The following is a 41,344-nucleotide window of genomic DNA, read 5'->3' as shown; positions in this document are numbered from 1 at the left end:
TTATAGTCTTAGATTCTGTAACTCAATCATTTACACAAAATAATTTACACTCCCCAAAACCATCAAGAAAAAGTAGCAAACTGGCGTTGAGGAGTGCTCTCAACGCCAAAACTAGCAAGAGTAAGCAGCAAACTGGCGTTGAGGAGTGCTCTCAACGCCAAAACTAGCAAGAGATAAGCAGCAAACTGGCGTTGAGGAGTGCTCTCAACGCCAAAATTACCAAGAAAAAGTAGCAAACTAGCGTTGAGGAGTACTCTCAATGCCAAAACCATCAAGAAAAAGCAGCAAACTGGCGTTGAGGACCGCTCTCAACCCCAAAACCGCAAAGAAAAAGCAGCTAACGGGATCGGCGAAACGGATGGAGCCGCAACCAAAGCGTTCAAAGAAAACTATCAAGAATTACTAGAAAACAAGAAAATATATGATCCTGAAAATCGCCTCCGTCATAACCACAATATAAATAAATAGGATGCGACAGTTCATAGCCTAAGGACCATTCCTTTGGCTATTTTTATTTCTAATTAAGTGGTCATGCTCGTATTTGTGCTAATCTAGTGCCAATTTTCTACATTTTTTTCAGAAAATTCTTTTTAAAGTAAGGTGGTCATTATATACTGATATGGAAGAATTTAATTATATTTCCATTTTAAGGGGGAGTAGTAGTTGGAAACGGTACCATCTACCAAAACAAGTCGACCGCTAGGCGAGGACACAAAGAAATCTGTCCTTATATTTATTTCTGTTATTGGGATTATTTTGCTATCCATTGCGATTAGTTTCATGCAAATGAAATCGCCAAAAGTGGTTTCAAGTGATGGGGAAGCAACGGAGTTTTCAGCAGAAAGAGCCTTAAGGCATTTAGAGGAATTTGCTGTTGCACCACATCCGCTTGGTTCAAAAGAACATGATCGAGTAAGAGATTATCTCGTTCAAGAGCTTAAAGCATTAGGATTGAGCCCTGAAATTCAGAAAGCGACCTCTCTAAGGGAACCTCGAGCATGGGTTGCAGGTGGAACTGTAGAGAATATTGTCGCAAAAATCGATGGGACCAACTCGAGCAAAGCCGTTATGTTGGTTGCCCATTATGATTCTGTACCTGGTGGACCAGGTGTATCGGATGATGGGGCTGGCGTTGCCGCGATTTTAGAAACAGTTAGGGCCTTAAAGGAAAATCAACCGTTAAAAAACGATGTCATCATCTTGCTGACAGATGGTGAAGAAAATGGCTTGCTTGGGGCAAAAGCTTTTGTTGAAGCCCATCCATCGGTGCAGGATGTCGGATTAGTGTTGAACTTTGAAGCACGTGGAAATGAAGGACCCGCTTTTATGTTTGAAACGAGTGATCATAATGGCTGGCTAGTGAAAGAATTTGTGAAAGCGGCACCAACACCTGTTTCACATTCCTTTATCTATAACTTATATAAAATCATGCCTAATGATACCGATCTCACTGTATTTAAAGAAGCTGGTTTAAATGGATTGAACTTTGCCTTTGGTGAGGGTGTTAGCCATTATCATACGACAAGCGATAACTTAGAAGAGCTAAGCAAAGAAAGTTTGCAGCATCATGGCGAATATATGACTTCTTTAACAAAACATTTTGGACAATTAGATTTAACGGAAGCAAGAGAGGGAAATCAACTCTTTTTTAATATATTCGGGTCTAAAATGATTACATATTCTGAAAAACTAGTAGTACCGTTTATGCTGTTGGTGGTGCTGCTTTTTATGATTACAATCGTACACGGGTATAAACGTAAAAAACTAACGATTCGAGGAACGTTCGGAGGTCTACTCATCAATCTTGGTGCATTAATTGGATCTTTCGGAATTGGCTTGGGATTATGGAAAATCCTTACATTAATCTTTAGTGAGAAGCAATGGATGTTAGGGACGATTCATACATTCGGTACGACCTTCTTAATTAGTTTTTCTTTGATTGTTTTTGCATTTATCAATATGTATTATAAATGGACGAGCAAGAAGGTGATGGTGGGTAGCTTAACATTGGGAGCCTTATTCTTATGGCTAATCCTAGTCGTAGCAACTGGCATTCTTCTCCAGGCAGGTAGTTATGTATTTACCTGGCCATTGTTCTTTGCTCTAATTGGGGTCAATATTTGGATGAGAGTAAAAGAGGGATCTTGGGAAAGTCATCTTGTAACCGTTGGCTTTGCGGTACCCGCTTTGTTGATTCTAATTCCGGTTATTTACATGATTCAAATGTTAGTTTCGATGTCAATGGCAAGTGTACTAATGGTTTTTGTCGCACTGATTGGATCATTACTTGTTCCGATTTTTAGTACGTTAACCATCAAAAAGAATTGGGTCATGCCATCAAAATTTTTACTAGCTGGCCTTGTGTTCCTGGTTGTCAATAGTATCAGCATCCTTAATATGCCGACAATTGAACACAAAAAAGCAAGCGATATTAGTTATTTCATGAACGAAGATACAAACAAGGCCTATTGGGTGGCAAGACATCCGCTTGACGATTATACGTCAAATTATATTAGTGAAGATGTTAAAAAGGGCAGCATCTCTGAAATCTTTCCAATTATCAAATGGAATGCACAGTATGCGAAGGCTGACCTTTATGATATGAAGGCTCCCAATGTAACGATTGTGGCGGACGATGTTGAAGATGGAAAGCGGACGATTGAATATCTGATCAAAACAAATCGGCAAGCTGAGGAATTATTGTTGCAATCTTTATCAGCTTTAAAGGTCTCACAATTACTGATTGATAATAAGGAAATAAAATTAAGTCAAGATCAATACTCAAAAGAAGAGCCATTGCTCATCAACTATGTTGTTGGCCAAGTGGGTGAAATGAAGGTAAAGATAACCGTTGATGCTAATGATTCAATGGAATGGATTGTTGCCGACCGTTCTTATTCTATTCCTGAGTTAAAGGGTGAACGGCCATTAGAATATAGTACGTATGGAGATAATGCATTTGTTATGAAGACGATACGGGATTAGATAATCTAGCCAAAGGAATCCTTCCTTTGGCTAGTTTCATTTTTAGAAGTCATCTATAAGTAACCATGGGAAGCTTTCTTTCATGCTTCCAATTAAGAGCAACAATCGGAATCATGAATACGAACACTAATGGAAAGACAATGAAGGAATTTTCTAATACGCTGTCAACCGATCCCAATTCACGAAGTAGTAGGAAAATACCAATCCCCACCACTCGCCCAAGTCCTAATGGAATTTCTCTCAAAACGATATAATCCAATCGTCTTTCCTTATAATTTGGGTCTGCTTCAATAGCCGCATATAACCAAGAGAACATGGTTGTGGAAATCATATTTTTCCCGACTGGGTACAGAATGCTGAAAACAACAAGTGCAAAGAACACTGGTTGGAAGGCTAATAAGGAAGATATTAGCATGATAAGACAAGCACCCGTGGAAAAAATCAATAATCGCCTTGTAGGCTTGGAGTAGCGTGCTAACAAAAGAGATGCCATTAAAGCTACGATGCTAGATAGTGATTGGAAAATCCCTAGATTAAGCTCACTTCCTAAAATATAATAGGTCATCATGGCAATGAGAAAGGTTTCAAACGCGCCACCAAAAATTCCGTCAGCTATCATGACTGGAACCATGCCTTTCCATTTTTTGGTAGGAGTTTTGACGACCTCCCAAAATTGACTTTTTCTCATAATGGGAAGGGTATGAATTTTATAAGAAAGAAGGATGGCAATCACCATTAAGAAGCAGCTTATCGAGAAAACGATATAATAACCTGTTTCACCGACAAACTGTTCGATACAATATCCACCAATTAAGGGTGCAAGCATACCCGCAATCGAAGCGATAAATCCTTGCAAATATAGAAATTTGTCCCTCGTTGCATTTTCAGTCATGTCTAAAATAGCAATATGGGAGCCAACAGCAAATAGGCTGATCGCCAGCCCCATTAGCACACTGATGATTTCAATATAATGGGCTAAATGATCTCGAAACAATAAGGTGCATCCGTAGGTCATCATGTAAAACAAAAATCCAACCCGAATGGTAAAAATAGGATCCTTCACTCTGGCAATCCATGAGCAAATTGGGAAACTGACAATAATGACTATGGCAATGATTAAATTATAAATGGCCAAGAGCTGAAAGCTTTTATCAAGCTTCCACAGAAATATATTTAAAAAAATGGCTGACAGCCCGATGGCAAAGGTAAATATCCCGTTCATCGCTAAATAATAGTTTACTTGTACCTCTGAGCCAACTCTACTCATCTTTCATCCTCGTCCCGTTCCTTTAATTGTCCATTGAAAGACAATCAATAATGTAAATTTGCTGATTTTTTCATATCCTCCATAATAGCATAAACAGATTCTTTTTGTAGCCCAAGATGTTACAAGTATTAACACTTAGACGCCAAAGAGCATAGAGAATAGGCATAGGGCCTAGGAAAGAAATGGTCCTTTCTCAAATAACTAACTAGTATGCTATAATTCAATAATGTATTTATATTTCATTTATAATCTAAAAAGTAGCAGTGAATGGACTAGTAAAAACCATTCGAAAGTCTTGGTGTTGATAAAGTAGGTGGACATATGGTAAACAAGCTGAATGGGACATACCGATGTCCGATAACTTTGACCAATACGGCAAAGGAAAAGATGCGGGAGCTCGGGGTGGATGAGCGAACGTTTTTTTTATTGGAAAAATCGTTTCATGTATATATAGAAAAATACCCACAGTCGGCAGACCGAATTGTTTCGGTTGCTTTGTTTTTTGATAATGAGATGAATGAAAGAATAGCCGATGTTTGTAATAGACAGGTCATGGTTTTTCATTGTGTGGTGAAGCAGGATCGGTTTGTCGCAACAAATGTAACGACTAGAGGGGCGCATTTCCCTGTGCAGTCCAACTGGCGTCGACCTGCCCAGTTGACGTTTGAATATAACGTCCAGCACAGTGAAAGCGTCCCCCTTGAGTTGCTAGACTTGATACACAGCATGCCGGTCATGCAGGAAAGTTCAACGTATGTTAAAAAGCGTATTTCCAGTTGGGAAGGTTACTTGAAAATTCAAGAGCGCACAGCGGATATTCCTGATATGACTTCTCGTTATTCAAGGCTGATTTTCAATGAGAATTTTAGCCGGGTTACGATTACTGGATGCCAGTTAAAGGATAATGAATGGAAGCTGTTACAGGATTTAAGTGTCAAGCTTAAAGGAATGGACCAAGATATTGGTAAAGTACTAAAAGCAAATCGTTCAGCAGCATCTGTCGAAGTGGAATTACACAGTTATATGGAGGAACGGGCCAGAAGGCAGCAGCTTGAAGTACATCCAAGGGAAGTCGTTTTCAGTAACTTTGCAGCCTTAAGTCAGGTGAAGCGATTAAGGCAAGGATTTAAGCAACTGGAAAATGGCTTGGCGGCTAATCCAGAGCTTGAACGACTCTTATTTGAAAATAAGCCGCCTGTCAAATCAGTGGAAACACGGGCAACTTTGCAATTTCACAATCGACTAAACGAGTATCAGCGAGAAGCTGTCATTGGTGCGATGTCGGCTGAAGATTTATATGTCATTCAAGGGCCGCCTGGAACAGGAAAAACAACGGTCATTTCGGAAATTTGCCTGCAAAATGCCAAGGCGGGTCTGCGCACTCTGGTCGCTTCTCAATCCAATTTAGCGGTAGACAATGCGCTTGGTCGTTTATTGGCTAATAAGGATATTCGGATACTTCGGGTTGGACGTACCGAAAGCATTGAAGAAGATGGCAAAAAGTTCATCGAAGAAAATGTTGGTCAATATTGGAAGGACCATACGCTACAGGAAGTGTCGAATGGATTTGAAAATCGTAAACAACGGGAAAAAGAATTGGTGGCAGAATGGCAAACGAATGAACAGGAGTATGAAAGACTCCAGCAGGTTTTAGTGAGAGTAGAGGAAGACATTGCCACGAAAAAAGTGGCAGAACAGCAATACAGTGTAATACAATCTACCCTCACTAAGTTAAAAAAAGATGTGCAAACTGCTGTTGACGAGGAGCAGGCAATAAAGCAGCAAATACAAGATTATGAGCAGACGCTTCGTCTATTAACGGAAACAATTGAAGAGGATCAAGAGTTCTTAGCGAATTTGCAAGACGTGGAAACCATTGAAAAAGAGCTACAGGCGAAGCAGCAAGAATTGGTTCGACTACAAAAAAGTGTAAACTACCAAGAGCTTGAAGAAGAGATTCTTCAAAAGAAACAATCCATTGAACAAATCTCAGCGGAATCGGAAAAATGGAAATTAGCTGTGACTCAAGACGAAGCGCTATTGGGCAGAATCACTTCCGCTAAAAAAATCGACAACTTAAAGTGGATGATTTTAGAAGTCAATTTAAACCGTACGCAAAGAATACAGCAAGGTATTGAAGAAATCGAAGGCATCCGCTACGAAATTAGCCAGCTAGATAAACTAAAGGCTTATAATGACAAATTAAACCGAGCGATTGCCTATGTGGAACATTTATTGGATACACAGAAAATGCCAATGTACCAACTACAGGAGCGAATGAAGAATGTGCAAGCTATCAAAACGAGCTCTTCGGAAATTGATCAATTCTTAGATAGGTTGAGAAGTGAATTAAAGCAAAATACAAAAATGAATCTGCAAAGATTAGTCATTTTTCTTGAAGGTTTATATAGTAGAAGGCATTTTATTTGGCACAAAGGCAGACGGCTCAAGCCGTTTGAGGTATATGTACGGACGGCACATGCTTTGCTTCAAGATTTGAAACAGGAAATGCTAGTGCAGCTTCAAGCTACTCACGAGGATCATCGGCTGATTCTGCAAAAATGGCAAAGAGCAAATGATGTAGCTAACCAAGAACTTTTTGCCTTACAAAACAGACAAAAGGAAATGGGGCCGCCTGCAGAAATCATTCCGAATAGTAAAGAGGTACTTCGAGAATTTGAAGCTAGATTGCATGAATTGGAAAAAATGAAGTTACAACATGGACAAACGATGTCTCGGGTTGAAATGAATGTAAAAAAGAGAGAAGAAGTTACCGGACAGAAGCTAGTTGAGGAACGAAACTGGACACAAAAGGAAGCCAGCCTTGCCGAGTTGAAATATAACCTTGGAGAAAAGGAAGCAGAGTTGCTTCCTTTACATGATATCATTTCAACGACACCTGAACAGGAACATGAAACTGTTCTACGAGATTTAGCGAGTGTTTCTTTTACCCGTGAGAAGTTAAAACAGGAAAAGCAGAAGCTTCCATTATTTCAGGCCATTCAAGGGAAGTGGCTATCCTTGCTTAAGGATACGAATGACCACGACCTCAATGAAATTCGCAAGCTCTATGTAAAGCATGCCAATGTGATCGGGACAACCTGTGTGGCATCCGCTCGCAAGGACTTTATCGAAAGCTACCCGATTTTTGATGTAGTCATTATTGATGAAGTATCCAAAGCGACTCCACCTGAGCTTCTTTTGCCGATGTTAAAAGGGAAAAAGATTATTTTAGTCGGCGACCACCATCAGCTACCACCTCTATTAGGAGACGATACACTGGAGGAAACGCTTCAAGAAATGGCAGAAGAAAGTAACGACTTTGCTGGAAAAACAGAATTAAAACAGCTTTTACATGAGTCGCTGTTTGAAAGATTGTTTAAAAATCTGCCGAATAGCCATAAAACGATGCTTGGAATTCAATATCGGATGCACGAATCGATTATGGGGACGATTAGCCAGTTTTATCAACAGGATAACGGCGGCCTACAATGTGGATTGACGGACTCCAATCTGGAACGGGATCACAAACTAGAGTCAGCACACATACATCGCAGCAATCATTTACTATGGCTAGATATGCCGAATGAGCCTGCGTTTTTTGAAGAAAGAATGAAAAGCGGAAAAAGCCTATATAACCAAGCCGAATTAAAGCGAATTGCAGAGTTGCTGACGGAATTGGATGAAGCAGTTTCAGCGGCTAAGCAAGCTAGAAGAATGAGTGCCGATGAGAAAAAAAGTATCGGCGTGATTAGCTTCTACGGCGAACAAGTAAAAAGAATCGACCGAATGATCCAACAGGAGCTTCACTTACCGCATTTAACCATTCGGACAGGGACAGTCGATCGGTTCCAGGGGATGGAAATGGATGTGATTGTGCTAAGTATGGTGCGGAATCATGACAATAAGCAGGATGACATCGGTTTTGCCAAAGATTACCGTAGGCTAAATGTAGCCTTGTCGCGGGCGAGAGAGTTGCTTGTGTTAATTGGGAGCACGAAGATGTTCACAGAGCGACCAAAACAGAAGCAAACACGACAGATGTACACAAACGTATTGGAAGCAGTGAAAAGACAAGAGGGTCATCGAACGCTTGAAGAGGTGAGTTTGTATGGATAAATTAAAAAAGTTACTGCGTAAAAACTTACTTGAAAATCCGACAATTGAAATCAAGCATTCCTTACAATGGTATCTACCGATATTATCCTATAACGTAACCTTTAAACGAGTAAGGCGAAAGCAAATGGACATTCTCATGAAAATGATCTTGCTTACTTTTGAACTGGCCGAAATCCGTCGAGCAGCCAATTTGTCCGAGTTGTTGCTGGTGGAAGAGCTGTTCATTGACGATTTACTAATCAAAATGCAGAGAATGGGTTTGGTTAGATTAGAAAAGGAGACGTATCAACTTACTTCTTTAGGGCGTGACCAGCTAACAACAGGGATTGTTCTCGAGGATATGGAGGAAGAGTCAACATTCATCTCACATAGCCCCGTTCATGATGAGTTTTGGCAAGCGATGGCCCAACCATTGCCAGAAACCCTAGAAACATTGCCATTGTTTCGCTATGCCAATCATCATTACCTCGCTACTCTAGATAGAGTTTTAGAGGTGGTTTCTGAACGGGAAAATAGGCTTGATGAAGATGGCTATCAAACAGTGGTAGCCGAAATGAATAGCTTTACGCAACAGAAGATTGAACAAATCCCATTCCTAGAATTTCAAATTTATAATAAAGAGCAAGACATCTTCTATGCAAGAGTCTGGAATACATGGCTTGGACGCTGGGATGACAAGCTTGAAAAACAAATTGAAGAGAAAGAACGGTTAGAATGGCGGGAGAAGTGGATGGTAGTGGAAGAAGTTCTTGGGTAAAGTAGAATTCATTTATCTTACATGGGGAAATTGGAAAATAAGTGAAACGATATTGGTCTATTTAAAAGGTTATCCTCTTTTAGGATAACCTTTCATTGTCATTAAAAATTTACAAAAAAGTTAGACTATTATAAAAATTTTAATGGTATATTGTAATTGGGTTTATTTTCCCATTAAAAAGGAGTGGATCTAGGATGTTCGATGTGCTTGAAAGGCAAATAGGTAGTCGTTTGTTACTGCCAGGGGATGATCGTTTTGAGGAGTCACGAAAGGTTTGGAATGCGGCCGTTGATAAAAAACCGGCAGCCATCGTTGTTTGTGAGTCGGAGAATGATGTCGTGGCAGCTGTTCAGTTTGCCAATGACAAACAATTGTCCATCTCTATTCGTGGTGGAGGGCATCATGTCGGGGGCTTTGCTGTTTGCGAAGGTGGTTTAATGATAGACTTGTCTCAGATGAGGAAGGTTACCGTAGATGAAATGAGGCAAGTTGCCTTAGTTGAGGGAGGAGCGACACTCGGCGATATCGACATAGAGACGCAAAAGTATGGCCTCGCCGTACCGACTGGGACCGTTTCAGAAACAGGGGTTGCTGGTCTCGCATTAAGTGGTGGGTTAGGCTATTTAAGAGGAAAATACGGTTTAACCTGTGATAACATTGTTGGAGCGAGAGTCGTTACCGCAGATGGTCGTGCCCTTGATGTAAATAATCAAAGTCATCCTGATTTATTCTGGGCCATTCGTGGTGGAGGCGGAAATTTCGGAATTGTGACGAAGTTTGAGTTTGCACTACATAAAGTTGGTCCGCAAATTTTCGGCCTTGACGTGATGTATGATTTTTCCGATGCCAAACAAATTCTCCTTAACGCTCAAAACTTCCTAGAAAAAGCTCCTGATGAAGCCGTATCCATTAACATAACTGCTGCGGTACTGCCACCTGCACCATTTTTGCCAGAATTCTTACACTTTAAAAAGGTGCTCATGGTAATGGGCGTATACGCTGGAGATGTGAAAGAAGGAGAAGCCATTTTGCAGCCACTTCGGGAATTAGCCACGCCGATTGTCGACCAAACAGGTGTCGTACCTTTTGCCCAGTATCAGAAGAAATTAGATCCAATGGTTCCAAATCACGTTCGTGTTTATGGGACTTCGCTATATTTCGATGAGTTAACCGATGAAATCTTAGACCCACTTATTAATAAAATAAACAACGCACCTGCACCGAGTTCGCTAGTACAAATTTGGGCGCTTGGCGGCCAGATGAACCGTGTTGACAAAACAGCGACCCCATTTGCGATTCGGGATGCCAAGTATGTCTTATTAGTTGATATTATGGCCATGTCAGGGGACGATGAAGTTTGTAAGACATGGGTTGACTCCGTCTATGGAGGGTTACTACCATTTTCGCATAAAAAAGCCTCTTACTTGAATGGGATTGGTGAAAATGAAAATGCTGTCCCGAATGCCTACCAAGAAAATATTGAAAGACTACTAGAAATCAAGAAAAAATACGATCCGGAAAATCGATTCCGACATAACCACAATATTCAATAAAGATAGAGGGGAAGGGTATAGCATCCTTCCCCTTTTCCTTTCCTTAACAAGCGTTTAGTATGGAGGATAATAAGTGTTAGTGTACGGAGATGGATAAGGAACTGGGTATGGATAGGCAGTTGGAGAGGCTGCCGCACCCAATGTTGCACCTAATGCTGCTCCAGTTAAAGCACCTACTCCAAATCCACTAGGAGAATAGCCTCCTCCGTGCCAATACCCACCATGCCCCCAGTGTGGATAACCACCGCCATGATGCTGCCAATAATTGGGTCCTCCTCCATGCCCCCAGGATGGATAGGTGCCTCCATGATGATGCCAACTGGCATGCCCGCTGCCACCCCCCCAGGATGCATGTCCGCCACCTCCATGTGGTCTCATATTCTCGTAATAGGAATTCATTGACATTTTCTCCCCTTCTATTGTGTTAAAATCTCTATACTATATGCCCAAAAGTGAAGCATGTGAAGCATTAGGATAGGTTCTTTTGCTACCTTTATATGAAAATTTCGAAATAGTTAAGAATTCTAAGATACTATTTTGTGTTTAGGGATTTGTTTATTCGATTCTGTTATAGAGGTAGGCTTTTCCTCCTTTTTTGTTCAGTGAAAGTGGATAAGGTTTTCAGAAAATTCGAATGTTTCGACCTCTCTTTTAATAAAGTAAATATAGACGGGCGTATAAGGGCTTTTTGACGTGAAAAATCGATACGATAATGAAGAACCAAGTGCTTCTATAAAAAAGGAGGGGTCTAATGCTGCATATTGTAGCCTGTATCAAACAAGTACCAGACACGAAGATTATTAAGATGAATCCGAAAACAAACACGATGGATCGGAGGACGGCACCTGCGATATTGAACCCATATGATGCCCATGCAGTGGAAGAGGCTGTTCGTCTAAAAAATCGCTATGGTGGAATCGTCTCTGTTGTCACGATGGGACCGCCACCTGCTGTTTCTGCGATTAAAAAATGTATTGAAATTGGCGCAGATGAGGGCTATTTAATTACAGATCGCCGCTTTGCTGGTGCAGATACTTTGGCAACAAGTTACACGGTGACAAAGGCGATTGAAAAAATAGCTAAAGTGAAGCCAGTGGACTTAATCATTTGTGGAAAAATGTCTATCGACGGGGACACCGGCCAAGTTGGACCTGGAATCGCCCGTAGGCTCGATATCCCACCGCTAACCTCTGTGAACAAAGTGGAAGAAATCAATCTAGACGAAGGATATGCTGTTGTCCATCGCAAATTGGAGGACGGATACGAAGTGGTCCGTTCCACATTGCCGTGTTTGTTTGCTGTTGAAAAAACCATCAATGAAGTTCCGTATTCTCCGCTTCCAAACATGATTAAAGCCGCTAGATATCAGCCTCATATTTGGTCAGTAGATGACTTAGAGGATATTGACATCAAGCAACTTGGTTTGAAGGGATCGCCAACGATTGTTTCTAAAGTATGGGCACCGCCAAAACCGACCGGAGGCACAATCCTGGAAGGTAGCCCGAGAACACAAGTCGATCAATTGCTTTCAATTGTACTTGAAAAGAAAGAACTATTTGAAACAAAGGAGGGAAGATAATTGGATTTCAAAGACTACAAGGGTGTTTGGGTATTCATTGAACAGAAGGATGACTCGGTTGTTTCCGTATCACTCGAGCTATTGGGTGCTGGAAGAAAGTTGGCTGACAAGCGGGGAGTGGAATTGGCTGGGATATTAATCGGGGAAAATGTGAAGCATTTAACGAAAACCCTTTTTGAATATGGAGCCGATACTGTCTATGTCTATGATCAACCGATCTTTAAACATTATCGGACTGAAACATACATGAAGGCACTACTAGAATGCACGGATAAGCATAAACCGGAAATTATTCTCTTTGGGGCCACCTCTACGGGGAAAGACCTGGCAAGCGCGGTAGCCACCGATTTGCCAACAGGATTGACGGCGGATACGACCGAACTGGATGTAGAAGAGGAAACGGGCTTACTATTGGCAAGTAGACCTGCTTTTGGCGGTAATATTATGGCAACAATTTTATGTAAAAAATATCGACCGCAAATGGCAACGGTTCGTTCGAAAGTAATGAAAGCGCTGCCTCCTGAGTCAGGAAGAACAGGTAAGATCGTCGAAGAAACGATTTCCCTAAAGGAAGAAGATGTCCGGACAAAGGTTTTAGAAATTGTAAAGGAAACGGTAAAGAAAGTAAGAATTGACGAAGCGGACATTATTGTGGCAGGGGGAAAAGGATTAGGGAGCTATGAAGGATTTCAGTTAATCCATCGATTGGCAGAAACCCTGGGAGGAGCGGTTGGTGCTAGCAGAGATGTGGTGGAAGCAGGTTGGATTGATCATTCTCACCAAGTTGGGCAAACCGGGGTGACGGTCACGCCTAAAATCTATTTTGCGATTGGTATTTCCGGTGCGATCCAGCATATTGTCGGAATGAAAAATTCTGGTTTAATCATTGCTATCAATAAGGACAAAGACGCCCCTATATTCCAAAACTGTCATTATGGTATTGTTGGCGACGCCTTTGAAATCGTCCCTATCTTAATCGAACAATTTAAACATGCCCTGTCCAGGGATAAAATCATGAAATAATAATAGAAAAGAACTTCACTTGGTTAATAATGTTTAACCAAGTTTTTTTAATAAGAGTTATTGATTGAATTTTCTGTAAAATTTATTATATAATTTAAAGGAAATACTTTATTTTTTAAAATTTTGTAGCTTTCGCTTTTTTTGTCATACCACTACGCACTAACTGACTCCTACTGTCCAAACACAATGGCTATCACCTTAGATTTTCCTTCATCCTAATCTATTAAATGAAAAAGGAGTGGAATACCTTGTCTATTCACTTATTTGATTTTCAATTAACGGCAGATCAAGAAGCAAGGGCGAAACGTTTACATGAAGATAGCATCATCATAGATATGCTTTATCAGGGACCAATGTCCCCCCTTAATTTTACCGAAGATGCAACAGAAGAATTGAAAAAGAGATGTGAAAAGCACATCCAAGATCCCAATGAATATGTATTTAGCTTTATACGTGAATCGATCAATATGGCTGCGGAGGGAAAACTACCAGAGTTTAAAGATTGTTGGTTACAATCTGGGATAACGGCTGGGAATCGACAAATTTCAGGCGGTAAGGGTAGTCGGTCAATGGAAGATTCGATAAAAAGTTTAGTACAGGCACAATATCAATTCGACTCGTTTGATTGGCTGGTAAAAGCAACAAAAGGGGAGCATATCCGCCGAGCAAAGAGAGAAGGAAAAGTTGCGGGGATGGTCACAACCCAAGATACAGAGTGGCTTGGCACCGATTTAGCAAACCTGGAAATGATGTATCAATTCGGACTTCGGGTTATCCAATTAACGTATAATATGCATAACCATGTTGGAGCAGGCTGTACCGAACGGAATGATGCCGGAATTTCCAATTTTGGTGTGAAATTTATTCAAAAAATGAATGAGTTAGGAATCATTGTTGATACCGGTCATACTGGAAGACAATCGACTTTAGACGCATGTGAAATTTCGGATGCACCTGTTATTGCATCGCATACAGCCTGTAAATCAGTAAGCGGCCACGCAAGAGGGAAGGATGATTACACCTTAGAGGCAATTGCCAAAACGGGGGGAGTGATCGGAGTCGTTACCGTCCCTCAATTTCTTAATCAGGAAAAAGAAAGACCAGACTTGAACGACTTTTTAGATCATGTGGATCATTTAGTCAAACTTGTCGGAGTAGAGCACGTGGGTATTGGAACAGATTGGCCGATGAATATGCCACTATTTGTTCAGGAATGGATTGCAACCAAAATAGCTCCAACAATAGGTTTTCGGAAAGAAGACAAATTACCAACCACTGATGCGCTAGTAGGATTTGAACAGTACACGGAATCAATCAATATTACTAGAGGCTTATTGAGCAGAGGATATAAAGATGAACATATCAAACTAATCCTAGGCGGAAACTGGATGAGAGTGATAGATAAGATATGGTAGTCTAATTATTGCCGGCGATAGAAACGAGTTTACTTGGTTGAACAATTTAACCAAGTATTTTTTTTTTTGACAAGAATAGAAAGAGGTATTGATACAATGTCCCTTTTTGAAAAAGTCGTTGGTAGATGTAGCAAATTAATAAGAAAACTAGTCAAATTTTAAGATGCCCAAGTGTTAGGGAATAGCTCGAAGTTGACATTGTGGTGGTTATAGAAAAAATAGGATAGACTATAGCTTAGTAAAATGATTCAGACATCATGAAGGGAGCTTAATGGAATGAAAAGGGTTTATTTAGCAAGTCCGTTTTTTAATGAAAAAGAGATTGCGATTGTGGAACAAGTGGAGAAAATTTTAGCAGAAAAAGGTTTAAACGTTTTCTCGCCAATGAGAAAGCCAACAGACCATCAAGCCGAGTTTGGATCTCGCCAATGGTCAATCGAAACCTTTATGGATGATGTTAAGTACATAAATTGGGCTGAAATCGTTGTAGGGATATACTATGGTAACTACTCTGACAGTGGAACGGCCTGGGAAATGGGTTACGCATTTGCGACTAACAAGCCAGTTATTTTAGTTCATTTAGGTGAAAACAGTAACCTAATGGTGCACGAAGGTTCACACGCCAATATCACTCTAGAAGAGCTCAAAGATTATGACTTTGAAAAATTACCTAGCTCATACTATACGGGTGAAATGCGTTAAAGGGAAATACACCCAGCAGTTTTCTACACTATTTTCAGTCTAATTACCTTTCATTACGGTATAGAGGGTTTTTCTCTGTAGGTTTTAAAGAAGTATCATAACGTTTAAGAAGCCAAACTGTACCATATTAGGTTAGTTTGGCTTTTTGTGTTCATGGATTTGGTGTTGTATCGATAAAAAAATCACAATAATCATTAATTATTTATTGTAAAACAATAAATGTTAGTGTTATTATAACATTAACTTAAATATGCTAAGGACTACATTCAGATTAAAATATGTCACATGGAGGGGTTAGGGATTGGGATTTTCATTCATTTTAATATTTGGCCTTTTGGGTGTAATCATTTTTGTCCTTATTCGTAATGGAATGAATTCTGTCATAGGTGAAAATAATAAACTAGTTAGTTTATTGAAAAAAAGTAAGCTGGTTCAACATTATTGGCTTGCTGGGATTTTTATATTTTTAATGAATGCACTTTTATTCTTTTTGACAGGGGGATTACTAGTAGTTATTCAGTATTTATCGATTCCATTTATTCACTTACTAATTATGTTTCTTGCTGTAATTTTAAGTGTTTTTTTCTGGTTGCTGGTGAATCTTTCTTGGCAAGGAGAAGGTAGCGGTCGTTTAAAAATGGGTACCATAGGAAGTAGTTTTTATTTTTTTCTCACTATCTGGTTTATCTATAAATATGTAACTCTTGAACCAAAATATCCAGGCGAGGATACTTTTATGGCCAGTATTGGGCTTCTATTTGGTTTGATTGTTACAACTGTAGCATGTATAGCATGCTTTATATTCACAGGAATTCAAAAAGGAAATAATCGTAACAGGTTTCTTTGAGTAGTCCCGTACACCGGACTTTATTCCTATCATAAAACTGCTATCATTGCATCCTAATTATTCGAATCTTACACTTAATCTGTTGTGGAGTTTCCCTTATATTCTTGTTATTATTTAAATAACACTTGGCTTCATGGGGGCACGGATTATGGTTAGTGTAACATCAGTGAAAATAGATGGTATAAGTATTCACTTTTTTAATAGTGCTATTTATATTTTTGAATCAAATTCGGGATCGACATTACAATTAGATCTAGTTGTAAGTGAAGTGACGGTTAGAAAACATAAAGAATTTGAAAATCTGATTATAGAAATAGAATTGGATAATGGAAGAAATATTCATTCTATTATGCATTTAAAGATTTTGCCTAGCAAATTGCCTCAATTAAACTTATTCTGTGAGCTTGATGATTGGCAGGAATATGCCGATATTAATAGATTGAATGAAAATGATTTTTCGTTTCCGAATATTGAAGAGGGAATCACGCTAGAAGAAATTAGAAATGTGGAAATGCCGGATGAAGAAATTCGGTTAAAATTAAAGCTACCAATCAACCAGGTTGAATGGATAAATAAACAAAAAAAGCAGTCTTTAAATGAAATCTTTAAAGAAATGATTGATGAATGGTGGAAACGTGAAAATTAAGTTTAGGTAGATATGCTTAACTTCTCAGGAATGATAATAAGAATGAGAGGAAGAATCCCCCCAATCCCTATGGCCCACTTGCTACTTTTTTCTGATATAATACGCTTATTGAGTACACATTATAGGTGGGATGAAATTGAGTAAGTATGAAAAATTAGGCTTGTTGTTGGATGTGGAAACAACGGGATTGGGACCTGATTCTGACGAAATGATCGAGTTGGCCATGAAATTATTTTCTTATCGCAGTGATACGGGGGAAATTTTAGATATTAAAGAAGAGGATTCTTTCTTAAGAGAACCCATTTCGCGTTCGGCATTGAAAAACTACGACCAAGCATACAGAATACATGGAATTTCTTTTGATTCGGTTCGGGGTAAAAGCTTTCCGGATGACAAAATTATGAAATATTTTGCCATGGCAGATGCAGCAATTGCTCATAATGCTTCGTTTGATAGAAGTTTCTTATTTCGTATGTATCCTGCAGTAAATGAGTTAAAATGGTACTGTAGTATGAGGAATATCCCTTGGAAATCGTACGGTTTTTCAAACAGCAAGCTTCTGACCTTGCTTCAAGCCCACCAAATTACCAATTTTCAAACTCATAGAGCCATGGATGATATAGCCTATTTAATGGAATTGTTAAAGAAAACAAATCCACAAGGCGACTTCTATATGAAGGATCTAATAAGCAAAAAACCAATGAGAAAATACCAACCGACCATTCAAGGATACATAGGTTAAAAACAGGGCTATTATTGAAATGTTCTATGCTAATTTGAAAATATGACAAAAAAGGAGTCGATTCATTGTGCAAAAGGTTACACCATTTTTAATGTTCCAAGATGGCAAGGCAGAGGAAGCGATGAATTTTTATACGACGCTCATCGAGGATTCAGAGATTAAAAATATTGTTCGTTATGGTCCAAATCAGAGTGGAGATGAAGGAACCGTGATGCTTGCCACTTTCTCCTTGAAAGGACAAGAGTTCAAGTGTATTGACAGTAATATTAAGCATCAGTTTTCTTTTACCCCTTCATTTTCCATTTATGTTACTTGTGATACCGAAGTGGAAATAGACAAGCTTTATGAAAAGCTTTTGGATGGTGGACAAGCGCTTATGCCAATCGGAAATTATGGTTTCAGTAAGAAGTTCGGCTGGGCCAATGATCGATTTGGTGTTTCATGGCAATTAAATCTTCAAGAATAAAATATGACATAGAGCACGGGAAACTTCTCGTGCTTTTTCTTATAATATTAATTCTAAATACAGACATATTTACTCGTTTTGTAGAAGGAGGGATCAAATGATCACTATCAGGAGGATAACGAAAGAAGATTATCCCAATGGCAAAAAAGTAATCTATCAATATAGCTCCGAGCAATATTATGATCTATCTATAATAGAAAATGAGAATGGATGGAGTATGGAGTTAGTGGCGAAGAATTTTAACGAAAAGTTTGAAAAATATTTAGAAACTGACATTTTCAATGAAACGTTGCCACCAATGGAATACTATATAGCAGAATCACAAGATATCGAAGTAGGGTTTTTAAGCCTATACCATGAAAAATGGAATAATGTGTTGCGAATATGGGATATTCATGTAGAAAAATCGATGCAAGCTAAGGGAATAGGGAGTAGGTTAATAGAATTGGCAAAAAAGCGGGGAAGAGAGATAGGTGTTAGAGCAATGGTACTAGAAACTCAGACATCCAATTTCCCAGCGATTAATTTTTATAAGAAACATGGATTCAAACTAACCGGTTTTGATAGGCTGAGTTATTCCAACCATGATATCGAAAAGAGAGAAGTTAGAATAGAAATGGGATATGTTCTAAAATAAGGTAAACAAGGGGAGCGGTCCGATATAGACCGCCCCTTTATTATGATCGAATAGCCCCATGCGGCAAAACGGCATGAACACCCTTTACTCCGTTTACGACTTGAGTGATTCGAAGATCAACAACGACACTTGCTAATGCTAATGCCTCCGCTTTTTCGATATTATGCCGTTGGGCGATTAGTTCCACCATCGTATTTAGAGCATCAGCAGTAGCTTGATTTAGATCTTCGTTGAACCCAAAGGTGATCCAGCCAGTAGGTGTATGGGCCATTGGTAGAGATAATTCCATGTTCTCATGGACAATGAGAGTAATGTCCACTAATTCCATCGGACATTCAATTGCGGTACCCGATACCTCGCCATCACCTTGAGCAGCATGCCCATCTCCTATAGAAAAAAGGGCTTCGTCTACAGAAATGGGTAAGAATAAACTACTGCCCCGAACTAATTCCTTACAATCTATATTTCCGCCAACGGATCGGGGTGGGGGAGTAGAATGAGCACCAGGTTCGCTAGGAGCTACACCCATTAAGCCAATAAATGGCTGTAAACCGATATGAAAAGATTTTGACCCAATCTGACAGGTACCCGTCATGGTTGTCGCATTTAGTTCCCAATCCAATTGCACCCTCGGTACATCTATTAATCCTAATTTTTCGTTTTGCCAATTGTTCATTCCCCCAGCCCAATTACGTCCATACCAACCGGGAACGATATCATTTAACTTTACCTCCAACACCATTCCAGGTTTGGCGTTTCGAATCGCAATTGGACCTACCATCGGATGGCCAGGCTTATCCTCTTTCTCTCTAGATGAATAAATCATTCGATCTTCTTTCTTGGAGTTAGCGTAACCCCACTGAATGTCAGGAGTTTTTAAGCGAATGGAATCGCCGGAGTTCACTGTTAAAATAGGTTGATAATCCTTACTAAATGAACCGTGAAGATTTTCATTCTTTAATTCTATTGTATGTATCATTCATATTCCCCTTTAAAATTCTTATCATTAAATTAATTATACAAGTTAGTAGATTGGAAGGGAATGGGATATGTTTTTTTAAAGAGGGAGTAAAGGCTATTACATTGAATTTTCAGTATTTTCTTGACATTTTCAGATGATGAATAGGAAAATACTAGTATCATTGAATCTAGAGGAGGGAATAGAATGGATCAGGTTGCGAGTGAATTCTTCCTAAGTGGTCCAGAAAAGCAATTGATTATAAATGGAATTAAAAATGGGTTAAATCGTTTTTATCAGGGTAGAGAAGGAAAAACGAATATTTTAACCGAAAAAAACTTTATTTCTCGTCAGCGTGCATCTTATGTATTTGACTCCATCTATCACCTCTCGAATCAACATCCAGAACTAAATGTAGTAGCCGAAATCCGAAGTGCTGGGTTATCCTACGAATTTGTATTACTTTTTTTCGAATCCCGGGATATTATTGTCACCTTTAGTCAGGTTAAACATCTAGAAGACCTCCCTGAATATAGCGAATATCGAAGTGAATTTACAGAGGGCAATCGTCCTTTCAACCCACAATTATCTTTTTTTCGTGACGAACAGAACACCGTTAAACTCTATAAGCATTTAGTCGTAACCTATAACGGCTCCCATGGCCCAGATCCAGTGTTTATATGTCTTGGTGCTACAGCACCTTCACAAAAAGCATGGATATTTCATGAGAAATTGATGGAAGGATTGGCTATGGGTAAAAGTTTGGTACAATTGTAAAAAAACGATTCATTTTGTGGATAACAAATGAAAAAGGAGAATATCATGAATATTTCAGTTTTAGGCTGTGGGCGTTGGGGAACGTTTATGGCTTGGTATGTCAATCAAGTTGGGCATCATGTCATGTTATGGGGGAGGGAAAGTTCAAGAAATTTTGTTGGATTAAAAGAAACTAGAAAGAATGATTACCTCTCTTTACCAGATAATATTGAATTAAGCCATTCATTAGAGCAAGCAATTTCATTTGCTGAATTAATCATCATTTCCATCAGTGCTCAAGAATTAAGGTCATTTGCCAAACAATTAAGCTTATTAGAAGAAACGGAAAACAAAACCTTCATTCTATGTATGAAAGGTCTGGAAGCCTCTAGCGGTAAAAGACTTTCTCAAGTATTTAGTGAGGAGATTGGAAGAAAGGTGAATGTGGCAGTTTGGATTGGACCAGGACATGTTCAAGATTTTGTCAATGATATTCCGAATTGCATGGTAATCGATTCGAAAAATGTTGATTTGACAAAAATGATTGTACAAGAACTTAATAGTGATTTAATCAGGTTCTATTATGGTCAAGACCTTATCGGGAATGAAATAGGAGCTGCAACGAAGAACGTTATGGGGATTGCGGCAGGCATGTTAGATGGTTTGGGCTATACTAGTTTAAAAGGTTCGCTTATGGCAAGAGGTACAAGAGAAATTTCTCGTCTGGTAAGTGCAATGGGTGGAAATGATATAACGGTTTACGGGTTAAGTCATTTAGGTGATTATGAAGCAACATTATTCTCGATACATAGTCATAATAGAAAATTTGGACAAGCCTATGTGGAAGGAGAAAGGTTTGGAAAACTAGCAGAAGGTGTTTCTACAGTAAAGGCTATAAGGGAATTATCTCAACAGTATGACATAGAACTTCCAATCTGTAACGCCTTATATGAGATTCTATTTGAAAATAAATGTGCAAAGGAAACATTAGTAGATTTATTCCTGAGACCAGTAAAGTTTGAGTTTCAATAATCATTTATTAAAAAATACTAGCAGTCCAAATAAATTTGGACTGCTAGTATTGTAGTTATTATATGAATTCATTGTTTTTGTTAGATACTTGCTCTTCTCATGTCTTCAATAAAAGACAGTACCGTTCCTTCATTTGTAGCCCATGAGGTTACTAACCGAATCGCTGAGTGTTCCCCATCTACTTTTGCCCACACATAAAAGGAATATTTCTTTTGTAGCTCCTCAATCAGTGAATTCGGTAGAATCGGAAAAATTTGATTGGACGGTGAATGAGTTAAAAACGGGAAACCTTTACCTTCAAATTCATCACGTAATATTTTTGCCATTCTATTTGCATGTAAGGCTAAATCGAAAAACAGATTGTCTCGGAATAGTTCTAGAAATTGGATTCCTAAAACACGACCTTTGGCGAGAAGAGCTCCTTTTTGCTTCATATGAAAACGAAAATCTTCCTTAAGTGCGCTACTGCAAATGACTAGAGCTTCACCAAGAAGGGCACAGTTCTTCGTTCCGCCAATATAGAATGCATCCACGAGGTCTGGTAGATCTCGTAGCTGCAAATCGTTTTCTTCCGAACAAAGGGCTGAACCTAATCTTGCCCCATCCATAAATAGGAGCAAATTTCTCTCCTTACAGAATTCTTTTAGGGCAACTAGCTCATCTTTTTTATAAATCGAACCGATTTCCGTAGAATTGGAAATGTACACAAGCTTCGGTTTGACCATATGCTCATCGGTATGTTGAAGGATGATTTCTTCAATTTGAGATGGATATAGCTTTCCATCCCGCGTTTCGATCGTCACTACCTTATGACCAGTAGCCTCGATAGCTCCGGTTTCATGGGTGGAAATATGTCCGCTCGTTGCTGAAATGGCCGCTTCGTGTGGTCTTAAAAACGCAGAGAGCGCCGTTAGATTTGTTTGGGTTCCACCCGATAAAAAATGAATATCTAAATCGGGTCGTCCCATTAATTCCTTGATCCGCTCTGCAGCCATTTGGGAAAATCGATCTGCCCCATAGCCATCCTCCTGCTCGTAATTGGATTGGATTAAGGCATTTAATATTCTTGGATGTGCACCTTCACTATAATCATTTTTAAAACTATACATGAATAAAACCTCGCTTTTCAGATTAAGGTGAGAAGGAGAATACTTTCAAAATAACTGGTCTAGTAATCTCCTTACTTTTCATCTTACTATATTTCGTTCTCCGAAGGAAAAATCCTTTTTATATTCTATCATTTATGAACTATCTTATTAACCTCATATATTTTTAATAGGTGAAATCGCTTTTCAGCTTGGCTTTCTCCTTGTGTTTTGACCATAAAAAATAAATCACTGAAACGAATGCAAAAATAATGGTACCAGACGGCCAATTACGAGGCAGAACAAGTGCCAGTATGGTTCCTAAGATGATGAGAATCATGGCACGCCGGTTGTAATGGTAGTCTCCCTTTAGTACGAACAAGTCAATAGTTCGTTTTTTGATAAAGACATATTCTATGATGCTAACGCCAATCACGGGACCGACTAACACACCCAAAAGGGAGATAAATTGTTTAGCTTCGTCGACAACAGCAGGGAAGCATGATAACAAGATGCCAAGAAGACAAAAAAGCATGGTACTTTTTATTCTGCCTAGAGAAGGAAATGAGTTTAATAGACTAAAGCCGCCTGAATAAGCATTATTCATATTGATTAACACCATACTGACCATAGCTGATAAAAAAATAACGGATGTAATGAGCTGAGAATGAGTAAGGTCGTTTGCCGCTACATACGGATTCCAGTTCCCTGTTGCCAACGCAGCATAAATCCCTATGAAAGCAGTGAAAGAATATCCCAAAATATTACCAATCATGATCCCCCAATGAGCATCACGATCGGATTTTGCGTATCTTGCTAAATCAGATGAGCTCCACGCTCCTCCAAGATATTGAACAAAGGCTAATCCCGCATAGAAAATCATCGATGATACTTGGTTGGTCGCTTGCTGGGAATTCCATACCTGGTCAAAATGAAAGGCATCTATAGGAGAAATCATAAATAATAGAAGCATAACCATTCCACCTAAAATGATAATAGGCAAACAATACTTCGTCATTTTTCGGACTGCTTCAAATCCGATAATCGCAAGTACTGACATAAAGATAGATAAGAAGAGAGTAATCGGAAGAAGTGGAATCGCCATACCTCCTAACTTTTTGAGGATCACCTGAATAATTAACGCTCCGCCAATCGTCTGCACAGCGAACCAATAGATGAGTGATATGGCTCTTAATGGGGAGGAAATATATTTTGCCCCCTTAATTCCGAGAAATGAACGGAACGCATATTGTGCAGGTATACCATACTTTGATCCTGGCTGTGACATTACGGAAACAATGTAAAAAGATAACGAAGCTCCCAAAACTGTACACAAAAGAGCCCAACCAAAAGACAGTCCTCCAGCTGTAACAGCTAATGCAGGAACAAGAAAGTTGCCAGCATTTGGTGAGAAAGAAAATTGAATAATCGCATACTCATACCAACGTGTGCTTTTCTTTTCTTCAGGTATCGGTTCTAGACCAAATTTTTCTAGCGTTGTTCTATCCATGTATGCTCCTCCTATGGGATTACCATTCTTTTAAACTCTAAGACCGAAATAATCTAAGTCTTATATTATAATATTTCAAAAACTAGTTCTATCGATTCATTTTGAAAAACAGGCACTTTTCTCTATGTATGAATGATTTATAATTATTATATGATTAAAAAGATTATAATAACTTCTGAAAATGATATTAGAATGGCAATTAAAGCGATTCGGATTCTCGCTAGCTCACTTCAATTTTCAAAGGTTGATACACAAAAGGTAATTGTGGCCGTTTCGGAACTTTCCCGTAATATTATTGATCATTCCGGTACTCATGGACTTGTCCATTTAGAAACAATAAAATCTAAAGGGATTAAAGTCATTGTTCAAGACTATGGTAAGGGAATCATACAGTTGGATGAAATCCTTAATGGTCAAGCTGGTTTTTCGAAAAAAGGCCTAGGTAAGGGGCTTTTAGGAGCTAAAAGATTAATGGATGATTTTCATATAGAAACTTCTAAAGAAGGGACGAAGATAGTTGCTGTTAAATGGAAAAATGAATTATTCAAGTAAAAATTATTCGAATGACATAACTCTTGATCGTTTAGCAGCAGTGGGTCAAATTGCGGCAGGAATAGCGCATGAAGTAAGAAACCCTTTAACGACTGTTAAAGGGTTTTTACATTTATTAAAGGAAGAGCGTCCTCATTCCTACCTAGATATTGCTGTTGATGAGTTAGAAAATGCCCTGTTAACCATGCAAAACCTGTTAAATGTTTCTAAGCCTGATCTAGACGAGGAAAGTTTTTCGAATATAAACCTAACAACTGAAATAGAAGCAATCTTGTATTTATTTCAAAATCAAGTCTATCATGTTTCAATAGAAAAATATTTTGAAGATACTCATGTTACGGTTTATGGTAAGCGGAATCAAATAAAAAAAGCCTTGTTTAACTTAATAAAAAATGCCTTTGAAGCCATGCCCGAGGCGGGGATCATAACGATTAAGCACTATTTTAAAAATGAAAAGTTGTTACTATCCATACAGGATACGGGAGTAGGCATACCGAAGGATAAACTCGGAATACTGGGTACTCCCTTCTTCACATCAAAAGAGTCTGGGACAGGAATGGGCCTTACCCAGGTCTATTCCACTATTTACGAACATAATGGAAAAGTTAGTGTCACAAGTGAGGTGGGGGTAGGCACCTGCTTCATGATTGAATTTCCTGTCCAAGAGAATAGATATTTGGGAGTGTTAGAATTGAACTTGCAATATGTTGAAAATCAAACATTTAGTGATTTTTACGAAGAGAATAAAAAGAGTTTTATGGAACTGCTTAAAGAGCAGGGGAAAGGTTTATTCGATCATATTTTAGGTATCAAAGAAATTGACTCGGAGTATGTGATCAATTCAGCCGATCAAATTGTCACTTTATTAAATGCAGCGGATGAGTTTGGTTTAGTCCTTCACGCTAAAGAACATGGGAAAAATTGGGCGAAATCAGACTTGGAATTATTCCTTAAGCTAGAATGGTTCCAATCTCTTCGCAAAACCTATTGGGATTTCCAATATAATTATAGTATCCATCAAGAGATAAGCATAAAAGAAGTCTTTGAAATCGAAAGATTAATAAACTATAACTTAGATACCTATATTAAACATTTTTCCGCTAGTTTTTCGGAATACAAAAGCTTTCTCATAGAGGCACAAAATGAGTTAATTGACGATTTAAATGTTCCGATTATTCCCATGTCCGATACAATGGCCATCTTACCTATCATCGGAACGGTTGATACAAGACGGGCGAAAGTTATACAATTAAGTGTCTTAGAGCAAATTCATCAGCAAAATATCAAATACATAATTATTGACCTTTCAGGTGTTACATTTTTAGATACAGGTGTATTAAACCATCTATTCAAGATCATTAATGGGATTCGAATTCAAGGTTGTGAAGCCGTTTTAACAGGTGTCCGACCTGAAATCACCAATACCATTGTGGAATTGGGGATTGAACTAAATGGAAAAGTGGCGACAAAGGGGACATTAAAACAAGCCATCCAAGACTATAACGAATGGCAATTCCAAATGAAGTAAACCATCCGATATGCCTAACTTCCAATCGTCCAAATTTAATCAGCTGACAGGAGATTATGTATTGCAGGAGCACTCTCCTGCATGCTTTATTGGTCAAGGTTTAAAAACCTGAGCATTCGGTGAAAGGGGCATTTGGATAATGAGCGATCATCGTCGCGGAGAAAATATTGTTTCCATTCAAAATTATCATCCATGCCATAGCTGTTTAAATCGGGGTGAATGGGGGCTGAATCATAAGCTTCTAGCCGTTTTCTTACTTGTTTTTTGATTCGAGCAGCCAACTTTGGCTGCTTGTTAAAATCCTGAAGGACCCAACGAGGGGTAATGGCAAGCATCATCACGTCAAAATGCCTGCTTTGGCGATTTTTATGAGCAGGAGTTGCACAATACATAAAGTATTTTTCCCCATTATAACAAAACTCCCATAATGGATCATGTGGATTCGTTGGAATCTCTTCAGGCCATTCATAGGGATCAATGGCACTTACCCCACTCAAATGATACCAGAATAGATTTTCATAATCTTCCACTCTATAAGTAGATATCATTTCCTCTGGAGTTTCGTAGAATACGATTAAAGAAGTAAAGGGACCGCTATCCCTTGAAGTCTTGCTAAAGGCTTTTATTGCTTCTGCCAATTCCATTATAGTTGAAGGATCTCTAGGATCTCCGATAAAGCTATATCGGAGCTGATTTTTGGTGAAACCAATCGTTGCTGGGATGCATGGAAAGGGATTATTTTTATTACTCATTTTCATCGAAAAGTTTTCTAGGGCACTTTTTTTCCAATCTTCTAGTTGCGGCCTAGCAGCAGGGTCATCTTGGTAAAGCATCTTCATTCTACCCACCTCCAAAGTATATGGCAGTATATTCAACCCTATAAGGGAAGGTGGATGTTCGATTTATAATTGGGCAAGACCTTAGGAAGTGCACATTAGAAATGATATTAAATTTATTTAAAATAAATACTTGCAAATTACAAATAATGTTGTATGATAAAACCAAGAGGTGAAAATAATGGAAAACACTCGTGAGCTTTTTCAAATTTTGACTCGCCGATTTGGTTTCTTAAATAAAAATTGTTGTACGGTTGGCAATGTCGAGATATCTGTTGTCCATAGTCATATCCTATATGAAATTGATAAAAGTCATCATCCAGCTATGCAACAGCTTGCGCAAAATCTTGGAATCGACATAACTACTTTCAGCAGACAAATTCAAAGCTTAATAAAACAAGGTTTTGTGAAAAAGTCACAGGATCCTAATGATCGACGAATTTCGATTTTATCTTTGACAACAGAGGGCAAGTTTGTCGCAACAGCCATCGACACACAAATGGAACAGTATCTAGAGGAAGTATTTTCTCATCTCAATGATTTTGAAAAAGAAACAGTGCTTCGGTCCATTCAACTATTGGCTAATGCAATGGAAAAAACAAAATATTGCTGTCAACCACTTTTATGAGTAACGATTGTTGCTCATAAAAAAATCACCAATACTTGCAAAGTGCAATTAATTAAAATCAAATTTAAAGGAGACGAAAAAGATGTTTGATGTTAACTGGTTAGAAATAGGAAAAAGCTTTCTGATTATTGCTCTAGAATTAACGGTCTTATTTGTAGGAATCTCATTTTTAATCAACCTGATTCAAGGATTCATTCCCTATGAAAAAATGGAAAGATGGATGGAAAAGAGCCACCCATTAGTCAGCGCATCAATTGCCTTGGGATTCGCATTCATTACACCCTTTTGTTCATGCTCAACCATCCCTGTCGTCGTGAACTTGCTAAATAAAAAAGTGCGGTTTGGTATCGTAATGATTTTCTTATTTTCTTCACCCGTACTGGATCCCACCATCATTACATTAATGACAGCAATATTAGGTATCAAGGTGGCAGTAATATACACAGTGGTTACTTCCGTTTTATCGGTAATGATAGGATTCTCATTAGAAAAGCTCGGCTTCGCAAATCAAGTACGACAAGTGATTGTGACAGGTTATGATCAAGATTCCAAACGATTCAATATAAAATCAGCGATTTCTGAAACGATTCAGTTAATGAAAACCGTTTACCCGTATCTACTTATTGGCGCTGGTATCGGATCAATCATCCACGGAGCTGTTCCTACTGATTGGATATCAACTTATATGGGAGGAGATAAGTGGTGGTTAGTACCAATTGCAGCGATTATAGGTATCCCGTTATACATCAGACTCTCAACGATGATTCCAATATCTCAAATCATGGTAGCAAAAGGCATGGCTCTTGGACCTGTTATGGCATTAATGATTAGTTCTGCAGGCGCTAGTCTACCGGAACTAACACTCTTAAATAGCATTTTCAAAAAGAAATTAGTCGGTGCTTTTGTAGTATCAGTCTTCATGATGTCAACCGTCTCCGGATTTCTCTTTTATATGGTTTAAACGAAAATATTTTATTACTTAGGAGGAAATGAAAAATGAGTATTTTAAAAAGTTTATTTGGTAAAAAGGATAGTAATAGCTCTTGTTGCAACATTCAATTTGTCGAAGTGAAGAAAGAAGAAAATAAGGATGATGAGAATAAGGAATCGCAAGCAAATCAATCATCTTGTTGCAAATCATAAAGATTTGAGACGGTTTTATCGATAAGTTAAGTCCAGGATGAAGGGTCCACCAATTAAATTTAGTGTGAAAAAGGAGAGGTTTATTATGTTAGATGTCATTATTATTGGTTCAGGCCCATTTGGGATCTCATTAGCTGCGCATACTGTTGCCAGTAATCTAAGTTACAAATTATTCGGGTACCCAATGGATTTTTGGAAAAATCAAATGCCTCAAGATATGTTTATCCGAACTCCGCATGAGTTTGTTAGTTTTTCAGATTCAAAGGATGAGTTAACGATCCAACAATTCGCCGGAGAAACTGGTATAGAATTGGTCACACCACTGCCAAGGCCGATATTTGTGGAGTATGCAAATTGGTTTGCTCAGAAGGCTGGAATTGAATTTACTCCTGAATTAATTACCAAGGTAGTGTACAAGGAAGGCAATTACGAAGTGACTTCCGAAAGTGGAGAGGTTTTTACAGCGAAAAACATTATCGTGGCTACAGGTGTAGAACATTATAAATTTTTACCAAACTTCTTAAAAGACCTTCCATCAAATTTAGTGTCGCATACATCTGGTTACACAAGCTTTTCCGAATTTAAAGGGAAAAAAGTAGTTGTTCTTGGTAGCGGTCAAAGTGCTTGGGAAGCAGCAGGATTACTACATCGAGATGGTGCTGATGTAGAATTAGTTTATCGTAAGTCCGGACCTAATTATGCCGGAAGTAGAGAAAATGAAATTGCGCTCCGGGATGTTGGGGATATTTTCTACACTCTTCCTCTGGAAGAGAAGAAGCAAGGATGGGGGCAGTCGCCAGGAAGTGTGGCACATTTCTTAAAGCCGTATGTGGAAGGAATTGTACCACAAAATAGTGGTGTGGCTATTGAGAAAATTGAACAAATAAATAATGATGAGCTGAAACTTGTTTTATCTAATGGGACTGAAAAGGTTGTAAATCACATCATTGCCGCAACTGGTTTCCATATTAATATCGATAAAGTACCATTTTTCGATGCTTCATTATTAGCCGAAATTGAACGGGAAGAAGATTACACTTCCTTTCCAAGACTGAACGAGTCATTTGAATCAAGTGTCCCTGGTTTATATTTTGCAGGCCCTCTTTCTTCTCATAGTCATGGACCTACTTTTAGATTTATTTTAGGATTAAGAAAAACATCATTTTCTATCATTCCTTCCATTGTTAAAAAGGCTGAAGGTGTGAGTGTATAGAGACTTGTTTCGAAGGGGTAATAAAATGGAAGACATAATCATTCGTCAAGCATTTGAAAAAGACATCGAATCCATACGCCTTATTTATAACCAAGGAATTGAGGATCGAATTGCTACGTTAGAAACAGAAATAAAAGATGTTCAATTTATGAAAGATTGGTTTGTAAATCATAGTGGCCGGTATCAAGTTATCGTTGCGGAAGCAGAAGGGCAGATTTTGGGGTGGGCATCCTTAAATCCCTATAATAATCGATGTGCCTATTTAGGAGTCGCTGATTTATCCATTTATATATCAAGGGAGAGCAGGGGTCGAGGTGTTGGAGGTAAGCTACTAAAAGCAATTGAGACAGTTGCTAAAGAAAATGACTTCCATAAAATCGTGTTATTTACATTCCCTTTTAATCAGTTAGGTCAAAGTTTATATAGAAAACAAGGATACCGTGAAGTGGGAGTATTTAAAAATCAAGGAAGGTTAGACGGGCAATATGTAGATGTTATGGCTATGGAAAAATTATTTTAACAGTGTTTAAAGAGGAGTGCAAATATACTTCAGCTACAGAAACAAAAGCAAGCAGTTGTTGTGGTGGACCTATCCCAATTAAGATTGAAATTAAAAGCAATTCTTGATGTGGGTGATGAGCCCAAGACCAGTCTGACAACTCTCAGGCTGTTCTTTTATTAAATTAGAAGGAGATGGGGCTCATTGGTACAAAGTACTAAACAACCCATTGTTGCAATTGCTTTAATTACCGCTATTTGTTTGGCCGGCGACTCAATGCTTTATATAGTCTTACCTACTCATTGGAATGAAGTTGGTTTAACATCTCTTGTTCAAGTCGGCATTTTGCTTTCTGTTAACCGATTTGTAAGGCTTCCCTTAAACCCTTTAATTGGGTATATATACAAGAGAGTAAACCTACGAACTGGAATTCTACTTGCTGTAATATTAAGTGGGTTTACTACGATAAGCTATGGATTCGTTGAAGATTTTACTATTTGGGTTATTCTTCGTTCGATATGGGGACTCTCCTGGTCACTTTTTAAACTTGGTGCATATTTATTGATCTTACAATTATCAACTGACACTAACCGTGGAAACTTCATGGGGACATATAATGGGTTATATCGGCTGGGGAGTTTGTTTGGAATGCTGTTTGGCGGATTGTTTGCTGATTTATTTGGCATAAAATTTATTAGCATGTCTCTAGGAATCTTTGCATTTTTGAGCATTCCTATCATTCTTAAAAATATTCCAAAAACGATACAATCCGATGAACAAATCGGAAAAAAACCATCTTTAATAGACAACATTGGATCCTTTCTAAATAGAAGGCTCATTATGATTTTAGGTACGGCATTTCTATTGATTATGATACTTGATGGCATGCTAACTGCGACTTTAAGCCATATCATCGAGGTTAAATTTACAAACGAAATAGATATTATAGGGGTAGTTGTTGGAGCGGCTACACTTGCAGGAGTTATGCAGGCGTTAAGATGGGGAATCGCACCTTTTATCATTCCGAGGGTTGGAAACATGCTTGATAAGGCTAGGCAGAAGAATGTTATGCTCGCCTTTTTCCTTACATGTGCCGTTATTTTACTTGCATTGATCCCATTAGACATACCGTTAATGCTTTGGTTGCCAATTTTACTTGTCCATGTTTTAATCGCTTCAATTTTAACGATGGTTATGGATTCATTTGTCGGTGATTATGCATCTAAGGTGACCAACAAAATAGTAATCATGACACTGTTTACGATCATTGTTGATATAGGAGCTGCACTTGGACCTATTATCGGATTTACCTTAGAACAATTTATGGGGCTGAAGAATTTATTCTGGTTAGGTGCAGCCATATGTTTATCCTTATCGATTGCCTGGATTATTCCATATAAAGAAAGAACAAAACAAACCAAATTTAATCATATGCAATCAAAAAAGACCTACTATTAGGTCTTTTTTGATTGCATAAAGCTGTTTCTAATGGGAATAAACTTTACATTTCACTTATTGAAATTAACTTATAAGTAATTTATTATATAAGCGAATGGTTATATTCTGATGTGAAACGGTGGATATTTTTATAATTGTTTATTCCTTATTATTTCGGGCAATAACAAAAGCTAATATTTAAATATATTTGAAATTTACATTAGTATATTATTATTTTCTTATATAAAAAACTCCAGGGAGGTGGATAACTTGTCAGATTCAATGGTTGAATTGGAGAGTGTATCTAATATATTAAAATTGTTAGGCGACAAAACCCGTCTAACCATGATTAAAATTCTTGATTCTCATGATGCTTGTGTATGTGAATTTGTTGAGATATTTAAGATTAGTCAGCCTGCGGTTAGCCAACATCTTCGAAAATTAAAAGATGCTGGATTAGTGAGGGAAACAAGAAGAGGGCAATGGATTATATATTCTTTGAACAAGGATGGCCCTTATTATCTATTGGTTCAAGATTTACTTCATCATCTTCCAAATCAAGATTTTCGATTAGAAGAATTAGCAAAACAGGGATTGCGGATCTCGTGTGATTAATTGGAGGTTAGTTCATTGATATCGGTTATATTAGCATCATTGATATTCTTAGTAACACTGATCTTGGTAATTTGGCAACCAAAAGGACTCTCGATTGGTTGGTCGGCTTGTGGTGGAGCCATTCTGGCGTTAATTGTAGGAGTCGTTGACCTTAAAGATGTTATCGATGTGACTTCCATTGTGTGGAATGCTACATTAGCTTTTATCGCTATTATTATTATTTCTCTCATTTTAGATGAAATTGGATTCTTTGAGTGGTCTGCTCTTCATATGGCAAGAGCAGCAAAAGGTAACGGTGTATTAATGTTCATCTATGTCTCCATATTAGGAGCATTGGTGGCAGCCTTTTTTGCCAACGACGGGGCAGCTCTTATTTTGACCCCGATTGTGCTAGCGATGGTTAGAAACCTTAAGTTTGAAGAAAAAATGGTTTTTCCATTTATTATGGCAAGTGGTTTTATTGCAGATACAACATCACTTCCTTTAGTTGTAAGCAACTTAGTCAATATTGTTTCTGCTGACTTTTTTGGAATCAGTTTTCCAGAGTTCGCATCGCGAATGATTGTTCCAAACATATTTTCATTAGTAGCAAGTATCCTGGTTTTATACCTTTATTTCCATAAAAGTATTCCGAAGCAATACGATTTGAACCAATTAAAAAAGCCTGTTGAAGCCATTAAAGATTTAAGAATGTTTCGTTTATCATGGATTGTTTTAGCGGTTTTATTAATCGGTTACTTTGCAAGTGAATTTACCGGTGTCCCAGTTTCTATTATTGCTGGGATTGTAGCGATCTTCTTTTTGTTTATGGGAAGAAGAAGCCCCGCCGTTCATACCAAAACAGTTATTAAGGGGGCGCCTTGGGCCATTGTCTTTTTCTCGATTGGCATGTATGTCGTCGTTTATGGTCTTAGAAATGTTGGATTAACAACCGTATTAGCAGACTTAATTCAGGTGACTGCTGATCAAGGTTTATTTGCAGCCACAATCGGGATGGGTTTTATTGCAGCGATTCTTTCTTCCATTATGAACAACATGCCTACTGTCATGATTGACGCTCTTGCTATAGCGGAAACGAATACAACTGGAGTATTTCGTGAAGCCTTAATCTATGCAAATGTTATAGGTTCGGATTTGGGTCCAAAAATTACGCCAATTGGTTCTCTAGCCACTTTATTATGGCTTCATGTTTTATCACTAAAAGGAGTTAAAATCTCTTGGGGGACTTACTTTAAAACCGGTATTGTCCTAACCATTCCAACCTTGTTTATTACTTTAGTTGGTCTCTATATATGGTTGATATTCATTCACTAAAATCTTTACACGAAAAGGAGCAATGCAGGATGGCCAAAAAAACGATTTATTTTTTATGTACAGGTAACTCATGTCGTAGCCAAATGGCTGAAGGGTGGGCTAAAAAACATTTAGGAGACGAGTGGGAAGTGAAAAGTGCAGGTCTTGAAGCACATGGATTAAATCCAAATGCGGTTAAGGCAATGAAGGAAGTAGGGATCGACATTTCCAATCAAACGTCAGATGTGATTGATCAGGAAATATTAAACCATGCAGATTTAGTTGTTACGCTCTGTGGTCATGCAGCAGATCATTGTCCTGTTACGCCTCCTCAAGTAAAGAAAGTTCATTGGGGATTTGATGATCCCGCTAAAGCAGAAGGTACTGATGAAGAGAAATGGTCATTCTTCCAACATGTACGAGATGAAATTGGAGAAAGATTGGAACGCTTTGCAAAGACAGGATTATAAAAAGAACGTAATAGTCACTATGGAACAGGAGGAAAGTTGATTTCTATTACGAAACAAGCATAAAAAGCCAGAAAGGTTAACCTTCTGGAATTCCAGGTGGAATATATTTCGGAGGAATTCGTAGCCAACCTCTTTCTTTCATTAAATTCTTTAGAGGAGCAGCATATCTCATTAGATTGACTTGGAATTCAAAGAATAACAACCCAACATCAGTACGTATTGATTTACTCATAGCCTGAGCGCAAAAAGTGATGGAGGCAGCTACCTTGACAGCAATTAAATTAGCGATTTCTTCATCTGTTAATTTCACCCCTTCTGGGACTGAATTTGGATTTGATAGCGGTTTTGGGGAACTTATGGCAGGTAGAGGAACACCCTCCTTAAGCAAAAAACTCTCGACTTTTTGGGTATCTTCATTACTTGAGTTAAAAGCTGCATGTATAGCATGTTTTAATTCCGTATCAGTCGTTGTATTAAGTCCTACTTGGTATAGAACATGTGCTTCATTGAACGCGATATAAGCAGTCCAAAGGTCCATAACTTCACCAACATGTAAAGATGGTTTTGGTTCACCATCTACGAAGTTTTTAATGATAGAAGAAATGGCTTCAAAAGGATTTGTCATAACTATCCTCCTATATATTAGTAATAGCTGCTAATCGATATCATTTCCATTAATAGTAAATTCATTCATACTACTTAAATCAGGCTTAATAGACAAGGATGCCTAACTTGTGTATTAAGCCTTTTGTATTTTTGAAAAATATAATGCCAACTACAGCTAAAAACTGTTTTGATTAGTCCTTGCTGGTATCTAAAAAATCGTCATTCGTATGCGTAGAAGTATCCTCACTCGTATCTAAATAAGGCTTGCCACCAGCAAAAGCTTCTGTTGAAAGATTTTTACTATTATCTAAATAGGGAATATGTTCATAAAGATTATCAGACTTTTTTGACCGTTCAAACCCTTTTTCTCGCATAAAATTCACCTCCGTTATGATAGGGTGTGTGGTTATGGAGAAAAATATCAGGTCATCAGGAAAAATAAAAGCTCCATGGGAAAAATTGTACAAGAGTATGATCACACTTGGATAAACTTCAAAAGTCATTAATAATTTTGGTTAATATTGTAAAGTCGTGGTTGTTGTACCGCACGAGTTTAGTTGCAGAAGGAGAATTGCTCTCTAATAGAGAAATAGTAGTGTAAATGGATAAAAAGCAGGAGATAAAATGGAAAAAAATATGACGATTAAAGAATTGCAAAATTACATAATGGACAAGGACTATAAACCTGAACTAAAAAACGCCTACTTTCAAAAATTAATTGAAGAAGTAGGAGAATTGGCAGCAGTTTTGCGTAAGGATATTAGAATGGAACAACAAGGGACAATTAAAGGGACAATTGAAGAAGAATTATATGATGTTCTGTACTATGTTGTTGGATTAGCAAATATTTATGATATTGATCTAGAAAAGTGCTTTCATCTTAAAGAGGAACTCAATAAAGAAAAATACAAATAAGTTATTATGCTAGCGGATCAATTTATTATAATAATCATTTCTAGAACCTTACTTTATTTATTGGCAAGTTAAATTGAATTCATAGAGGGGAATTAATTGAAAAATGAAATAAAATGTACAACCCTGTTTTATCATCCTCATCATTCTGACTTATATCAGATAATTATTGTACAATAGGATTAGGTTGACAGCATACCCTTGTGGGTATAATATAAAAGCGTGTCAATCTTATTCCTTTTAAAGGGAGGTTAATTTATGGATTATAATGATCAAATGAAAAATAGAATTAAACGGATTGAAGGACAATTAAGAGGTATTTTAAGAATGATGGAAGAAAACAAGGACTGCAAAGAGGTCATTACACAGTTATCGGCATCTAGAACTGCCATTGATCGGACGATTGGAGTTATCGTTAGCACAAATTTGGTAGAATGCGTTCAACATGCAGATAATCAGGGAGAAAAAAGGATGGAAGATATCGTCAAGGAAGCTGTTGATCTTTTGGTAAAAAGCAGATAGAAGAGGTTTCGCCTCTTTTATTTTTGAAATCTTTTATACCCTAATGGGTAAATGATCCTATAAATACTCATCTTCCGTTAGCTTTTTTAACTTTTTTAAAAGAAGGGGGGAGCTGGGAATAGAGGTTATCCAAATTGGTTCTTTTACCATTATGATGAAATGGATTGTTCTTGGTTTTGCCATTGCAATTGGATTTATTTTTCTGAAGCTATGGCTGATACGTTCACAAGAGAAAGAGATTGGAAAACAATTATTTGATTTTGCTTTAAACGGTGCTTTTTGGGGCTTTTTGTTATGGAAAGGCAGTCTGCTGCTACTAGAGCCTAAATTAATCATAAAAAGTCCATTGTCGTTATTATATTTTACCGGTGGAACGAAGGGACTAATAATAGGAACACTCGGTGCATTCATTTATTTTATGTTTAAAGCAAAAAAATTAAAAATAGCCAACCATATCATTTTTCATTCAACACTTGTTTTTGCCTTTGGAATGATGAGTGGGTATTTTTTATTGAATCTTTTCTTAAATGAGGACAAGCCGAACGTAAATTCTGCCAGCACAAAAATTGCTGAAATCGGGTTACAGGAAGGAAATAGAGCTCCTGATTTTCAATTAAAGACATTAGACGGTGAGGACGTTAAACTATCAGATTTGCGAGGAAAAACGGTCATTTTGAACTTTTGGGCAACCTGGTGTCCGCCTTGTAAAGCTGAGATCCCACATATGCAGGATTTTTATGTCTCAAGCGACAAAACCAAAGTAGAGATACTTGCCATCAATTTGACGACATCAGAGAAAAACCCCGGACATGTAAAGGAATTTGTGAATAAGAAAAATATCACTTTTCCTGTTTTACTCGACCAAGACGGGGATATAGGAGACCAATATCAGGCGATAACCATCCCAACAAGTTATCTGATTGACTCCCAAGGAATAGTTCGCATGAAAATAGTCGGTCCTATGAATAAAGAGATGATGAACGATTTAATAGAAAATGTTGAATGAAATGAATCTGTCGTATCTTGAAAAAAATGGATTTAAGGTAAAAATGTGGATGGCGACTGGAAAATCTATTCTTCTGTATATGGCAACAATTTTTAGATGTATAAATATTGTTTATTTGTGTACTTCTAAGAATAGATTTCTTTCATGCTTCTAATCCTTTCAAATGCACTTTAAATTGCATCGAAAAAGCCTAATTAAAAATTAGGCTTTTTTCATGTAAATTTCAATTATGTTGCATTATTCGAATTTTCCTGATATGTAGTTAGGTACTTTTCCAAACAAAGTACTATATATTTAATAAGTAATGTAAGATAGGGGAAATTGAATTGAAACATTTCTTCGGTTGCTTACGTCTTATTTTAGAATGCTTTAAGTGTTAGCTTAAGATGAGGATAGGCACCTAAGTAATGTGACCTTGCTCTAGCTATGTTCAATTATGTCTTATTCGTTTTTAGAGTTTAGTAGGAATGAAAGGATCTTTTTATGAAAAAACAATTTCTAATCGCAGCTATTGCCATTTTATTCATGATATCCATAACAGCTGTCATAAAAGAAAATGAGCAATTTGATACTTTAAAGGAATTACAAGTAGAAAATAAGCATTTACTAGGGAAAGTATCAAAACTAGAGAGTGAATTAAGAGTTGCTAGGAATAATTTAGGAACCTTAGAAAATCGCAATAGACAATTAGAAGAGGAGGTAGATACTCTAACATCCTCCGTTTCCTATCAAGATTTTCTTCTTGCTAAAAATACAGTTGAATCATATAAGGTGGCCAAAACATTCGATGATGCTACTCAATACCTTGGACTTGTAGAAGGGCTTGGTATTTCTTCATTAGATCCGGAATTAAATTGCCCTTGTTTCATTTCTAATTATGGAAAAAAGTTGGAATGGAAGCCTCATGTTGTTACTGAACTCAAGGAGTTTAAAATTGAAAAGGGAAAAATTCTCCTTACCTATAAGACGAAGAGCCAGCAAGACTATCAATTTATGATGACTAAGGCGTTAGGTTGGAAGAGTGAGGATCAAGTTGAGGATTGGAGAATTGAATCAATTTTTGCTCAATAAACTCGAATTGGTACATTAAACTAAACATAAGTAGGAGAAATATAGATGATACAGAGTGACGAACTGCTAATACGATATATGACTAGCTATGACTATAATGTAATGGTTACTTGGCTAAATAACCAGAAGTTGTTGGAATTTTATGAAGAACCACCATCAAATTTAGATATGGTAAAACAAAAATACGGTCCAAGAGTTGAAGGGAGAGATTATGTCAAATCTTGTATTGTCGAATATCAAAATCAACCAATAGGTTATATCCAATATTATGAAATTCAAGATGAGGATTTACATACATACGGATTTGCTAAGAACCAAAATATATTTGGAATTGACCAATTCATCGGAGAAACCGAGCTATGGGGCAAAGGAATAGGCACCAAAATGATCAAATTAATGTTAAATCATCTTACTAATATTGGTGCTTCCAAAGTCGTCTTAGAAGTGAAAAAAAACAATACTAGAGCCATTTCAAGTTATATTAAATGTGGTTTTAGGCAAAGCAAAGAATTAAACCATAACTTGATCTTAATGGTATGGAGCGAAGAGAACTAAATAAAAACGCAAAAGAGGTTTGAATTCAGAGGGGGACAAAAAATTGAGTAAAAAGAAAAAAACCTTGTTCGGAATATCTATAGGGTTGAACCTGATACTTATCGTCATTGTAGCTTGGGGAATTTTAAAAATAAACTTTGTTAAGGAACAGGTACTCATGACGGAAGCACAAAATAATTTAGTCGAATTGGAAGGTTTAATTGCAAATCAGATGAAGAATAACTGGTCTGAACCCAATTTGGTTACAACAGAATTGGGAGATGTATTAAAGGGAATCTGGTTAGGTAAGACTACGGCAGAGCAATTAGGGACACTTTCTAATCGAGACAAGAAAATTCTTGAAAGTTTGTATTTTAAACTAAATCAATATCCACATGATGATGTAAATAACTTTGTTATTTTAACAGAAGAGGATAAAAGGAATTTTGAAGATTTACGAAACACACTTCGTGAAGTAGGGCTAGGATTTAATATGACCATTATGGCAAGTATGGATTCCTTTATGAAACAAGCAGAGGAATTAAAAGATAAAATTAAATCGCCATTAAATTAACATAAGCTACAACATATTTTAAACGCCTGGAATATTTCCAAGCGTTTTTTTGTGTACAACTATTGATTTTCTTCTTCATTCGTTTTGCTAAGCAATTATATGGTGCTTTAACAGTGCAACGAAAAAGCTTAATTTCTCAATTTAAATTAGAATTCGCTTTTTTATATAGGAATTTTCTCCATGTGAAAAATTTTATCATATATAGTTCTAAATATTCAAAATAATCCGTGTTAGGGGATGTTGAAACGAAACATTTCTTCCGTTTCATTCGTATTACTGTAGAAAATACTTAAGGTGGTGACTCCTGATGAGGGGAATCTTATTACTCTTTGCTTTTCTAATGGTTTTATTAACTGGATGTAATTCGGGTAATGTGTCCCAACCAGTTGATAATGTTAATAATATGCCCATTGAAATGCCAAGCGACTTTGATTTTATCGTCCAGTTTGGGGTTGGAATGAAGAATGAAATCAATTCAATGACAGATATAGTGACTAAAGACTTAATAGCAGATGGGACTGTCACTACTAAAATAACCTTCACACCAACGGAAATGAATCTGATCTATAAAAGAATGAGAGAAATGAATATTTTAGCAGCTAAGAAACTTGCTCCTGAAGTGGATTGTATGCAAGAGCCACATGAAGATGATAGCTGGGAGATTATTATCGATGGTCAAACAATTCATTATTCAATCTCTGGAGAATATTGTGAACAAACGAAAGATGCAAAACAACTAATTGACTTGCGAAATTTCATTTTTGAAATGGTAAAAAATAAAGATGAATATGAGGTTCTCCCTGAGGCTAGAGGTGGATATGAATAAATTGGTTTATGTTCCAAAAAATATCTGTCCCTTGCTTTAGCCAGGTTCTGTGATGTTGACAGTTTTAAAGTTTAATAGGAAGGTTCGGAGGGGATTTTGATGAAAAAACAATTGTTAATCGCTGCATTCGTCATTTTATCTATGATATCGATTACAGCAATCATGAAAGAAAATGAACAATTTGATACATTGAAAGAATTGAAAGAAGAAAATGAGCATTTACTAAAGAAAGTCTCCAAATTAGAGAGTGATTTACGTGATCATACTTCTACTATCGGATCGTTGGAAAATAGAAATAGAAAATTAGAAGAGGAAGTAGACACTCTAAAATCCAATGTTTCCTATCAAGACTTTCTTAAGGCTAAAAATACGGTTGAATCCTATAAGTTGGCGAAAACATTTAATGATGCTATGCAATACTTTGCACGAGTAAATGGAACTGGTATTACTACATTAGATCTTGAAGGGAATTGCCCTTGTTACTTTGGCGATTACAACTGGAAACCGCATGTTGTTACTGAGCTCAAGGAGTTGAGAGTTCAAAAGGGAAAAATTCTACTTACCTATAGCACCAAGAATCAGCAAGACTATCAATTTATCATGACCGAGGCGATGGGATGGAACAATGTGGAGAGGGTCAAAGAGGAATGGAGAATTGAAGCCATCAAACCTCAATAGTTGGGAATCAAACATAATGGTTTAATTTCTAAATATACCCTAAAGAATTACCTGATCAGTCTCGGAATGTCCGCTTGAAAGGGTTGAATTTATTTGTGCTTGGTTAAGGCAAATAGTACATACGATTCTGGAAGATCCCTTCCTATTCCCTTTGAAGAGCTGGATATTGCGGGATATCCTTAGGTACTATAGTGGAAGAGGATAATACATTTTTCCCATTTGAAAGACTTTTCAGATTCGATTGCGAGCAAGGAGTTTAGGATATATTTTGAGAAAGTCATTCCCAAACTTGCGAGAAAGCAGTAAGTTTAGGAAACACTTT

The 41,344-nt window shown here is 37.6% G+C and carries 43 protein-coding genes; 35 read left to right on the top strand and 8 right to left on the bottom strand.

Features of this window, described 5'->3' with window-relative positions; translation table 11 throughout:
• The first annotated feature begins 243 nt into the window (after nt 1-243).
• A complete protein-coding gene (locus ACX9YW_RS21115) occupies nt 244-468 on the top strand; it encodes a BBE domain-containing protein (protein WP_460350280.1) in 225 nt (74 codons plus the stop codon).
• 195 nt (nt 469-663) lie between these two features.
• Entirely contained in the window at nt 664-2,985 is a 2,322-nt protein-coding gene (locus ACX9YW_RS21110; RefSeq protein WP_460350278.1) for a M20/M25/M40 family metallo-hydrolase, read from the top strand.
• A gap of 49 nt (nt 2,986-3,034) precedes the next feature.
• On the opposite strand, the gene ACX9YW_RS21105 is transcribed toward ACX9YW_RS21110, so the two are convergent.
• The gene (locus tag ACX9YW_RS21105; protein WP_460350275.1) at nt 3,035-4,252 is read right to left on the bottom strand and encodes an MFS transporter; all 1,218 of its coding nucleotides are present in this window, start codon (nt 4,250-4,252) and stop codon (nt 3,035-3,037) included.
• A 321-nt stretch (nt 4,253-4,573) separates the two neighbouring features.
• Between ACX9YW_RS21105 and ACX9YW_RS21100 the strand changes: the two genes are divergently transcribed.
• From ACX9YW_RS21100 to ACX9YW_RS21090, 3 genes are all read left to right on the top strand, one after another.
• Nucleotides 4,574-8,371 (top strand): DEAD/DEAH box helicase, encoded by a 3,798-nt coding sequence (locus tag ACX9YW_RS21100; protein ID WP_460350272.1) that lies wholly within the window; start codon nt 4,574-4,576, stop codon nt 8,369-8,371.
• Nucleotides 8,364-9,128 (top strand): hypothetical protein, encoded by a 765-nt coding sequence (locus ACX9YW_RS21095; protein ID WP_460350270.1) that lies wholly within the window; start codon nt 8,364-8,366, stop codon nt 9,126-9,128. Before ACX9YW_RS21100 ends, ACX9YW_RS21095 begins: the two co-directional genes overlap by 8 nt.
• Nucleotides 9,129-9,322: 194 nt before the next feature.
• Nucleotides 9,323-10,681: an FAD-binding oxidoreductase gene (locus tag ACX9YW_RS21090; protein WP_460350268.1), complete on the top strand. Its 1,359-nt coding sequence runs from the start codon at nt 9,323-9,325 to the stop codon at nt 10,679-10,681.
• Nucleotides 10,682-10,735: 54 nt separating this feature from the next.
• On the opposite strand, the gene ACX9YW_RS21085 is transcribed toward ACX9YW_RS21090, so the two are convergent.
• On the bottom strand, nt 10,736-11,080 hold the full coding sequence (locus ACX9YW_RS21085; RefSeq protein ID WP_460350267.1) for a hypothetical protein: 345 nt from the start codon (nt 11,078-11,080) through the stop codon (nt 10,736-10,738).
• A 352-nt stretch (nt 11,081-11,432) separates the two neighbouring features.
• Here ACX9YW_RS21085 and ACX9YW_RS21080 point away from each other — a divergent pair, with 352 nt between their 5' ends.
• The 9 genes from ACX9YW_RS21080 (at nt 11,433) to ACX9YW_RS21040 (ending at nt 18,738) form a co-directional block, all read left to right on the top strand.
• Nucleotides 11,433-12,260, top strand: coding sequence for an electron transfer flavoprotein subunit beta/FixA family protein (locus tag ACX9YW_RS21080; RefSeq protein ID WP_460350265.1), 828 nt, complete (start codon nt 11,433-11,435; stop codon nt 12,258-12,260).
• Complete coding sequence (locus ACX9YW_RS21075) at nt 12,261-13,283, top strand: electron transfer flavoprotein subunit alpha/FixB family protein (RefSeq protein WP_460350263.1); 1,023 nt, start codon at nt 12,261-12,263, stop codon at nt 13,281-13,283.
• Between the two features lie 248 nt (nt 13,284-13,531).
• Entirely contained in the window at nt 13,532-14,698 is a 1,167-nt protein-coding gene (locus ACX9YW_RS21070; RefSeq protein WP_460350261.1) for a dipeptidase, read from the top strand.
• A 276-nt stretch (nt 14,699-14,974) separates the two neighbouring features.
• On the top strand, nt 14,975-15,400 hold the full coding sequence (locus ACX9YW_RS21065; protein WP_460350259.1) for a nucleoside 2-deoxyribosyltransferase: 426 nt from the start codon (nt 14,975-14,977) through the stop codon (nt 15,398-15,400).
• A 301-nt stretch (nt 15,401-15,701) separates the two neighbouring features.
• The gene (locus ACX9YW_RS21060) at nt 15,702-16,247 is read left to right on the top strand and encodes a hypothetical protein (RefSeq protein ID WP_460350257.1); all 546 of its coding nucleotides are present in this window, start codon (nt 15,702-15,704) and stop codon (nt 16,245-16,247) included.
• Nucleotides 16,248-16,395: 148 nt separating this feature from the next.
• Nucleotides 16,396-16,893, top strand: a complete 498-nt coding sequence (locus ACX9YW_RS21055) for a hypothetical protein (protein WP_460350255.1) — start codon at nt 16,396-16,398, stop codon at nt 16,891-16,893.
• A 136-nt stretch (nt 16,894-17,029) separates the two neighbouring features.
• A complete protein-coding gene (locus ACX9YW_RS21050; protein WP_460350253.1) occupies nt 17,030-17,635 on the top strand; it encodes an exonuclease domain-containing protein in 606 nt (201 codons plus the stop codon).
• A 67-nt stretch (nt 17,636-17,702) separates the two neighbouring features.
• Complete coding sequence (locus ACX9YW_RS21045) at nt 17,703-18,101, top strand: VOC family protein (protein WP_460350251.1); 399 nt, start codon at nt 17,703-17,705, stop codon at nt 18,099-18,101.
• Between the two features lie 97 nt (nt 18,102-18,198).
• Nucleotides 18,199-18,738 (top strand): GNAT family N-acetyltransferase, encoded by a 540-nt coding sequence (locus ACX9YW_RS21040; RefSeq protein ID WP_460350249.1) that lies wholly within the window; start codon nt 18,199-18,201, stop codon nt 18,736-18,738.
• A gap of 40 nt (nt 18,739-18,778) precedes the next feature.
• On the opposite strand, the gene ACX9YW_RS21035 is transcribed toward ACX9YW_RS21040, so the two are convergent.
• On the bottom strand, nt 18,779-19,717 hold the full coding sequence (locus ACX9YW_RS21035) for an acetamidase/formamidase family protein (protein WP_460350247.1): 939 nt from the start codon (nt 19,715-19,717) through the stop codon (nt 18,779-18,781).
• Between the two features lie 186 nt (nt 19,718-19,903).
• Here ACX9YW_RS21035 and ACX9YW_RS21030 point away from each other — a divergent pair, with 186 nt between their 5' ends.
• Together ACX9YW_RS21030 and ACX9YW_RS21025 are read left to right on the top strand one after the other, a co-directional pair.
• Nucleotides 19,904-20,473 carry a hypothetical protein gene (locus tag ACX9YW_RS21030; protein WP_460350245.1) on the top strand — a complete coding sequence of 190 codons (570 nt, stop codon included), beginning with the start codon at nt 19,904-19,906 and terminating at the stop codon, nt 20,471-20,473.
• Between the two features lie 45 nt (nt 20,474-20,518).
• A complete protein-coding gene (locus tag ACX9YW_RS21025) occupies nt 20,519-21,484 on the top strand; it encodes an NAD(P)H-dependent glycerol-3-phosphate dehydrogenase (RefSeq protein ID WP_460350243.1) in 966 nt (321 codons plus the stop codon).
• 80 nt (nt 21,485-21,564) lie between these two features.
• On the opposite strand, the gene ACX9YW_RS21020 is transcribed toward ACX9YW_RS21025, so the two are convergent.
• Nucleotides 21,565-22,593, bottom strand: coding sequence for a threonine aldolase family protein (locus tag ACX9YW_RS21020; protein WP_460350241.1), 1,029 nt, complete (start codon nt 22,591-22,593; stop codon nt 21,565-21,567).
• Nucleotides 22,594-22,756: 163 nt separating this feature from the next.
• Nucleotides 22,757-24,079 (bottom strand): purine-cytosine permease family protein, encoded by a 1,323-nt coding sequence (locus ACX9YW_RS21015; protein ID WP_460350239.1) that lies wholly within the window; start codon nt 24,077-24,079, stop codon nt 22,757-22,759.
• Nucleotides 24,080-24,229: 150 nt separating this feature from the next.
• Here ACX9YW_RS21015 and ACX9YW_RS21010 point away from each other — a divergent pair, with 150 nt between their 5' ends.
• Both ACX9YW_RS21010 and ACX9YW_RS21005 read left to right on the top strand, forming a co-directional pair.
• Nucleotides 24,230-24,631: an ATP-binding protein gene (locus ACX9YW_RS21010; protein WP_460350237.1), complete on the top strand. Its 402-nt coding sequence runs from the start codon at nt 24,230-24,232 to the stop codon at nt 24,629-24,631.
• Entirely contained in the window at nt 24,597-26,159 is a 1,563-nt protein-coding gene (locus ACX9YW_RS21005; protein WP_460350235.1) for an ATP-binding protein, read from the top strand. The genes ACX9YW_RS21010 and ACX9YW_RS21005 overlap by 35 nt, the downstream gene beginning before the upstream one ends.
• Nucleotides 26,160-26,245: 86 nt before the next feature.
• On the opposite strand, the gene ACX9YW_RS21000 is transcribed toward ACX9YW_RS21005, so the two are convergent.
• Entirely contained in the window at nt 26,246-26,998 is a 753-nt protein-coding gene (locus ACX9YW_RS21000; protein ID WP_460350233.1) for a YqcI/YcgG family protein, read from the bottom strand.
• Nucleotides 26,999-27,176: 178 nt separating this feature from the next.
• Between ACX9YW_RS21000 and ACX9YW_RS20995 the strand changes: the two genes are divergently transcribed.
• From ACX9YW_RS20995 to arsC, 9 genes are all read left to right on the top strand, one after another.
• Nucleotides 27,177-27,623 (top strand): MarR family winged helix-turn-helix transcriptional regulator, encoded by a 447-nt coding sequence (locus ACX9YW_RS20995; protein ID WP_460350231.1) that lies wholly within the window; start codon nt 27,177-27,179, stop codon nt 27,621-27,623.
• An 82-nt stretch (nt 27,624-27,705) separates the two neighbouring features.
• Nucleotides 27,706-28,584, top strand: a complete 879-nt coding sequence (locus tag ACX9YW_RS20990) for a permease (RefSeq protein ID WP_460350229.1) — start codon at nt 27,706-27,708, stop codon at nt 28,582-28,584.
• A gap of 35 nt (nt 28,585-28,619) precedes the next feature.
• Entirely contained in the window at nt 28,620-28,766 is a 147-nt protein-coding gene (locus ACX9YW_RS20985; protein ID WP_460350226.1) for a hypothetical protein, read from the top strand.
• Between the two features lie 85 nt (nt 28,767-28,851).
• Nucleotides 28,852-29,979: an NAD(P)-binding domain-containing protein gene (locus ACX9YW_RS20980; protein WP_460350224.1), complete on the top strand. Its 1,128-nt coding sequence runs from the start codon at nt 28,852-28,854 to the stop codon at nt 29,977-29,979.
• Nucleotides 29,980-30,004: 25 nt separating this feature from the next.
• Nucleotides 30,005-30,499 (top strand): arsinothricin resistance N-acetyltransferase ArsN1 family A, encoded by a 495-nt coding sequence (locus ACX9YW_RS20975; RefSeq protein WP_460350222.1) that lies wholly within the window; start codon nt 30,005-30,007, stop codon nt 30,497-30,499.
• 183 nt (nt 30,500-30,682) lie between these two features.
• Nucleotides 30,683-31,936 (top strand): MFS transporter, encoded by a 1,254-nt coding sequence (locus tag ACX9YW_RS20970; protein ID WP_460350220.1) that lies wholly within the window; start codon nt 30,683-30,685, stop codon nt 31,934-31,936.
• Nucleotides 31,937-32,185: 249 nt separating this feature from the next.
• Entirely contained in the window at nt 32,186-32,530 is a 345-nt protein-coding gene (locus ACX9YW_RS20965) for an ArsR/SmtB family transcription factor (protein ID WP_460350218.1), read from the top strand.
• Nucleotides 32,531-32,545: 15 nt separating this feature from the next.
• Entirely contained in the window at nt 32,546-33,844 is a 1,299-nt protein-coding gene (locus tag ACX9YW_RS20960; protein WP_460350216.1) for an arsenic transporter, read from the top strand.
• A 29-nt stretch (nt 33,845-33,873) separates the two neighbouring features.
• Nucleotides 33,874-34,293: an arsenate reductase (thioredoxin) gene (arsC, locus tag ACX9YW_RS20955; RefSeq protein WP_460350214.1), complete on the top strand. Its 420-nt coding sequence runs from the start codon at nt 33,874-33,876 to the stop codon at nt 34,291-34,293.
• 76 nt (nt 34,294-34,369) lie between these two features.
• On the opposite strand, the gene ACX9YW_RS20950 is transcribed toward arsC, so the two are convergent.
• Nucleotides 34,370-34,918, bottom strand: a complete 549-nt coding sequence (locus tag ACX9YW_RS20950) for a DUF3231 family protein (RefSeq protein WP_460350212.1) — start codon at nt 34,916-34,918, stop codon at nt 34,370-34,372.
• A 172-nt stretch (nt 34,919-35,090) separates the two neighbouring features.
• Nucleotides 35,091-35,273, bottom strand: coding sequence for a hypothetical protein (locus ACX9YW_RS20945; protein WP_460350210.1), 183 nt, complete (start codon nt 35,271-35,273; stop codon nt 35,091-35,093).
• Nucleotides 35,274-35,523: 250 nt separating this feature from the next.
• Here ACX9YW_RS20945 and ACX9YW_RS20940 point away from each other — a divergent pair, with 250 nt between their 5' ends.
• From ACX9YW_RS20940 to ACX9YW_RS20905, 8 genes are all read left to right on the top strand, one after another.
• Nucleotides 35,524-35,814: a MazG nucleotide pyrophosphohydrolase domain-containing protein gene (locus ACX9YW_RS20940; protein WP_460350208.1), complete on the top strand. Its 291-nt coding sequence runs from the start codon at nt 35,524-35,526 to the stop codon at nt 35,812-35,814.
• 255 nt (nt 35,815-36,069) lie between these two features.
• Nucleotides 36,070-36,333 carry a metal-sensitive transcriptional regulator gene (locus ACX9YW_RS20935; RefSeq protein ID WP_460350206.1) on the top strand — a complete coding sequence of 88 codons (264 nt, stop codon included), beginning with the start codon at nt 36,070-36,072 and terminating at the stop codon, nt 36,331-36,333.
• A 151-nt stretch (nt 36,334-36,484) separates the two neighbouring features.
• Nucleotides 36,485-37,339, top strand: a complete 855-nt coding sequence (locus ACX9YW_RS20930; protein ID WP_460350204.1) for a peroxiredoxin family protein — start codon at nt 36,485-36,487, stop codon at nt 37,337-37,339.
• A gap of 483 nt (nt 37,340-37,822) precedes the next feature.
• Nucleotides 37,823-38,410: a hypothetical protein gene (locus ACX9YW_RS20925; RefSeq protein ID WP_460350202.1), complete on the top strand. Its 588-nt coding sequence runs from the start codon at nt 37,823-37,825 to the stop codon at nt 38,408-38,410.
• Between the two features lie 45 nt (nt 38,411-38,455).
• Nucleotides 38,456-38,965 (top strand): GNAT family N-acetyltransferase, encoded by a 510-nt coding sequence (locus tag ACX9YW_RS20920; RefSeq protein ID WP_460350200.1) that lies wholly within the window; start codon nt 38,456-38,458, stop codon nt 38,963-38,965.
• A gap of 43 nt (nt 38,966-39,008) precedes the next feature.
• On the top strand, nt 39,009-39,518 hold the full coding sequence (locus ACX9YW_RS20915; RefSeq protein WP_460350198.1) for a hypothetical protein: 510 nt from the start codon (nt 39,009-39,011) through the stop codon (nt 39,516-39,518).
• A 307-nt stretch (nt 39,519-39,825) separates the two neighbouring features.
• Nucleotides 39,826-40,344 carry a hypothetical protein gene (locus ACX9YW_RS20910; protein ID WP_460350196.1) on the top strand — a complete coding sequence of 173 codons (519 nt, stop codon included), beginning with the start codon at nt 39,826-39,828 and terminating at the stop codon, nt 40,342-40,344.
• 99 nt (nt 40,345-40,443) lie between these two features.
• Entirely contained in the window at nt 40,444-41,022 is a 579-nt protein-coding gene (locus tag ACX9YW_RS20905; protein ID WP_460350194.1) for a hypothetical protein, read from the top strand.
• Nucleotides 41,023-41,344 lie beyond the last annotated feature (322 nt).

The sequence above is a fragment of the Pseudoneobacillus rhizolycopersici genome, from assembly GCF_054786815.1.
Note: the sequence above shows the minus strand (reverse complement) of the source record. Positions and strands in the feature narration are given on the sequence as shown.

Bases quoted from the DNA above. Each gene is read 5' to 3' on its own strand.
- ACX9YW_RS21105 (WP_460350275.1), bottom strand. From the start codon at position 4,252: ATGAGTAGAGTTGGCTCAGAGGTACAAGTAAACTATTATTTAGCGATG.
- ACX9YW_RS21100 (WP_460350272.1), top strand. From the start codon at position 4,574: ATGGTAAACAAGCTGAATGGGACATACCGATGTCCGATAACTTTGACC.
- ACX9YW_RS21095 (WP_460350270.1), top strand. From the start codon at position 8,364: ATGGATAAATTAAAAAAGTTACTGCGTAAAAACTTACTTGAAAATCCG.
- ACX9YW_RS21090 (WP_460350268.1), top strand. From the start codon at position 9,323: ATGTTCGATGTGCTTGAAAGGCAAATAGGTAGTCGTTTGTTACTGCCA.
- ACX9YW_RS21085 (WP_460350267.1), bottom strand. From the start codon at position 11,080: ATGAATTCCTATTACGAGAATATGAGACCACATGGAGGTGGCGGACAT.
- ACX9YW_RS21080 (WP_460350265.1), top strand. From the start codon at position 11,433: ATGCTGCATATTGTAGCCTGTATCAAACAAGTACCAGACACGAAGATT.
- ACX9YW_RS21065 (WP_460350259.1), top strand. From the start codon at position 14,975: ATGAAAAGGGTTTATTTAGCAAGTCCGTTTTTTAATGAAAAAGAGATT.
- ACX9YW_RS21055 (WP_460350255.1), top strand. From the start codon at position 16,396: ATGGTTAGTGTAACATCAGTGAAAATAGATGGTATAAGTATTCACTTT.
- ACX9YW_RS21040 (WP_460350249.1), top strand. From the start codon at position 18,199: ATGATCACTATCAGGAGGATAACGAAAGAAGATTATCCCAATGGCAAA.
- ACX9YW_RS21035 (WP_460350247.1), bottom strand. From the start codon at position 19,717: ATGATACATACAATAGAATTAAAGAATGAAAATCTTCACGGTTCATTT.
- ACX9YW_RS21030 (WP_460350245.1), top strand. From the start codon at position 19,904: ATGGATCAGGTTGCGAGTGAATTCTTCCTAAGTGGTCCAGAAAAGCAA.
- ACX9YW_RS21025 (WP_460350243.1), top strand. From the start codon at position 20,519: ATGAATATTTCAGTTTTAGGCTGTGGGCGTTGGGGAACGTTTATGGCT.
- ACX9YW_RS21020 (WP_460350241.1), bottom strand. From the start codon at position 22,593: ATGTATAGTTTTAAAAATGATTATAGTGAAGGTGCACATCCAAGAATA.
- ACX9YW_RS21015 (WP_460350239.1), bottom strand. From the start codon at position 24,079: ATGGATAGAACAACGCTAGAAAAATTTGGTCTAGAACCGATACCTGAA.
- ACX9YW_RS21010 (WP_460350237.1), top strand. From the start codon at position 24,230: ATGATTAAAAAGATTATAATAACTTCTGAAAATGATATTAGAATGGCA.
- ACX9YW_RS21000 (WP_460350233.1), bottom strand. From the start codon at position 26,998: ATGAAGATGCTTTACCAAGATGACCCTGCTGCTAGGCCGCAACTAGAA.
- ACX9YW_RS20995 (WP_460350231.1), top strand. From the start codon at position 27,177: ATGGAAAACACTCGTGAGCTTTTTCAAATTTTGACTCGCCGATTTGGT.
- ACX9YW_RS20990 (WP_460350229.1), top strand. From the start codon at position 27,706: ATGTTTGATGTTAACTGGTTAGAAATAGGAAAAAGCTTTCTGATTATT.
- ACX9YW_RS20985 (WP_460350226.1), top strand. From the start codon at position 28,620: ATGAGTATTTTAAAAAGTTTATTTGGTAAAAAGGATAGTAATAGCTCT.
- ACX9YW_RS20980 (WP_460350224.1), top strand. From the start codon at position 28,852: ATGTTAGATGTCATTATTATTGGTTCAGGCCCATTTGGGATCTCATTA.
- ACX9YW_RS20975 (WP_460350222.1), top strand. From the start codon at position 30,005: ATGGAAGACATAATCATTCGTCAAGCATTTGAAAAAGACATCGAATCC.
- arsC (WP_460350214.1), top strand. From the start codon at position 33,874: ATGGCCAAAAAAACGATTTATTTTTTATGTACAGGTAACTCATGTCGT.
- ACX9YW_RS20950 (WP_460350212.1), bottom strand. From the start codon at position 34,918: ATGACAAATCCTTTTGAAGCCATTTCTTCTATCATTAAAAACTTCGTA.
- ACX9YW_RS20945 (WP_460350210.1), bottom strand. From the start codon at position 35,273: ATGCGAGAAAAAGGGTTTGAACGGTCAAAAAAGTCTGATAATCTTTAT.
- ACX9YW_RS20940 (WP_460350208.1), top strand. From the start codon at position 35,524: ATGGAAAAAAATATGACGATTAAAGAATTGCAAAATTACATAATGGAC.
- ACX9YW_RS20935 (WP_460350206.1), top strand. From the start codon at position 36,070: ATGGATTATAATGATCAAATGAAAAATAGAATTAAACGGATTGAAGGA.
- ACX9YW_RS20930 (WP_460350204.1), top strand. From the start codon at position 36,485: ATGATGAAATGGATTGTTCTTGGTTTTGCCATTGCAATTGGATTTATT.
- ACX9YW_RS20925 (WP_460350202.1), top strand. From the start codon at position 37,823: ATGAAAAAACAATTTCTAATCGCAGCTATTGCCATTTTATTCATGATA.
- ACX9YW_RS20920 (WP_460350200.1), top strand. From the start codon at position 38,456: ATGATACAGAGTGACGAACTGCTAATACGATATATGACTAGCTATGAC.
- ACX9YW_RS20910 (WP_460350196.1), top strand. From the start codon at position 39,826: ATGAGGGGAATCTTATTACTCTTTGCTTTTCTAATGGTTTTATTAACT.
- ACX9YW_RS20905 (WP_460350194.1), top strand. From the start codon at position 40,444: ATGAAAAAACAATTGTTAATCGCTGCATTCGTCATTTTATCTATGATA.